Source organism: Alkalicoccobacillus murimartini (assembly GCF_030813245.1).
Lineage (GTDB): Bacteria > Bacillota > Bacilli > Bacillales > Bacillaceae_D > Alkalicoccobacillus > Alkalicoccobacillus murimartini.
Map to the genome: position 1 here is coordinate 115,343 of NZ_JAUSUA010000001.1, position 56,649 is coordinate 171,991.

Annotated in this window: 65 protein-coding genes (2 of these 65 only partly in view); 50 read left to right on the forward strand and 15 right to left on the reverse strand. The window is 39.4% G+C overall.

Annotated features, from left to right (window positions below):
• The 4 genes from J2S05_RS00630 to pheA all read left to right on the forward strand — a co-directional run.
• Window positions 1-43, forward strand: partial view of a Spo0B domain-containing protein gene (locus J2S05_RS00630; protein ID WP_306978943.1) — the 3' end only. 500 nt of this gene lie to the left of the window's left edge; the window shows 43 of its 543 coding nt (coding positions 501-543); its start codon lies beyond the left edge, outside the window; its stop codon occupies window positions 41-43.
• A 55-nt stretch (window positions 44-98) separates the two neighbouring features.
• Window positions 99-1,382: a GTPase ObgE gene (obgE, locus tag J2S05_RS00635; RefSeq protein ID WP_306978944.1), complete on the forward strand. Its 1,284-nt coding sequence runs from the start codon at window positions 99-101 to the stop codon at window positions 1,380-1,382.
• A 127-nt stretch (window positions 1,383-1,509) separates the two neighbouring features.
• Window positions 1,510-1,950, forward strand: coding sequence for an ACT domain-containing protein (locus J2S05_RS00640; RefSeq protein WP_306978945.1), 441 nt, complete (start codon window positions 1,510-1,512; stop codon window positions 1,948-1,950).
• 17 nt (window positions 1,951-1,967) lie between these two features.
• Window positions 1,968-2,831, forward strand: coding sequence for a prephenate dehydratase (pheA, locus tag J2S05_RS00645; protein ID WP_306978946.1), 864 nt, complete (start codon window positions 1,968-1,970; stop codon window positions 2,829-2,831).
• A 301-nt stretch (window positions 2,832-3,132) separates the two neighbouring features.
• Here the strand turns inward: pheA and J2S05_RS00650 are convergent, their stop codons facing one another.
• Window positions 3,133-3,675: a transcription repressor NadR gene (locus J2S05_RS00650; RefSeq protein ID WP_306978948.1), complete on the reverse strand. Its 543-nt coding sequence runs from the start codon at window positions 3,673-3,675 to the stop codon at window positions 3,133-3,135.
• Window positions 3,676-3,876: 201 nt separating this feature from the next.
• Here J2S05_RS00650 and safA point away from each other — a divergent pair, with 201 nt between their 5' ends.
• Both safA and J2S05_RS00660 read left to right on the forward strand, forming a co-directional pair.
• A complete protein-coding gene (gene safA, locus J2S05_RS00655) occupies window positions 3,877-5,109 on the forward strand; it encodes a SafA/ExsA family spore coat assembly protein (RefSeq protein ID WP_306978949.1) in 1,233 nt (410 codons plus the stop codon).
• Window positions 5,110-5,194: 85 nt separating this feature from the next.
• The gene (locus tag J2S05_RS00660; protein ID WP_306978951.1) at window positions 5,195-6,049 is read left to right on the forward strand and encodes a YhcN/YlaJ family sporulation lipoprotein; all 855 of its coding nucleotides are present in this window, start codon (window positions 5,195-5,197) and stop codon (window positions 6,047-6,049) included.
• 45 nt (window positions 6,050-6,094) lie between these two features.
• Here the strand turns inward: J2S05_RS00660 and ptsG are convergent, their stop codons facing one another.
• Both ptsG and J2S05_RS00670 read right to left on the reverse strand, forming a co-directional pair.
• Complete coding sequence (gene ptsG, locus J2S05_RS00665) at window positions 6,095-7,663, reverse strand: glucose-specific PTS transporter subunit IIBC (RefSeq protein ID WP_306978953.1); 1,569 nt, start codon at window positions 7,661-7,663, stop codon at window positions 6,095-6,097.
• 89 nt (window positions 7,664-7,752) lie between these two features.
• Window positions 7,753-9,078: a 6-phospho-alpha-glucosidase gene (locus J2S05_RS00670; RefSeq protein WP_306978955.1), complete on the reverse strand. Its 1,326-nt coding sequence runs from the start codon at window positions 9,076-9,078 to the stop codon at window positions 7,753-7,755.
• Between the two features lie 170 nt (window positions 9,079-9,248).
• Here J2S05_RS00670 and J2S05_RS00675 point away from each other — a divergent pair, with 170 nt between their 5' ends.
• Window positions 9,249-10,040 (forward strand): MurR/RpiR family transcriptional regulator, encoded by a 792-nt coding sequence (locus J2S05_RS00675; protein WP_306978956.1) that lies wholly within the window; start codon window positions 9,249-9,251, stop codon window positions 10,038-10,040.
• Between the two features lie 62 nt (window positions 10,041-10,102).
• Here the strand turns inward: J2S05_RS00675 and J2S05_RS00680 are convergent, their stop codons facing one another.
• Together J2S05_RS00680 and J2S05_RS00685 are read right to left on the reverse strand one after the other, a co-directional pair.
• Window positions 10,103-11,212, reverse strand: coding sequence for a Gfo/Idh/MocA family protein (locus J2S05_RS00680; protein ID WP_306978958.1), 1,110 nt, complete (start codon window positions 11,210-11,212; stop codon window positions 10,103-10,105).
• Between the two features lie 22 nt (window positions 11,213-11,234).
• Window positions 11,235-11,981 (reverse strand): sugar phosphate isomerase/epimerase family protein, encoded by a 747-nt coding sequence (locus J2S05_RS00685; RefSeq protein WP_306978960.1) that lies wholly within the window; start codon window positions 11,979-11,981, stop codon window positions 11,235-11,237.
• Window positions 11,982-12,109: 128 nt separating this feature from the next.
• Here J2S05_RS00685 and J2S05_RS00690 point away from each other — a divergent pair, with 128 nt between their 5' ends.
• The 6 genes from J2S05_RS00690 to J2S05_RS00715 all read left to right on the forward strand — a co-directional run bounded on the left by J2S05_RS00690 (window position 12,110) and on the right by J2S05_RS00715 (window position 18,800).
• Window positions 12,110-13,018: an AraC family transcriptional regulator gene (locus tag J2S05_RS00690; protein ID WP_306978961.1), complete on the forward strand. Its 909-nt coding sequence runs from the start codon at window positions 12,110-12,112 to the stop codon at window positions 13,016-13,018.
• An 83-nt stretch (window positions 13,019-13,101) separates the two neighbouring features.
• Entirely contained in the window at window positions 13,102-14,094 is a 993-nt protein-coding gene (locus J2S05_RS00695; protein ID WP_306978963.1) for a Gfo/Idh/MocA family protein, read from the forward strand.
• Window positions 14,095-14,340: 246 nt separating this feature from the next.
• Window positions 14,341-15,537, forward strand: a complete 1,197-nt coding sequence (locus J2S05_RS00700; RefSeq protein WP_306978966.1) for a M20 metallopeptidase family protein — start codon at window positions 14,341-14,343, stop codon at window positions 15,535-15,537.
• Window positions 15,538-15,542: 5 nt separating this feature from the next.
• Window positions 15,543-16,862, forward strand: a complete 1,320-nt coding sequence (locus J2S05_RS00705; protein WP_306978968.1) for an amidohydrolase — start codon at window positions 15,543-15,545, stop codon at window positions 16,860-16,862.
• Window positions 16,859-18,145, forward strand: a complete 1,287-nt coding sequence (locus J2S05_RS00710; protein ID WP_306978970.1) for a helix-turn-helix domain-containing protein — start codon at window positions 16,859-16,861, stop codon at window positions 18,143-18,145. Before J2S05_RS00705 ends, J2S05_RS00710 begins: the two co-directional genes overlap by 4 nt.
• Window positions 18,146-18,245: 100 nt before the next feature.
• The gene (locus tag J2S05_RS00715) at window positions 18,246-18,800 is read left to right on the forward strand and encodes a GNAT family N-acetyltransferase (RefSeq protein ID WP_306978972.1); all 555 of its coding nucleotides are present in this window, start codon (window positions 18,246-18,248) and stop codon (window positions 18,798-18,800) included.
• A gap of 8 nt (window positions 18,801-18,808) precedes the next feature.
• Here the strand turns inward: J2S05_RS00715 and J2S05_RS00720 are convergent, their stop codons facing one another.
• On the reverse strand, window positions 18,809-19,729 hold the full coding sequence (locus J2S05_RS00720) for a S66 peptidase family protein (protein ID WP_306978973.1): 921 nt from the start codon (window positions 19,727-19,729) through the stop codon (window positions 18,809-18,811).
• A gap of 77 nt (window positions 19,730-19,806) precedes the next feature.
• On the opposite strand from J2S05_RS00720, the gene J2S05_RS00725 reads away from it, so the two are divergent.
• The 6 genes from J2S05_RS00725 (at window position 19,807) to J2S05_RS00750 (ending at window position 26,644) form a co-directional block, all read left to right on the forward strand.
• A complete protein-coding gene (locus J2S05_RS00725) occupies window positions 19,807-21,225 on the forward strand; it encodes a right-handed parallel beta-helix repeat-containing protein (protein WP_370873588.1) in 1,419 nt (472 codons plus the stop codon).
• 162 nt (window positions 21,226-21,387) lie between these two features.
• Window positions 21,388-22,143 carry a DeoR/GlpR family DNA-binding transcription regulator gene (locus J2S05_RS00730; RefSeq protein WP_306978976.1) on the forward strand — a complete coding sequence of 252 codons (756 nt, stop codon included), beginning with the start codon at window positions 21,388-21,390 and terminating at the stop codon, window positions 22,141-22,143.
• Window positions 22,144-22,160: 17 nt separating this feature from the next.
• A complete protein-coding gene (locus J2S05_RS00735; RefSeq protein WP_306978978.1) occupies window positions 22,161-23,450 on the forward strand; it encodes a four-carbon acid sugar kinase family protein in 1,290 nt (429 codons plus the stop codon).
• A gap of 33 nt (window positions 23,451-23,483) precedes the next feature.
• Window positions 23,484-24,479, forward strand: coding sequence for a 4-hydroxythreonine-4-phosphate dehydrogenase PdxA (pdxA, locus tag J2S05_RS00740; protein ID WP_306978981.1), 996 nt, complete (start codon window positions 23,484-23,486; stop codon window positions 24,477-24,479).
• Window positions 24,480-24,558: 79 nt separating this feature from the next.
• Window positions 24,559-25,926, forward strand: a complete 1,368-nt coding sequence (locus J2S05_RS00745; RefSeq protein ID WP_306978983.1) for a GntP family permease — start codon at window positions 24,559-24,561, stop codon at window positions 25,924-25,926.
• A gap of 154 nt (window positions 25,927-26,080) precedes the next feature.
• Window positions 26,081-26,644 (forward strand): hypothetical protein, encoded by a 564-nt coding sequence (locus tag J2S05_RS00750; protein WP_306978985.1) that lies wholly within the window; start codon window positions 26,081-26,083, stop codon window positions 26,642-26,644.
• 272 nt (window positions 26,645-26,916) lie between these two features.
• Here J2S05_RS00750 and J2S05_RS00755 read toward each other — a convergent pair whose 3' ends face one another.
• Window positions 26,917-27,984 (reverse strand): Rap family tetratricopeptide repeat protein, encoded by a 1,068-nt coding sequence (locus J2S05_RS00755; RefSeq protein ID WP_306978986.1) that lies wholly within the window; start codon window positions 27,982-27,984, stop codon window positions 26,917-26,919.
• Window positions 27,985-28,133: 149 nt separating this feature from the next.
• Between J2S05_RS00755 and J2S05_RS00760 the strand changes: the two genes are divergently transcribed.
• The 5 genes from J2S05_RS00760 (at window position 28,134) to J2S05_RS00780 (ending at window position 32,263) form a co-directional block, all read left to right on the forward strand.
• Window positions 28,134-29,072, forward strand: a complete 939-nt coding sequence (locus J2S05_RS00760) for a hypothetical protein (RefSeq protein ID WP_306978988.1) — start codon at window positions 28,134-28,136, stop codon at window positions 29,070-29,072.
• A 63-nt stretch (window positions 29,073-29,135) separates the two neighbouring features.
• Complete coding sequence (locus J2S05_RS00765; RefSeq protein WP_306978990.1) at window positions 29,136-29,645, forward strand: GrpB family protein; 510 nt, start codon at window positions 29,136-29,138, stop codon at window positions 29,643-29,645.
• 127 nt (window positions 29,646-29,772) lie between these two features.
• Window positions 29,773-30,714: an HD domain-containing protein gene (locus J2S05_RS00770; RefSeq protein ID WP_306978991.1), complete on the forward strand. Its 942-nt coding sequence runs from the start codon at window positions 29,773-29,775 to the stop codon at window positions 30,712-30,714.
• A gap of 12 nt (window positions 30,715-30,726) precedes the next feature.
• Window positions 30,727-31,203, forward strand: a complete 477-nt coding sequence (locus J2S05_RS00775) for a GNAT family N-acetyltransferase (RefSeq protein ID WP_306978993.1) — start codon at window positions 30,727-30,729, stop codon at window positions 31,201-31,203.
• A gap of 427 nt (window positions 31,204-31,630) precedes the next feature.
• Window positions 31,631-32,263 (forward strand): class I SAM-dependent methyltransferase, encoded by a 633-nt coding sequence (locus tag J2S05_RS00780; RefSeq protein WP_370873589.1) that lies wholly within the window; start codon window positions 31,631-31,633, stop codon window positions 32,261-32,263.
• A 100-nt stretch (window positions 32,264-32,363) separates the two neighbouring features.
• Here J2S05_RS00780 and J2S05_RS00785 read toward each other — a convergent pair whose 3' ends face one another.
• The gene (locus J2S05_RS00785) at window positions 32,364-33,596 is read right to left on the reverse strand and encodes an MFS transporter (protein WP_306978997.1); all 1,233 of its coding nucleotides are present in this window, start codon (window positions 33,594-33,596) and stop codon (window positions 32,364-32,366) included.
• Window positions 33,597-33,745: 149 nt separating this feature from the next.
• Here J2S05_RS00785 and J2S05_RS00790 point away from each other — a divergent pair, with 149 nt between their 5' ends.
• The 6 genes from J2S05_RS00790 to J2S05_RS00815 all read left to right on the forward strand — a co-directional run bounded on the left by J2S05_RS00790 (window position 33,746) and on the right by J2S05_RS00815 (window position 38,086).
• Window positions 33,746-35,434, forward strand: a complete 1,689-nt coding sequence (locus J2S05_RS00790; RefSeq protein WP_306981029.1) for an ABC transporter substrate-binding protein — start codon at window positions 33,746-33,748, stop codon at window positions 35,432-35,434.
• Between the two features lie 24 nt (window positions 35,435-35,458).
• The gene (locus tag J2S05_RS00795; RefSeq protein WP_306978998.1) at window positions 35,459-35,986 is read left to right on the forward strand and encodes a 2'-5' RNA ligase family protein; all 528 of its coding nucleotides are present in this window, start codon (window positions 35,459-35,461) and stop codon (window positions 35,984-35,986) included.
• A gap of 28 nt (window positions 35,987-36,014) precedes the next feature.
• A complete protein-coding gene (locus J2S05_RS00800; protein ID WP_306979000.1) occupies window positions 36,015-36,812 on the forward strand; it encodes a nucleotidyltransferase domain-containing protein in 798 nt (265 codons plus the stop codon).
• A 91-nt stretch (window positions 36,813-36,903) separates the two neighbouring features.
• Window positions 36,904-37,326 (forward strand): MarR family winged helix-turn-helix transcriptional regulator, encoded by a 423-nt coding sequence (locus J2S05_RS00805; RefSeq protein ID WP_306979002.1) that lies wholly within the window; start codon window positions 36,904-36,906, stop codon window positions 37,324-37,326.
• Complete coding sequence (locus tag J2S05_RS00810) at window positions 37,310-37,648, forward strand: DUF3147 family protein (protein WP_306979004.1); 339 nt, start codon at window positions 37,310-37,312, stop codon at window positions 37,646-37,648. Before J2S05_RS00805 ends, J2S05_RS00810 begins: the two co-directional genes overlap by 17 nt.
• 66 nt (window positions 37,649-37,714) lie before the next feature.
• Window positions 37,715-38,086, forward strand: coding sequence for a YybH family protein (locus tag J2S05_RS00815; RefSeq protein WP_306979006.1), 372 nt, complete (start codon window positions 37,715-37,717; stop codon window positions 38,084-38,086).
• Here the strand turns inward: J2S05_RS00815 and J2S05_RS00820 are convergent.
• Window positions 38,078-38,629 carry a nucleotidyltransferase domain-containing protein gene (locus J2S05_RS00820; protein ID WP_306979008.1) on the reverse strand — a complete coding sequence of 184 codons (552 nt, stop codon included), beginning with the start codon at window positions 38,627-38,629 and terminating at the stop codon, window positions 38,078-38,080. The genes J2S05_RS00815 and J2S05_RS00820 overlap by 9 nt on opposite strands.
• Window positions 38,630-38,709: 80 nt before the next feature.
• Here J2S05_RS00820 and J2S05_RS00825 point away from each other — a divergent pair, with 80 nt between their 5' ends.
• Window positions 38,710-39,180: a DinB family protein gene (locus J2S05_RS00825; RefSeq protein ID WP_306979010.1), complete on the forward strand. Its 471-nt coding sequence runs from the start codon at window positions 38,710-38,712 to the stop codon at window positions 39,178-39,180.
• Between the two features lies 1 nt (window position 39,181).
• On the opposite strand, the gene J2S05_RS00830 is transcribed toward J2S05_RS00825, so the two are convergent.
• Window positions 39,182-39,955 carry a Cof-type HAD-IIB family hydrolase gene (locus tag J2S05_RS00830; RefSeq protein WP_306979012.1) on the reverse strand — a complete coding sequence of 258 codons (774 nt, stop codon included), beginning with the start codon at window positions 39,953-39,955 and terminating at the stop codon, window positions 39,182-39,184.
• Window positions 39,956-40,032: 77 nt separating this feature from the next.
• Here J2S05_RS00830 and J2S05_RS00835 point away from each other — a divergent pair, with 77 nt between their 5' ends.
• Both J2S05_RS00835 and J2S05_RS00840 read left to right on the forward strand, forming a co-directional pair.
• Window positions 40,033-40,902 carry a GNAT family N-acetyltransferase gene (locus tag J2S05_RS00835; RefSeq protein WP_306979013.1) on the forward strand — a complete coding sequence of 290 codons (870 nt, stop codon included), beginning with the start codon at window positions 40,033-40,035 and terminating at the stop codon, window positions 40,900-40,902.
• Window positions 40,903-40,929: 27 nt separating this feature from the next.
• Window positions 40,930-41,592 (forward strand): SagB/ThcOx family dehydrogenase, encoded by a 663-nt coding sequence (locus J2S05_RS00840; protein WP_306979015.1) that lies wholly within the window; start codon window positions 40,930-40,932, stop codon window positions 41,590-41,592.
• A 40-nt stretch (window positions 41,593-41,632) separates the two neighbouring features.
• Here the strand turns inward: J2S05_RS00840 and J2S05_RS00845 are convergent, their stop codons facing one another.
• On the reverse strand, window positions 41,633-42,094 hold the full coding sequence (locus J2S05_RS00845) for a small multi-drug export protein (RefSeq protein ID WP_306979017.1): 462 nt from the start codon (window positions 42,092-42,094) through the stop codon (window positions 41,633-41,635).
• Between the two features lie 258 nt (window positions 42,095-42,352).
• Between J2S05_RS00845 and J2S05_RS00850 the strand changes: the two genes are divergently transcribed.
• The 5 genes from J2S05_RS00850 to J2S05_RS00870 all read left to right on the forward strand — a co-directional run bounded on the left by J2S05_RS00850 (window position 42,353) and on the right by J2S05_RS00870 (window position 45,760).
• Entirely contained in the window at window positions 42,353-42,610 is a 258-nt protein-coding gene (locus J2S05_RS00850; protein WP_306979020.1) for a hypothetical protein, read from the forward strand.
• Window positions 42,611-42,639: 29 nt separating this feature from the next.
• Complete coding sequence (locus J2S05_RS00855) at window positions 42,640-42,885, forward strand: hypothetical protein (RefSeq protein WP_306979022.1); 246 nt, start codon at window positions 42,640-42,642, stop codon at window positions 42,883-42,885.
• Window positions 42,886-42,990: 105 nt separating this feature from the next.
• Window positions 42,991-44,469: a protein adenylyltransferase SelO gene (locus tag J2S05_RS00860; protein ID WP_306979024.1), complete on the forward strand. Its 1,479-nt coding sequence runs from the start codon at window positions 42,991-42,993 to the stop codon at window positions 44,467-44,469.
• Between the two features lie 98 nt (window positions 44,470-44,567).
• Window positions 44,568-45,053, forward strand: a complete 486-nt coding sequence (locus J2S05_RS00865; protein WP_306979026.1) for a GNAT family N-acetyltransferase — start codon at window positions 44,568-44,570, stop codon at window positions 45,051-45,053.
• A gap of 149 nt (window positions 45,054-45,202) precedes the next feature.
• Entirely contained in the window at window positions 45,203-45,760 is a 558-nt protein-coding gene (locus J2S05_RS00870) for a class I SAM-dependent methyltransferase (protein WP_306979027.1), read from the forward strand.
• 38 nt (window positions 45,761-45,798) lie between these two features.
• Here the strand turns inward: J2S05_RS00870 and J2S05_RS00875 are convergent, their stop codons facing one another.
• Together J2S05_RS00875 and J2S05_RS00880 are read right to left on the reverse strand one after the other, a co-directional pair.
• On the reverse strand, window positions 45,799-46,089 hold the full coding sequence (locus J2S05_RS00875; protein ID WP_306979028.1) for a hypothetical protein: 291 nt from the start codon (window positions 46,087-46,089) through the stop codon (window positions 45,799-45,801).
• A 99-nt stretch (window positions 46,090-46,188) separates the two neighbouring features.
• Entirely contained in the window at window positions 46,189-46,584 is a 396-nt protein-coding gene (locus J2S05_RS00880) for an NUDIX hydrolase (protein WP_306979030.1), read from the reverse strand.
• A 244-nt stretch (window positions 46,585-46,828) separates the two neighbouring features.
• Here J2S05_RS00880 and J2S05_RS00885 point away from each other — a divergent pair, with 244 nt between their 5' ends.
• From J2S05_RS00885 to J2S05_RS00895, 3 genes are read left to right on the forward strand one after another with little or no spacing between them, the layout of a single operon-like run.
• A complete protein-coding gene (locus J2S05_RS00885) occupies window positions 46,829-47,713 on the forward strand; it encodes a helix-turn-helix transcriptional regulator (protein ID WP_306979032.1) in 885 nt (294 codons plus the stop codon).
• 23 nt (window positions 47,714-47,736) lie between these two features.
• On the forward strand, window positions 47,737-48,363 hold the full coding sequence (locus tag J2S05_RS00890) for a DUF998 domain-containing protein (RefSeq protein ID WP_306979034.1): 627 nt from the start codon (window positions 47,737-47,739) through the stop codon (window positions 48,361-48,363).
• A complete protein-coding gene (locus J2S05_RS00895) occupies window positions 48,360-48,821 on the forward strand; it encodes a DUF1648 domain-containing protein (RefSeq protein WP_306979035.1) in 462 nt (153 codons plus the stop codon). Before J2S05_RS00890 ends, J2S05_RS00895 begins: the two co-directional genes overlap by 4 nt.
• A 189-nt stretch (window positions 48,822-49,010) precedes the next feature.
• Here J2S05_RS00895 and J2S05_RS00900 read toward each other — a convergent pair whose 3' ends face one another.
• The gene (locus tag J2S05_RS00900) at window positions 49,011-50,102 is read right to left on the reverse strand and encodes a metallophosphoesterase (RefSeq protein WP_306979037.1); all 1,092 of its coding nucleotides are present in this window, start codon (window positions 50,100-50,102) and stop codon (window positions 49,011-49,013) included.
• An 83-nt stretch (window positions 50,103-50,185) separates the two neighbouring features.
• Here J2S05_RS00900 and J2S05_RS00905 point away from each other — a divergent pair, with 83 nt between their 5' ends.
• The 4 genes from J2S05_RS00905 (at window position 50,186) to J2S05_RS00920 (ending at window position 52,641) form a co-directional block, all read left to right on the forward strand.
• Window positions 50,186-50,605 carry a hypothetical protein gene (locus J2S05_RS00905; protein WP_306979039.1) on the forward strand — a complete coding sequence of 140 codons (420 nt, stop codon included), beginning with the start codon at window positions 50,186-50,188 and terminating at the stop codon, window positions 50,603-50,605.
• Window positions 50,606-50,669: 64 nt separating this feature from the next.
• Window positions 50,670-51,236, forward strand: a complete 567-nt coding sequence (locus J2S05_RS00910; protein WP_306979040.1) for a DUF6434 domain-containing protein — start codon at window positions 50,670-50,672, stop codon at window positions 51,234-51,236.
• A 176-nt stretch (window positions 51,237-51,412) separates the two neighbouring features.
• Window positions 51,413-52,489 (forward strand): response regulator aspartate phosphatase, encoded by a 1,077-nt coding sequence (locus J2S05_RS00915; RefSeq protein WP_306979042.1) that lies wholly within the window; start codon window positions 51,413-51,415, stop codon window positions 52,487-52,489.
• Window positions 52,490-52,503: 14 nt separating this feature from the next.
• Complete coding sequence (locus J2S05_RS00920) at window positions 52,504-52,641, forward strand: hypothetical protein (protein WP_306979044.1); 138 nt, start codon at window positions 52,504-52,506, stop codon at window positions 52,639-52,641.
• 64 nt (window positions 52,642-52,705) lie between these two features.
• Here the strand turns inward: J2S05_RS00920 and J2S05_RS00925 are convergent, their stop codons facing one another.
• Window positions 52,706-52,960 carry a hypothetical protein gene (locus J2S05_RS00925; protein ID WP_306979046.1) on the reverse strand — a complete coding sequence of 85 codons (255 nt, stop codon included), beginning with the start codon at window positions 52,958-52,960 and terminating at the stop codon, window positions 52,706-52,708.
• Between the two features lie 133 nt (window positions 52,961-53,093).
• Here J2S05_RS00925 and ruvA point away from each other — a divergent pair, with 133 nt between their 5' ends.
• The 5 genes from ruvA to tgt form a co-directional block, all read left to right on the forward strand.
• On the forward strand, window positions 53,094-53,705 hold the full coding sequence (ruvA, locus tag J2S05_RS00930; RefSeq protein ID WP_306979047.1) for a Holliday junction branch migration protein RuvA: 612 nt from the start codon (window positions 53,094-53,096) through the stop codon (window positions 53,703-53,705).
• An 18-nt stretch (window positions 53,706-53,723) separates the two neighbouring features.
• Window positions 53,724-54,725 carry a Holliday junction branch migration DNA helicase RuvB gene (gene ruvB, locus J2S05_RS00935; protein WP_306979049.1) on the forward strand — a complete coding sequence of 334 codons (1,002 nt, stop codon included), beginning with the start codon at window positions 53,724-53,726 and terminating at the stop codon, window positions 54,723-54,725.
• On the forward strand, window positions 54,722-54,934 hold the full coding sequence (locus J2S05_RS00940; protein WP_306979051.1) for a DUF2905 domain-containing protein: 213 nt from the start codon (window positions 54,722-54,724) through the stop codon (window positions 54,932-54,934). Before ruvB ends, J2S05_RS00940 begins: the two co-directional genes overlap by 4 nt.
• A 78-nt stretch (window positions 54,935-55,012) precedes the next feature.
• A complete protein-coding gene (gene queA, locus J2S05_RS00945; protein ID WP_306979054.1) occupies window positions 55,013-56,038 on the forward strand; it encodes a tRNA preQ1(34) S-adenosylmethionine ribosyltransferase-isomerase QueA in 1,026 nt (341 codons plus the stop codon).
• An 18-nt stretch (window positions 56,039-56,056) separates the two neighbouring features.
• Window positions 56,057-56,649 carry the 5' portion of a tRNA guanosine(34) transglycosylase Tgt gene (gene tgt / locus J2S05_RS00950; protein WP_306979055.1) on the forward strand. 547 nt of this gene lie beyond the right edge of the window, so only the first 593 of its 1,140 coding nucleotides appear in the window; it begins with the start codon at window positions 56,057-56,059; its stop codon lies off the right edge, out of view.

Below are 56,649 nucleotides of genomic sequence, written 5' to 3' on the forward strand. Positions count from 1 at the left end.
TGAAGATGAGTGTATATTGACTATACTAATAAAAGAGACGTAATTAAAATGCTTGGTTGTAAAACCAGCCTGTTAAATACGGTCTAGAGGTGAAGAGCATGTTTGTAGATAAAGTTAAGATTTATGCTAAGGGAGGAGACGGTGGAAACGGTCAAGTCTCTTATCGAAGAGAGAAGTATGTACCCGATGGTGGACCCGCCGGAGGAGACGGTGGCCGTGGCGCAAGCGTTGTGTTTATTGTGGAAGAAGGACTTCGTACGCTAATGGACTTCCGTTATAACCGTCATTTTAAAGCACCAAAAGGAGAAAATGGACGCCCGAAGAACCAGCATGGAGCGAATGCGGATGACATGATTGTAAAAGTTCCACCAGGCACGACCGTGGTTGATGAATTGACTGGTCAAATTCTTGCTGATTTAACCGAAGCTGGCCAACAAGCGGTTATTGCTAAAGGTGGAAGAGGAGGCAGAGGTAATTCAAGGTTTGCAACACCAGCTAATCCGGCACCTGATACTGCAGAGAACGGTGAACCCGGACAGGAACGAGAAGTCGTTCTAGAACTAAAACTTCTTGCTGATGTAGGTCTTGTTGGCTTCCCGAGTGTAGGTAAATCGACATTATTATCTGTTGTATCTGCGGCTAAGCCAAAAATCGGTGATTATCATTTTACTACTCTTGCACCTAATTTAGGTGTAGTTGAAACGGCAGACCATCGTAGTTTTGTTATGGCAGATCTTCCTGGGTTGATTGAAGGTGCGCATGAAGGAGTTGGACTAGGTCATCAATTTCTTCGTCATATTGAACGTACAAGAGTAATTGTACATGTCATTGATATGGCTGCTATCGAAGATCGTGATCCTTACCAAGATTACTTGAGTATCCAGGATGAGTTAAAGCAGTATAATCTACGTTTAACCGAGCGTCCAAAGCTTATTGTAGCCAATAAAATGGACATGCCAGGTGCTGAAGAGCATTTGGAATTATTCAAAGAACAATTAGACGAAGATACATTGATATTTCCTGTTTCTGCATTAACGAAACACGGACTTAAAGGTTTATTACAAAAGATAGCGGATGAGCTTGAAGATGCTCCGGAATTTCCTCTATACGAAGAAGCAGAAGAGGAAACGCGTGTATTGTATAAACATGAAAAAAGAAAAGATCCATTCATTATCATTCGTGGAGACGATGGTGTGTATGAAGTTTCTGGAGTTGAGTTAGAACGACTCTTTAAGATGACTGATTTTCAACGAGAAGAATCCATTCGTCGATTTGCTCGTCAGCTACGTAAGATGGGTGTGGACGCTGCTTTACGAGAGCGCGGGGCACAAAATGGTGAGCTAATTCGCATTCTGAATTATGAGTTTGAATTTATAGAATAAAATGTAAAGGAGATGTTCTCATCTCCTTTTTCTGTTGTCAAATCAAGTTAATCCTCCTATAATGGGGAAGAGTACTTTTGTACACTCACTGTGAACAGTGTATAAACCAGGGAGATGAAAGAGATATATGTCAGCGAGACGGTTCTTTCTTATTAGAGAAGATATTTTAACAGATGCGATGCTGAAAACTTTAGAGGCGAAGTCCATGCTCCAATCTGGCGAAGCTAAAAAGATTAATGAAGCAGCCCAAAAGGTTGGATTAAGTCGAAGTGCCTTTTATAAGTATAAGGACGGAATTTTTCCATTCCACGCAATGGCCAAAGAGAAAATTGTCACGTTATCAATTAATCTGTTGGATAAGTCCGGCACGTTATCAGAATTGCTTAAGATTGTTGCGGGCACCGGGGCGAATATCTTAACAATTAATCAAACAATTCCACTCCAGGGTAGAGCACATATCACATTATCTATTGATACAGCGCCTATTACAATGCAGTTAGATGAATTATTTGAACGAATGAAAATGCTCAAAGCAGTAGAGAAAGTTGAACTTGCTGGTTCGGGTTGAGAAAGGAAGAGTAGTACATGAAAGTCGGCTTTTTAGGACCTAGAGGAACATTTACAGAGATGGCAGCACAGGCACTTTTTCCTGATGAAGAGTTGGTCCCGTGCCAAACCATTCCGCTCAGTATGGACAAGGTGTCTTCACATGAGTTAGATCTTACGGTTGTTCCTATTGAAAATACAATAGAAGGCTCTGTTAATTTAACACTTGATTACCTTATTCATAAGCAACGATTGCCTATTATTGCAGGAGTTACTGTAACAATTGCGCAACAGTTTTTGATGCATCCTATACAACTGGAGAAAGGCAATGAACCGGATCGTGTGTTATCTCATCCGCATGCTCTTGCTCAATGCCATGACTTTCTTAAAGAAACCTATCCAAAAGCAGAGCTTGAATATACGAATTCAACAGGATCTGCAGCCGAATGGCTAGCAGCTAACCCTGCTGTTCCTGCAGCTTGTATAGCAAACGAACTAGCAGCAAAGGAATACGGTTTAACTGTTGTTCATAAAGATATTCAAGATTACAGCAGAAATCGAACGCGCTTTCTAGTTTTAGGACGACAAAATAATCAACACCAAGTAACAGGTCCTTATAAAATTAGTGATAGAACAACCATTATGATTACGTTACCAGAGGATTATACGGGGGCACTTCATCAAGTGTTGTCTGCTTTTGCTTGGCGTAAGCTTAATTTATCAAAGATTGAATCAAGACCGACAAAAACAGGCTTAGGTAATTATTATTTTATTATTGATATTGATCAAAAAATGGATGATATTTTAATTCCGGGGGCTTTCTCGGAACTAGAAGCATTAGGCTGTAAAGTCGAGCTTCTTGGTAGTTATACATGTTATTCGTTATCTGATCTTTCAGGATGATATGAAAAAGGCTGAGACAGAATTATTTTAGCAACTAAAAACCCGAATCATTTTGCGAGTTAAACCGCAAGATGATTCGGGTTTTTGTCATTTAGAAATAAGAGAGTGAGGACGCCGCTCCATACATACACTCCGCACCCGCGGGAGGCTGGTGAGCCGCCCATAGGAGTCTACATGTATGTCCTACGCTGGTTTTAGCTCCTTCGTAAAGGATTGAGTTACTGACGAACGAGCAAATGTCAGCTTTAGCAGTAATCTTTTCATATCACCTGTATGGTAATACTCCAACCTGTTTTTGTAATTAATCATTTTCTTCCAATAAGATACCTGCTTGTCTTAGAGCATTCGTTGCCTGCTCAATGTGAGATCGTTGTTCTGCTTCAACAGTATGTAAGTGAACGCCCGCAGTAAGGGTAGACAAAAGTTGTGCACCTGATTGACTAATTTGTTCATAAAATTTATCTGCATCTGCGCGTGTCCTTATCATTAGGGAAGCTGTTAGTTCTCCGTAAAGAGAGTGTTCAACAATGACATCACGGACGCAAAGCCCATGATCAACAAGGATATAGAGTTCTTCTCTTGTGTTTGAAAGATCATGTCGACACGCTAAGATCTGTGTGACCGTATTCGAGACAGGCTTAGGCAGTAACATGTACCCTTGTGAGGTCGCAAATATTTCATGATTTTTCGCTTTTAGAATGGAGATATCCTGAACTATAATTTGTCTTGAAACACCTGAGAGCCTTGCCAATTCACTTCCTGTAATTGGTGAAGGATTCTCGCTCAACCAGTTTATAATCGCATCACGACGGTTTTCTCCAACTAACTTTTCTGCTTTTGCCACATTAACACCCCTTTCTCAGTTCTGATTATCCCATTGTATCACGTGCGTATTCATCGTTTCATGTATAAATGAATCGACCTGCTTATGTTCTAATTCATGAATGGACCGCATACACTATGGACGGCAGGAAAAATGAACAGATGTGTCAAAATGCCCAAGTCCCGCATACGATAAACGGATGACTAAGAAGGGGTTGATAAGGTGAAAATTCACATTGTACAAAAAGGAGATACACTTTGGAAATTGTCTAAAAGCTATGGTGTTGATTTTACTGAATTGAAGAAAGCAAATTCTCAGCTAGCTAATCCTGATATGATTATGCCTGGTATGAAGATTAAAATTCCTTCTGGAAGTGTAGCAGTAAAAAAAGAGGCTGGAGTCGCAAAGGATTATTCGAAAGAAACGGTAAAACCTAAGGAGAGCAAAAAAGAACAGGTTAAAAAAGAAGTGAAATCAAAGAAAGAGGCTATTAAACCAACGGCAGCACCAAAAGCAACTCAGCCATTAATGATGCCTCACAAGCCAGAAAAAGAGACACAAAAACCTAATTATCAAGCTAATATGAACATTTATATGCAACAAAAACCAACGAATGCACCACCTCCACCGCCTAAAAAAGCACCAGTCGCATCGGAGCAGATTCCGGCACCGGCTAAGAAACCAAATCAACCATCGCCAACAGCGCAAAAAGGGGCGAATGCATCAAATCAAGCATCACCCACAGCGCAAAAAGGAGTAAATACACCAAACCAACCATGGCCAACAGCACAACAAGGAGCAAACCAGCCAAACCAACCATGGCCAACAGCGCAAAAAGGGGCGAATCAGCCAAATCAACCATGGCCAACAGCACAACAAGGAGCGAACCAGCCAAACCAAGCATGGCCAACAGCACAACAAGGAGCAAACCAGCCAAACCAAGCATGGCCAACAGCACAACAAGGAGCGAACCAGCCAAACCAAGCATGGCCAACAGCACAGCAAGGAGCGAATCAGCCGAACCAACCGTGGCCAACAGCACAACAAGGAGCGAATCAACCGAATCAACCGTGGCCAACAGCACAGCAAGGATACGATCAACAGTGGGGTGAGCCTTGTTATACACCTATTAGTCCAATGATGCCTGGGTGTGCGCCGTGTCCACCTCCAAGACCGCCGCATCACCATCATCCGCATCACCACCATCACGGAAACTGGGGACAGGGACCGCAATGGCCTATGTACGGAGGGCAACCTTACCAAAATGGCTATGGACAGCCGGAACAATCGTATCAGCAAGAGTCTTATGGGTATCCTGAAAACCAACAATCATACGAATACGGTCCTACGGAACCAATGATGATGAATCGCCAAGGGCAAATGGTGCCTGCTCCTAGATATCAACAGCAAGAACAATTAAATCAATACAAAGAACAAGATGACTATGAGGATTGACCAATAATCCGCACACCGCCCAAGAACTAACAGAGTAAAGTAAGCCTCCTTTAGGCAAAATAAAGTCGAAAGGAGGCTAACAAATATGAAAAAACTAACACTGACAGTCACCACCGCTTTGCTTTTATCGACAGGACTTTTAGGTGCTTGTGGGAATACGGATGATTCAGGTGTGAATTCTCAAAACATGAATCGTACAAACCGAACTCACATGAATTCAGAGGGTCCCGTAACTGATATGATGACACCAGACAATGGGTATTCAGGTATGCGAGGCAATAATCATGGGACAAGCTATAATGGAACCCGTGGTCAAGGGTATTCAAACGATCAAGGTCCAAAAATGGATGGTACCAGTGTAAAACGTTCAAGTTATGAGAATAACAACCGTTCAAAAGGTTTATCTCGTGGCGTAACTGGTAATGACCGTGTGGGTATGATTGATGAAAACGGCATGATTTACCGAGGCGCAACTCGTATGGAAACGGGACAAGGGAAGAAATTGCCTAGAGATAGCCGCTTTGGTGTCGAGAGCCGTGATGGAATGAAAAAACATGGCGCTGGCGCTCAATCTCAAATGAATTATGCGGATGACTACGATGGCGAGACCGTCGAAAAAGTTCGTTCTCATGTAACGGGAATGGATGGCGTCAAAGATGCACGAGTAATGTCTTATGATAACCAAGTCGTTATTGCAGTCATGAATGATGACAATCATAAAGGCGATCTTACTCAGGATATCGAAAACGGAGTCAAGGATCTGACTAACGGAAAAGATGTTCGTGTTTTAACGGATTCAGAAGCATTTAACCGTGTTCAAGAAGCAGATGATAAACTGCGAAACGGAGAAGCTTTTGATAACATGCGTGATACTGTCAACGACATGATGAAGGATCTAGGCGATGCAGCCAAACGTCCTTTTGAAGGAATGCGACAGTAATAACAAAAAAATCGATGAGGTTCGCCTCATCGATTTTTTGTCGTTTTACTTTTCAATAATATCGTTAATTTGATTTTTGAGAATTTCTGCTTTAGGTCCATATATTGCTTGAATCCCATTGCCAACCTCAATTACCCCACGTGCCCCTAGGTCTTTTAAACTGTCATGATTGACAACTGTTTTATCATAAACACTTACACGAAGTCGAGTAATGCAAGCATCAATATGTTTGATGTTTTGCTCGCCGCCTAAAGCAGCAAGTACACCTTCAGCCTGAGAAGGTTCTTCTGATCCATCTCGTTTTTTATTATTGTATTCTTCTTTTGATGTCAGTTTATTAGTGGCTGAGTCACCACGTCCAGGGGTCATTAGATTCCACTTTGCAATGGCAAATCTGAATACAAAGTAATACACAACAGACATCATTAATCCTATGATAATAACGAGCCACCAAGGTTCTCCAACACCAGGCAATATACCAAATAGTGTGAAGTCGATAAATCCTGCTCCACCGGCATAACCGACATTTACGTCTAACATATACATTAACATGAATGATAAACCTGCCATTAAGCAGTGAAATACATATAAAAATGGTGCTGCGAATAAAAAGGTAAATTCAAGTGGTTCGGTGATTCCTGTTAAAAAGGCTGTAGCTGCAACTGTGAATAAAAGTCCACCTACAGCTTTTTTGTTTTCAGGCTTAGCAGCATGATACATAGCAAGTGCAATAGCAGGAATACCGAAAAGTACAAATGGATATTTACCAGTCATGAAGCGACCTGCTGTAATTTCAACAGATGAGTCCATTTGACGATCTGCTAGCTGGGCCATATACATCGCTGTGTCACCAGAGACAAGCTGACCGGCAAGAGTGGTATACGTACCACCAATCTCTGAGAAACGAATCGGAATATAAAAGATATGATGAAGACCAAATGGAATTAATGCTCTTTCGACTAAACCATAAATAAATAAGTAAAACGGGGGTGTATTTTCACCAGCTAACTGATTCCCTACCCAGAAAATAGAGTCTTGGACAAACGGCCAAACAAAACTGAAGAATACCCCTAATAATATTGAAGCTGCTGCTGTAACGATTGGTACAAAACGTGACCCTCCAAAAAATGATAGTACTTCAGGTAGTTGAAAGTCATGGAATTTTTGGTAGAGAGCTGCTGCTACAAATCCCATGATGATTCCGCCGAATACTCCCACTTGTAGGGTTGGGATACCAAGTTCTGTAGTAAAGCCTGGATTCGTGACATTATCAGGTGTAGCTCCAACAAGAACACCAATCACTGTGTGCATAATTAAGTAACCAACAAATGCAGATAAACCAGCTGCGGCCTTACCACCAGTCCAGCTACCTGCTATCCCAATAGCAAACAAAATACCAAGGTTGGAGAATATGGCACTACCTGCTGCTCTCATTAATGAGCCAACGGTTTGCCAGCCATCACCAGCTAAGAAGGGAAAGTACTCAATAAAATATTGAGATTGGAGGGTTGTACCAATTCCAAGTAGTAATCCAGCAGCTGGTAAAAGAGAGATTACCACCATAAAGGTTTTACCGATGCGTTGGAAAAATTCAAAGTTGAAAATCTTACTCATTATAAATCACCTGTTTCTAGTGTAATAGTGAAAGCGGATTCTTGTTTGTGGGTTAAAAGGCAAGGGAGGCCCCCTTGCCTTTTATATAATTAAGTTAACTCTGGCCAAAAATCTTTGTTTGCTTCGATTAATGCATCTAGAACTTCTCTTGCTTTGCCAGCTGAAATGATTGTGCGATTAAGTGTTAAGGCTTGTAGCGCTTTTTGATAAGAACCTTCAAGGAAAGCTTCTACTGTTAGCTTTTCGTAAGCAAACTGTCCTTCGATTAAACCTTTATAGAAAGTAGGAATTTCACCAACAGCATAAGGGCGAGGACCTTGTTTTGTTAGACTAGCTGCTACTTCAATCATAGCGTCATTTGGCAAGTTCTCGACAATTCCATTGTTTTCAAGGATCACAACAAAATGATTACCGCGATTATAAGCAATGGATTCCGCTACAATAATGATAAACTCACCATGTGCGTCATTGTGAACAACAGATGAATCTTGAGCAGTTCCAGCCTCGGCCACGCGCTTACATTCAGTGAAGACCCGCTTCTCGCGACCTGCCATCACTTCATTACTACGTGTAAATGATGGGTCGAGCTTGTTTAATACTTTATCTGGATATAAGTAATATTGAAGGTACGTATTAGGTAGATAATCAGGGAAATCACGAACCATTTGTTCCACCATAGCATACGTTTCAAGCCAAGATTTATCACGTTGTTCATAATCAACGGGCCTAAAGCCACCATCTAAGATTTTATTACGTAGCTCTGGAAGTAGGTCGTTTCCTGCTTCGTCGTATAGATGAGTGAACCAGCCAAAGTGGTTAAGTCCGAAATAAACCGGATCAAAACTGCGCGGGTCGCGATCCATAAGACGCCCATAAGAACGGAGTAGGTTCTCAGGCTGATCACATATATTTAAGATGTGGTTATCATCAGGGAAAACTCGCTTTAAAGCGTCGGCTACAATAGCTGCTGGATTAGTATAATTTAAAATCCAAGCCTCTTTATTATACTTACGAACATCACGAACCAGTTCAATCATGTCTTTAATCGATCGCATTCCATAGGCAAACCCACCTGGACCGCATGTTTCCTGTCCAATGACACCAAGACTTAATGGTATCTTTTCATCTTGTTCTCGCATTTTGAATCCGCCCGTTCGCATTTGAACAAAAACAAAATCAAGATCTTGATTAAAAGCCTTTTCTTTATCCGTTGTATATTGAAACTTAATATCGGGATATTCTTCTTTAAATAAAACGTTTGCAAATTCGCCAATAACTTTTTGACGGTCTGCATTTGTATCAAGCATAGTTAATTGATTAATCGGAAAAGACTCCTGTCTCACACACATACTTTTAAGTAGACCCGGTGTCCAAGTGCTTCCTCCGCCTACAACTAAGATATTAAATTTCTTCATCTAATCACTCCAACTGTTTGTGTATAAGTTACTTACTAGAGATAACGTTAACAGCAAAAAAAAGAAAAAGAGAAAAAGTTTCATTTTATGAAACAAAGTCAAAACTTTTCAATTGAAGAGGGGAGGAGTAGAATAGGGTCTAATGAACGAAAAAAATGAGGGAACTAGTTATGTACAACTTTTTTGCCAAGCTACAGAATTTTATTGAAGCATCTACTGATCAAACCAATTCAGAGGTTGTCATTGCCACGTATATCTTAAAGCATGTTCGTAGAATTCCTGAGTTATCGATCTATGAGTTGGCAGAGGCTTGTCATACATCACCAGCTACGGTAACTCGTTTTTGCCGAAAGTTTGATAATGTGACATACAAAGAGTTAAAGGAATTTGCTCGGGAATTTAATGATTTTAATACGACAGAAGTGACACAGGATCAATCGTTAAGTGTGGATTTTTATTTTCAGGAATTACACCAGGCTCTACATGAAACAGAAAAAATGATGAATTCAAATAATATTAAGCAAGTTGTGAACACTCTCCATCAAGCAAAAAAAATTGCTTTTTTTGGTGTTACCTTTTCACACGTTCTCGCTCGAAATGCTCAAATCAAATTCATGAGGTTAGGGAAATATACATCAGCTTATGGTAATCACGAAAATCAATTAAATGATGCAGAATCATTAGATTGTGAAGATGTAGCAGTGGTCATATCATTCTCTGGAGAAACGCGTTTCATCACTAGGCTTATTAAGGTATTAAAGGAGCAGGAGAACAAGATTATCGCAATTACTGGTACTACAGATGGTTATCTTGCTTCTCAAGCTGATTATGTCATACCCGTAAGTGAGAGAAAAATTAGTCAGTATAAATCACCAATTATTGAAGAGATTATGATGCAAAGCGCAATAAATGTCATGTACATGGGCTATTCGAAGCTCTTAGAACAGAAAGAGGGGATGTAAAGCAGAACAGCCCTCATAAAGCCGGAGCTTAATGAGGGCTGTTCTTAGATAGTTTTTAAAATTCAATTCGAAGTAGAGACCTGTTCTTTCTGATCAAAATAAATTGTTTTTCCTGATTTAGACGATTCATAAATGGCTTCAAGAATCTCACTGACTACAAGTGCCTGCTCTGGCTTAACAAAAGGTTCTGTATCGTTAAGAACACATTCAACCCAAAGTCTGGCTTCGCGGTCAGCTTGACTTTCCGTCCCACCTTCATAATAAGCGACTCCACCTGCATTGAGATCTGGTTTTGTGACATAAAGTCGACTTAATTTTTCTCCATTGATACGCAGTCCATCCCTCATATCAGCGCCAGCTTTTGTCCCGCAAAGGGTTGTTTTGGCTTCATCAATATCCAATGTATTTAGTGCCCAGCTTGCTTCAAGTGTCACCGTGGCTCCATTTTCCATTGTGATGAATGCAAAGGCTGAATCCTCTACAGTAAATTCTTTCGGATCCCATGGACCAAAAGCATTCGCTGCATTTTCTGTGTTTGAAAGCTTATAATAAACATTTCCGACAACACTCTTCACCTTATAGTTATTCATCGTCCATAGCGTTAAATCAATCGCATGTGTACCAATGTCAATTAAAGGACCGCCACCTTGTTCTTCTTCATTTAAGAAAACGCCCCATGTGGGGACAGCTCTTCGGCGAACAGCATGAGCCTTCGCATAATACACCTCACCAAGCTCATCTTGTTCAACTAGTTCTTTTAGATATAAGGAATCATTGCGATATCGGTTGTCGTACCCAATCGTCAATTTTCTCCCGGTGCGTTTAGCGACTTCCACCATTTCTCGTGCTTCCTTCGCTGTTTTTGCCATTGGCTTTTCACAAAGAACATGCTTGCCTGCTTCCATTGCAGCAATACTAATAATAGAATGCGACTTATTTGGCGTACATACATGTACAACATCAATGGAAGAATCATTTAGAAGTTCCTTAAAATCTGTATAAACGTCAGCACCATCTATCCCATACTCAGATGCTGCTTTTACTGCGCGTTCTTCAACGATATCGCAGAAGGCAACCAACTGAGTCTCTTTTACTTTTGCGAGACTTGGCATTTGTTTGCCATTCGCAATTCCTCCGCAACCAATAATTCCGATACGAACAACCTTTTCCATAGCTAACACTCCTTCTATACGTTTAAAGTAGGGTTTTTAAATAAGAGGCACTAATTTCTATTGATTTGAATTCATCCATACTGAATTCTTCTTGTTCAACGATATACCACTCGATTTGGTGTGTACGAGCTTCCTTAATGATTTCATTAAACTTCATGACACCCGTACCAACCTCAACATTTCTTTTTTCCTCGAAATTATTCATATCTTTTATGTGTAAAGCTTTTATTCGCTGTTTGTAATGATTCATCCAATCAACGGATTTTAATCCTGTTACTTCAAGCCAATAGGTATCTAGCTCCATAAACACCTTATTAGGGTCACTGTGTTTGAATAACAGATCAAGTCCGTATTCACCATCAAATGTCTTGAGCTCAATGTCATGATTATGGTAGCCAAATGTTAAGCCTGAGGCTGCGCACTTTTCGCCAATGCGTGAAAACAATTCAGCAGTCCGCTTATATGCATCGACACTATCCCGATAATGATCAGGCAAGCCAGGGCATACAATGAAAGGGTTTTCAATTTCGAGCGAATAATCAATGACTTTTTCAAGATTAGTCTCAAGCTCTTGGATCCCGACATGACTTCCTGCAACGCGCAATTGATTGTGTTTAAGGTGTTTTTTTAGTTCATGACTTGATTTTCCGTAGTACCCAGCAAATTCAACTCCATCGTAGCCTGCTTTTGCAACAGCATCTAGTGTTCCAAAAAAATCTTCTGCACAGCGTTCTTTTACTGAATAAAGCTGTAAAGCGATGTTTCCCACAAAAGACACAACCTTTCTGTTAGAAGCTATAACTCAGTAAAAATGTAACATGAAGCAGGAGAAGGAGATATACTTATAGTATTATAAAGTATCAGATATTTGTCATAATGAAATGGAGGGTACATAGAATGACTGTTTATACAGATGTACAGCAGGAGCATGTACTTAAAGAAAGTGCATTAAAACAACCCATTCAATGCCATATGGAACACAGTCCACCATCAAATCAAATTGCAAATCCTCATTTTCATGAAGCGATCGAATTACTATTTTCTTTTTCAGGAAAAGCAAGGATCTTTGTAGGTGGAGAGACATTTATTATGCGAGAAGGGGATTTAGTCATTATTAACTCAAATGAAGTTCATTCGATCTATGCTGAAGAAGGTGAAGATACGAGGTACCTTGTCATAAAGCTCGAGCCAGAAGTCCTATACTCCACTTCACGCTCAATCTTTGAATCAAAATACGTTCTTCCATTCACAATGGCTAAAACAAGTCCTCAAACCTTGTTAACAAAACAAGAAATGAAAGATACCGCGATCTCGACCATGATTGATCAGATCATGAAAGAATTTTATCTGAAAGCATATGGGTATGACTTTGCGATACGAATACAAATTTGCTCTATTTTTTTAGAGGTGCTTAGACATTGGCGTAATCAAGGTGTGTTCATTCGCGAATCGGAACCTTACAATGAAGTGGAATTAAACCTGATGCGGGAAGTCTTTGACTTAATCGAAAATAAATATTCCGGAAATATAACTGCGAGAGATGCAGCTAAACACTGTAAATTGAGTTACAGCTATTTCTCTCGGAAAATTAAACTGATCACGGGGCGTTCCTTTACTGAACTTTTGAATTATGTCCGTGTGACTGAAGCGGAAAAACTTCTTTCGACAACTAATTTAACGGTTACTGAGATTGCGGTGACCGTTGGTTATTCAAGTACAAGCTACTTTATTCAGCAGTTTAGAGGGTATAAGCAAACCTCACCTTATCAATTTAGAAAAAAGGTAGCTGCAAACGATCTGAAATAAATATCACTTATTTGTCTTGACAGATTCGTCTTTGGCTGACTAGGATAATATGTGAAAGCGATTACTTTACAGGGGATGATGACATGGTAAAAGTAGCGTTGTTAAGCAAATGGCATGTACATGCAAAGGATTATGCGAGAGAGGCTAGTGAGCATCATGATATAGAAATTGTCGCAGTGTGGGATGAGGATACAACACGAGGTCAAGATTGGGCAGAAGAGCTTCAGGTTGAGTTTGAATCGAATTTGCGTGTGTTACTAGAAAGGGAAGACCTTGACGGGGTGATTGTCGATACCCCTACGAACCAGCACAAAGAAGTCATCATTGCAGCTGCGCAGGCGGGTAAACATATTTTTACGGAAAAAGTATTAGCCTTTACAGCATCAGAATGTGAGGAAATCTTTGACGCAATAAGAGAAAACGAGGTTTCTCTAATGCTTTCATTGCCGAGATTAAACGATCCAACTTATTTATATTCCCAAAATGCATTAGAAGAGGGATTATTGGGAGATTTAACGTCTATCCGTTGTCGACTTGAACACGGTGGAGCAGTGTCCACGGATCAGCATCCGAGCGGCTGGCTGCCTGAACACTTTTATCTTAAAGAACAATGTGGAGGAGGCGCACTCATTGACTTAGGTGCACACCCGATTTATTTAACAAACCGGTTAGCTGGAGAGGTAGAATCAGTGATGTGTGAGATGGGTCAATTTACCGGAAGAGAAGTGGACGATCATGCTACGGTCATCACGCGACATCAATCAGGTGTAATCGGTGTTATAGAGGCTGGGTTTGTGGCAAGTGGCAGTCCATTTATCCTTGAGTTACATGGTACAAAAGGAAGTATCATTGTTGAAGATCGTTCGCTTAAAATTCGTTCGATTGAAATGGGAGATGGCGAATGGCAATCACCAAAGCTACCAGAAAAAGAGGAGAGCGCCATGCAGCAATGGGTTAACGACATTCTTCACAAACAGAAGCCACGTATCACACAAAAGGACATGATCGATCTTACACGAATAAATGAAGCTGCGAAACAATCAGCAGAACAAGGGAAACGAGTTTCATTAAGGTAATCGTTGAGACAGATAAGAACCCGTGAAAGGAATGTTCACGGGTTTTTGGTATGGTCTGGTATGAGTGTGGAGCCGAAAATGAGGCAGTAAGGGCTTTACTGGAGCGATGGGGTTAGGACTGAAGAGATGGTGCTTTATCCCGTCTCTAATCAAGCCCACACAAATATAAAGATTATGCTATACTTATTTATGGACCTAATATAGACATGTCCTTAAATCGGTTTTTTAAGAAGAGGGAGTTATTTCATGTTTAAAGATTTAGTCAATCAGTACGATCATACAGTTAGGGAGTGGAGAAGACATCTCCATCAAAACCCTGAGTTAAGTCATAAAGAAATTCATACGAGTGCATTTGTGTGTAAACAGTTAGAGAGTATGGGAATTGAGCATTATCGTACAGAAAGTGGTTACGGGGTCATTGGTATTATTAATGGACATCTTTCTGGTGCAACAATAGCTCTACGTGCAGATATGGATGCTCTACCTATTGAAGAGAAAAACGAGGTTTCGTATCGTTCGCAAACAGCTAGGGTGATGCATGCTTGTGGTCATGACGCACATACAGCGATGTTACTCGGTACGGCATCAGTACTTCAAGAAAAAAAGGAACAGGTAGAGGGTAAAGCTGTTCTTATTTTTCAACCTGCCGAAGAGGACGCGCCAATTGGTGGTTCTGAGGCAATGATGGATGATCCAGTTTTTCTTAAACACAAACCAGATGTGATCTTTGGTCAGCATGTATGGCCAGATCTGCCGGTAGGTCAGTTTGGAATGATGGCGGGACCTATTATGGGGAATTCAGATCGAATCACAATTGAGGTGAATGGGTCAGGCGGTCATGCTAGTATGCCGCATCAAACGGTAGATGCCATTATTGTTGCCAATCAAATTCTATCGAGTCTACAAACGATTGTAAGTCGCAATGTAGATCCACTTGAGTCGGCTGTTGTAACCATTGGCACCATAACAGGTGGTGATCGTTATAATGTCATTGCCAATCAGGTGACATTAGAAGGTACTGTTCGAACATTTTCAGAGGATGTGAAACAAAAGGTAAAGAAAAATCTGAAGAAGATTTCTCAACATGTTGCGGAAGGAATGGGGGCGACAGCAACGGTTCATTATCAAGATGGTTACCCAGCAACCGTGAATACTCCTGAGTGGGCAGCCTTTGCTGAAAAGGAATTGATTGATTTATATGGGGAGCAAGCTTCACCTCACGTTCTCCCAAGCCTTGGAGGAGAGGATTTCGGTCGATATTTATTAAAGTACCCGGGTGCGTATTATTGGTTAGGGACAGCTATTCCTGAACGTAAGGTTCAAAAGCCTTTGCATGATCCAAACTTTGATATTGATGAACAATCTCTTACGTACGGGGTTGAGTTTATGGCGACACTTACTATTCAGGCATTAAAACACTTGCATAAGCAAAAAGGAGACTAAACGTCTTGAGACATATTTTACATACGTGGACAGGTATGATTGAACCTGAATTAAGAAGCTGGAGAAGAGATCTGCACCAAATGGCAGAGGTAGGTTTTTGTGAATATGTAACGACGTACTATATCTATCAAAAATTAAAGGACTTAAATTTTTCCTTATATATTGGACAAGATGCTCTGGATTCAAACGCGCGTTATGGAGTTCCAACGGATCAAGTGCTGAGGGAACATGAAGAGCGTGCTCTTGAACAAGGAGTACCAGAGGACTTTCTCGACCAAATACGTGGTGGGCACACTGGAGTAGTTGCTACCTTAGATACAGGAAAACCTGGAAAGCATATGGCGTTTCGTTTTGACATTGATGCCTTACCAATCGTTGAGGCAGATGAAATCGAGCATATACCGTCGAGTGAAGGGTTTCGGTCATTGAATGAAGGTATGATGCATGCATGTGGTCATGATGGTCATACGGCAATTGGACTTGGTCTTGCACGGTTCATTTATCAACATCAAGATCAATTGACGGGTTCATTCACGCTATTGTTTCAGCCTGCTGAAGAAGGAAGCAGAGGGGCCAATGCGATGGTCCAAAAAGGCTGGTTAGATAACGTCGATTTATTCTTAAGTGGTCATTTGGGTATCCAGCCTTTGCCTGTAGGCACAGTTGTCGCGGCTTCAACCAGTATCTTGGCTACCACAAAAATAGATGTCTCAATCACCGGTCAGACTGCTCACGCGGGAATGAGTCCACATGAAGGAAGAAATGCCTTGATTGCTGGTTCAGCAATGGTTTTGGCTTTACACGGTATTGCTCCTCATGGTGATGGGGTCACACGAATAAATGTCGGAAGAATGGAAGGTGGATCTGGCAGAAATATCGTGCCTGGAGAAGCGTTTTTGCAGCTTGAAACAAGAGGAACATCTACTCGAGAAAATGCCTACATGAAGGAAGAGGCCATTCGTAGAATTGAAGGAGCCGCTCAGATGTATGGTGTAAATGTGAATTATTCGATCGTTGGTGAAGGGATTTCTGCAGAAACAGATGACTATTGGAGAAAGCAAATTCCTCTAGTTTTAGCAAAAAGTACGGTGGTAAAACAGGTCCAATCAGAGCTTGCCTTAAATGGTTCTGAGGATGTTACCTATATGATGAGACGTGTACAGGATACAGGTGGAGCTGCTGCTTATTTAATATATGGCACACCCTTAGCCGCTGGGCATCATCATCGTCGATTTGATTATGACGAGTCCACATTAGCCGTAGCGGTTAACGCGCTTGCTTATTTAATCTGCGCGGAGAGTGGAGAAGGAGCTCTGCAGCAATGAACATCTGTATTGGTGTAGTAGGTCCGGAAGACTCTGTGCAGTTAATTTGCGATACAGCTTCTGACTTTGAAACCATTCAGGTCATACCATGTGCATATGCAGATATAAATGAAGTTCCGGATATAATAAATGAGCATAAAAATAAGGTTGATCAGTGGTTATTTTCAGGCCAAGCACCGTATGCATTAAGTCTAGAAAAAAGACTAGTAAAGGAAGAGTCTGCTTGGCAAGTGCCCCTTCACGGGTCTAGTTTACTTGGAACCTTTTTAGAAGCATTTACAAAGATGAACTCAACCTTTCACTCAATTAGTCTTGATACGATTTCTCAGACCTATTCTGATTGGCTCATTAAACGCTTCTCCCTAAGTCAATTAACGATTAATACGTATTCGTATATGGGTTATGTAACAGTCGAGGAGCTCATTGATTTTCATACAACATGTTATAAGACGGGTGAATCGAGTGTAGCATTCACGTGTATTCGAGCCGTGTATGAAGCATTAAGACAACAAGGAATCCCTTGTTATCGCATTACACCTTCAAGCCCGGATATTCGTGAAACGATTGTAAGGATTCAAGAACGAGCACAATTTCGCTATTATCGAAATGCTCAGCTTGCAATAATTGGTGTGGAAGTGTCTGATACAGCCAATTCACGAAAAGACGATATGAATTCGTATCGTCTTAAACACCAAGAACTTGTTTTGAGAAAGCTATTGCTTGAATATGCGGAGTCGGTCCAGGGGTCATTTATTGAGCAAGGTCATGGTCATTTTTCTATCTATACAACAAGAGGCGAAATCGAAGCTCTTGGATGGCCGTTTGACTTAGTTAAAGAAGCGAAACATGTGGCCAAATTAGACCTGTCAATTGGAATTGGCTATGGACAAACGGCAATCGGAGCAGAGAGTCACGTACAAATGGCTCTACAAATAGCTCAGCAACATGGACAAGAAGTGATTGTATTAGTTAATGAAGAGAAGCAGGTGACCGAAGCTTTTGAACAAGAAGAACCTCTGCTATATGAACAGGTTCAATTTAAGAATGAACACTCTAAGTCTGCGCTAAGTCCAGCTATGCTTTCACGGATTTTTGCAAAAGCCCATCAGCAGCAAAAAAGGTTTCTGACAGCTCAAGAATTATCCCAATGGATACAGAGCACGGAAAGACATGCCAGACGTATTCTTTCTGAACTAGAACGATCTGGTTACATTAAGCAAACGGCTGAAGAACAATCAGGTCATCGGGGTAGACCGAGGCGAGTGTATGAGATTATAAAATAAATAGTATCTAAAACCTACTCTTATGAAGTGGGTTTTTTTGCTCGGAAGTGTGCTTTGAATGGTATAATAAGAGTTAAAATCATCCAATTGGAGCGAATCTATGGACATTCATATAGAGCATAAAGATATATCATTAAGTACACTGAAAATGCAGGACGCAGAAGAGTTATTTAACCTAACGGAGCAGTCGCGTCATTATCTTCGGCAATGGCTGCCTTGGTTAGATCAAATCAAAAAGGTTGAGGATACACGGACATTTATTAAATATACACTAATACAGAATGCGGAAAATAAAAGTATAAATGTTGCCATTAACTACAATGAACAAATCGTTGGTATAGCTGGTTTTAATGAATTGGATTGGAACAACGGAATAGCTAAAATCGGCTATTGGTTGGCGGAAGAGTACCAAGGGAAAGGAATTATGCTACGTGTGGTAAAAGCACTCATAGACCATGCATTTTGCACGTTGAATTTAAATAAGGTAGAGATACGTGTAGCTGAACAAAATAGCAAAAGTCGAAACATCCCCATTCGTTTAGGTTTTGTAGAGGAAGGTTGTATTCGTCAGGCTGAAAAATTGTATGATCACTACGTAGACCACATTGTGTACGGGGTACTTGCAGCGGAATGGGAAAAACCAACGGAAAACTAGGGAGTAGCCTAGCTTACCGTTGGCTCGAGTATTGTAATGGTGGAGTTATTTGCATCAAGATTCACATTGGCTCCGATAGGAACCGCAGCTTTGTAAAAACCATGGGCTGTCTTAAGATTGGTGATAAGGGGTTTGCCAAGTGGAACAATAAAGCTCTCAATGAGCCCATCATAAGAAACGCCATAGGCCTCTTCACAATTTGTACACTCACCCATAATAATACCAGCAACTTGTTCAAAGGCACCAGCTTCTTTTAAATGACTTAAATAACGATAGACTGTGTTAATGGGTTCATGGGTTTCTTCTAATACAAGAATTTTCCCACTCGTGTCAATTTCATAATCTGTACCTAGCGTGTCAACAAAAGATGTAATGTTCCCACCAATCAGTTCACCTGTTACATTACCAGGTACTAAGCTAATGAGAGGATCCTCCGGAGGGTTGGTGAGTGGTTTCGATGGAATAGGTGCCGAAACGGCTGAGTAGAACTGATTAAAGTTATAGTCTGGTGTAGTAGGACGAAAATCAATTAATAGTAGACTTTGAAAGCTAAGTAAGTCTGCATATTGATACAGGACGTTTTGTAGAACCGTAATATCACTATATCCCGTTAAAATTTTCGGATTCTGCTTGATTACATCAAAATCAAGGAAAGGCAGAATACCAGCTACACCAACACCGCCACGTGAGGGCAAGATCATCTTTACAGAGTCATCATTAAACATGCGCATAAGATCAGCTGCTCTATCTTCAGCTGATCCAGCAAGGAATCCATCTTGTGCATACACATTTTCTCCGAAGATGACGTTAAATCCTAATGAACGCAAATAGTCGGCACGTGTGTTAATGACGGCTGGGTCAAGTGGACTGCCAAGTGTGACAATGCCAATCGTGTCTCCTTGCTGCAATGCAGCTGGTTTGTTAGCCATACGAGACAAGACCTCCTTTTTTTTATTTATTTGAAATGTATATGCAATACGAAGTAGAAAAACCATGTTTTCTTAAGGTGAGAGGAACGAGTTACGTGATAAAAAAGTGTGTAGGAATAAGTAGTATAGTAATAAGCTTGATTTTAACTGGTTGTGTTCAAGATCACTCAGATGAGATGTCTTCTAATGAACTTTATGTAGCGACCAATGGTAATAATGACAATCCAGGGACAATCAATGAGCCACTTCTAACACTAGAAGAAGCCACAGATCGGGCCGTTAAAGGCACAAACGTATTTATAAGAGAAGGTACTTATGATGAGCCTTTAATTGTTCAACACAGCGGAAGCTACTCTGAGCCGATTGTATTTCAGTCTTATCAAGACGAGCAAGTTCGTATAAGTGGGAGGACATTTCAGGATCATGAAGAAGACATGGAACTTGTTCAAATCGTAGATAGAAGCTACATTACAATAAAAGGGTTAGAGGTTTGTGATTTAAGCACAGATCGGGATGAGAAAACGATTATGGGTATTCTAGTGACTGGGGATAGCCAGCACATCCAATTGTTAAACAACCACATTCATCATATTGAAACTTATGCAGATGAGGGAAATGCACATGGAATAGCTGTGTATGGTGATCAACCTATATCCAATATTCTTATAAAAGAAAATATAGTAGAGGATTTAAAGCTTGGTTGGAGTGAGGCGCTTGTCCTAAATGGTGATGTCAGCGACTTTTTAATCACTGAGAATATCGTTCAACAAAATAACAACATTGGCATTGACCTGATTGGTTTTGAAGGTACGGCTTTTGACTCTTCATCTGATTTCGCTCGTGATGGGACCATTAGCCATAATCGTGTTCATCATAATTCAAGTTATGGTAACCCTAGCTATGGAAACAATTATAGTGCAGCCGGCATTTATGTAGATGGAGGCAGTGACCTATTAATTCAGGAGAATAAGGTCTATCAAAATGACATTGGTATTGAAGCCACATCTGAACATAAAGGGAAAGATGCAAGTGGGATTCAAATGATTCGTAACACGGTTTACGAGAATCACTATACAGGCATTTCAATAGGAGGCTATGACGAACAAAGGGGCGGTACAATCGACTCTGTAATAGCCGAGAATATTTTATATAAAAATGACACAAAGGAAATGGACGGAGCTCAGGTCTTATTTCAATACAAAGCAGTAAATAATTTAATCAAAAACAACATTATGACTACAAGTGATTCTGGTTTGTTTGTGAGTATTGAAAATGAAGAGAGTCTTGATAACACATTTACTGAAAACGTATATCATAAGGAAAGGAACAAACAGCCGATTTGGATCGTACAAGGAGAGCCTATCACTTCACTTGAGGCTTTCCAAGAAGTGATAGGTAGTGATGAACGGTCTATATATGACGATCCTGATTTTGTGGACGCAGCCCACTATCATTTTGAATTAAATGACGGATCACCTGCCAAATCTTTATGGTAAATTGATTAAACCTGTGAAGAGTAAACACTTCACAGGTTTTTTGTGCGGTATTTATGTTAAAATGAAACAAACAAACACATTTAATGTGAAAAACAATCAATAAATTGTTGACACATGTCGAATCGTGTTGTAAATTAACATTATAGGATGTGAAAAACGAACATGAATCCTAAATCAAGACGAGAACAAATTCAACAATTAGTAGAAGAACAGGGCAAGGTAGAGATTGATCAGTTAACAGAAGCCTTGCAGGTTTCTCATATGACAGTCCGGCGTGACTTAGCATTATTAGAAGAAGAACAGAAGTTGATTCGTACGCACGGTGGTGCGGTTCTTCCAAAAGCATTAGTGAAAGAAACACCTTATGTAAGCAAAGAAACAAAAGAACTGCAGGCCAAACGTTCGATCGCAGAAAAAGCTGTATCGATTGTTGGGCAAGGGGCAACGATTTTGGTGGATTCAGGAACGACAACACTTGAAATTGTACGCCTGCTCAAAAATCGCGAGGATGTCACCATTATTACAAACGACATTAAGATTGCAGCTGAATTAGTTGATGCAAAACCACGCTGTATTGTAACGGGTGGCGAGGTACAGCCAAAGGTAGGAGCATTATACGGGGCTCATGCTTATGATTTGCTGCGCAGCATACATGTTGATTTATTTATCTTAGGAGCTCACGCTGTTCATTCACATGTTGGAGTGACGGCACCAACTTTAGAAAAAGCGAAGATGAAGCAATTAATGATTCAAGCAGCTGAACAGACTTGGCTTGTATGTGATAGTAGTAAATTTAATGAAAAATCTTTTGCTCATGTATGCGAATTACATGAAGTAGAAGGTTTGGTGACAGATGATCGTCTATCTGATACTGAATTAGAAGAATTTCACCAAAATTGCGTTAAAGCACCTTTATAGATCAGGGGGAAGTTGTGATGAAAATAGGTGTGATTGCAGATGATTTAACAGGAGCAAATGCATCTGGCGTAAAGCTAGTGAAGCAAGGCTTTCAAGCAACCACAATTGTACACAGTGCCAATCTACCAACCAATGGTTATCATGATGTAGTCATTATGGATACGGATAGCCGTTATATGGATAAGGAGATGGCGCGACAGCGTGTAGCGAAGGCTATGAGCCAGTTAAAGGATTGGGGAGCCAGTGTTTTTACCAAACGAATTGATAGCACCATTCGCGGAAACATTGGAGAAGAGATAGATGAGATGCTGAGACACATGGATGAGGATGCCGTGTCTGTCATAGTTCCTTCATTTCCCGACTCTGGCAGAGTGACAACGGGTGGTTATCTACTCCTTGACGGCGTTCCGCTTCAGGAGACATATGTTTCAAAGGACCCTGTGGCACCCATTACTAAGTCATATGTTCCAGAATTAATTGCTGAACAGTCGACCCATCAGGTAGGCTACGTTGGGTTGAATGCTGTAATGGATGGACAAGATGTTTTTCTAGCTGCATTTACAGAGCAGATTAACCAAGGGAACAAGCTCATTGTGGTAGATGCAGTAACAAATGAACAAATTGAAGACATCGCTGATGCATTATCAAAGAGTGAACGACAGATTCTTTGTGCCGATCCAGGGCCTCTAACGGCAAATTATGCCCGTTCATTATCAAAGGATCATGTCAAAAAGGCAACCATCCTTGTATCAGTTGGGAGTGCAACAAGTCTCACGGGTACGCAGCTTGAATATTTAATTGAAAAAACAGGATCAACACCTGTTTATGTGGACCCAGAACCATTAGCAAGTTATACAGAGACCTGGGAAGCAGAAGTGGAGAGAGCAACGGAGCAAGCATTTAAGCAAGCGGCAACAAATCATGTGTTAATTGTGACGACACACAAGCCTGGACAAGAGCTCGTGGATCTTAAGGCTAAGGCAGCTATTGAAGGAAAGAGCCGTGATGCCTTAGCAAAACGAATTACCGATGGACTAGCGACGATAAGTCGAAAACTCTTAACGAACGAAGAACTCACCTTTGCTGGATGTTTTACTAGTGGTGGTGATGTAACCGCTTCAGTTTGTGCTTTAGGCCGGGCAAACGGAATTTCACTGAAGGACGAAGTGATGCCTCTAGCGGCTTACGGGACTTTTGATGGCGGGTACTTTGATGGTCTGCCAGTTGTCACTAAGGGTGGTTTAATTGGAGACAAAAAGGCCATCTATGAATGCGTGAAATTTGTACAGACAAAAGCAACAATATAAAAAAAGAACAGTATAAAAAAGGAGAGATTTTTTATGACAAAGCCAGTTATTGCAGTAACAATGGGTGACCCAGCAGGTATAGGACCTGAGATTACAGTCGGGTCGTTAGACAAAAAAGAAATTTATGATATCTGCACACCGGTAGTAGTAGGAAATGCTGATATTTTAGAAAAAATGCTTCCAGTTAAAAAAGCGGACCTAAAAATTAATCGGATCAACAATGTAAGTGAAGCTGTTGGTCAATACGGTACCATTGATGTGATTCATTTAGGTGAATTAAAAGGGTACGAGCTTGGAAAGGTAAATGGCGAGTGTGGCCAAGCAGCGTTTGATTACATTAAACATGCTGTAGAGCTTTGCCAGTCGAATCAAGCCCAAGCGATGGCAACAGCGCCTATTAATAAAGAGTCTCTTAAGGCAGCTGAAGTACCTTATATCGGACATACAGAAATGCTTGCAGGCTTTGCAGATATTGCCGATCCACTAACGATGTTTGAAGTACTGAACATGCGTATCTTCTTCCTAACACGCCACCTTTCTTTGAAGGATGCAATCGGACAAATGACGAAAGAGCGTGTCCATGATTACTTAATTCGTTGTGACGAAGCACTTAAGAAATTAGGAGTGGAAGATCGCAAATTTGCAGTGGCTGGTCTAAATCCACACAGCGGCGAAAATGGATTGTTTGGCTACGAAGAAGTAGATGAAATCAGACCAGGAATTGAATTGGCTAAAGCGGATGGAATTGATGTAGTTGGTCCAGTACCTGCGGATTCAGTATTCTATCAAGCATTAAATGGTCGTTATGATGCTGTACTTTCTCTGTATCATGACCAAGGACATATTGCTGCGAAAATGACCGATTTCCATCGTACGATTTCAATTACAAATGGTCTGCCATTCCTCAGAACGTCTGTGGATCATGGTACTGCCTTTGATATTGCAGGTGAAGGTCTTGCAAGCTCAGTCAGCATGGAAGAAAGCATTAAGCTAGCTGCGAAATACGCACCACATTTCGCGAATGCATAAGACACCGACGTAACAAAGCCGCCATCGCGGCTTTGTTATAACTGGAAAAATAAAGCGCTTACCAAAGGAGGAAAGTAGAATGGACGTATCAGGAACACAGATGATTATTGGTCTTGTTATTGCGATTGCCGTCTTAATCTTTTTAGTAGTTAAAACAAAGGTTCACGTCTTTTTAGCACTTATTATCGCAGCGTCGATAACAGGATTAGTAGGGGGAATGGCACCACCAGCAGTTGTAGATGCCATTACTCAAGGATTTGGATCTACGCTTGGTTCAATCGCAGTCGTTATTGGATTTGGTGTAATGATGGGACGAATTCTTGAAGTCTCTGGAGCGGCAGAACGCTTAGCTTACTCTATTGTAAAAGTTTTAGGAAAACGAAAAGAAGAATGGGCGATGGCTCTAACGGGATATATCGTGGCCATTCCGATCTTTGTAGACTCGGCTTATATTATATTGAGTCCACTCGCAAAAGCTTTATCTAAGAAGAGTGGAAAATCAATCGTTGCTCTTGCTATCGCATTAGCGGGTGGAGCTGTAGTTATTCATAGTGCTGTTCCGCCAACTCCTGGACCATTAGGAGTAGCAGGAATACTTGATGTAGATATTGGGTTAATGATCTTATCTGGTATGTTGTTTGCGATTCCCATTGTGTTTGTTATGGTTCTTTATGCAAAATGGCTCGGCAAACGCATTTATCAATTGCCTAGTGAAGATGGTTTAGGCTGGGTAAGACCGGAGAAAGAAATTACGATCGAAGACTGGATGGATGAAAAAGAAAGTAAAGATCTTCCTTCGTTACTTCGTTCAGCCGCACCAATTGTTGTGCCTTTGATTCTGATTTTTCTTAATACAACAACAACGGCATTAGAAATGTCTGGACCTGTTATTGAATACATTCAATTCTTCGGTTCACCACTCATTGCTGTCGGAATCGCTGTCTTAGTTGCAATTTATGGACTCTTTGGACATGTTCGTCGTTCGGATGCCCTTGATCGTATGGAAGAAGGAATCCAGCAGGCAGGTATCGTATTGCTTGTAACGGGTGCCGGTGGAGCATTAGGCTTTGTCTTAAGAGAAACAGGTGTAGGTGAATATATCGCCGAAATTATCGTTAACACAGGTATACCAGCAATACTATTACCATTTGTTATTTCAAGTCTAGTAAGACTCATTCAAGGAAGTGGAACAGTTGCGATGATCACCTCTGCGTCGATCTCTGCGCCAATTCTTGTAGGACTTGATGTCAATATGGTCCTTGCTGCTCAAGCAGCCGCTCTTGGATCCATGTTATTCTCATACTTTAACGATAGCTTGTTCTGGGTCGTTAACCGTACGATTGGTATTAAGCAGGCGAAGGAGCAGATTCTAGTCTGGTCGGTTCCAACAACACTTGCCTGGGTAACATCATTAATCCTTCTATTAATTGCAAATGCTATCTTTTAAATAGAGTTCTAGTGTAATAGGTGAAATGGACATGTCTATCATGTCTGTTTCGCCTTTTTATATTTGCGAGAGAATGTTTACGATTGGAATTGGAAGGATATGTGTACAATGAATGGAATAGATGAAACTAACCTTAATAAGGAGATGAGATACGATGAAAGGTTTTTTTCTCGTTATGTTCTTATTACTCTTAGCAGGCTGCAGCAGCCAGACGGATGTAACAATTGGGGATCAACCAGAAGATCCAGATCGCCCATACCCAGGAGCACAAACTATTGACGAAGAAAAGCAAGGTGAATTTCTCTATCGACTAGTTAGTTCAAAGGAAGAATATGAAGTAGGTGAACCTGTTGAGATTTATGCTGAGCTTGTGTATGAAGGAGATGAAGAGGATATCACAATTGGACACGCCAATTCACCATTTTACTTCCTTTTTTATGAGCACCTTCGCGGGTATACAGTTGATTACCCAATGCCAGAACCTTATATCACGACAGATCTGGAGCGAGATCAACCGCTAAGAGAAGATTATTCAGGTGCATCCGCACCAGCAGACGATGATCCAGATTATCAGTCATTTCTTAAACAGTTTCAAGAAAATGAAGGGTTACCAATAGGAGAATATACAGTGACAGGCCGAGCTGATTTTCAACTCGACGAAGAAACATCTACCTCGTATGAGATAGTGACTGAAGTTTCGTTTGTTGTTACAGAATAAGCAGTAGACAGTGAGATTAGAGAGGGTTGACCGAGAATCATGCTGGCGAGTTCACCACCTGAGGAAATGAAATGCTCAAAAAAGCGGCCATCCTGCGCGGAAAAATAGATAACTGCGCGAAAATCGAGTGTCAGTGCGCGAAAAGTGTAATTATGCGCGAAAACGGATAGGTTATGCGCGTAAAGATATAAAATTGCTCAAAAGTAGAAGGAAATGCGCAAAAAAACCATCCTAGGAAGATTCTTAGGACGGTTTGGAACTTCGAGATGAGATTATTCTCCTAAAGTATTCTGTTTAGTGTTCATTTGCGTAACTAACTTCATGTATTTTAGAGCAGAGATAAAGTCTTCATTTTCTTCATAATAAGAAGATAGGTCTTCTGCAATCTCCCCAGCATCAAAATAAAGTTCGTGTTCAATTAAAAGATTCAATCCACTTTCAACAAGCTCACGATTGTAGTGAACATAGAGATTTCTATAAACTCGGCATCGAGCTATGTACTCTACATCATTCACTTCCAGAGAGCGAGCCTCTACTTCCTCTAATAATGGAAGGGCAGTTGACAGGTTTCCAAAACGGAGGTGGAGAAAGGCTATATCACCTTTTGATTTCATTCCAAAAAAAGTTTCGGCATGATCTCCGGTTACTAATGCTTCTTCAAAATAAAACATAGCTTCATGATGTTTGTTTTGCTTCAGGCGATTTAAACCTAAACCTCTTAGTAGCAATGCACGAATTCTGGGGTAATCATAAGACTCTGCTAAAGCCGTTTGGTATTTTTGCTCTGCTTTGATAAAATCCCCTAATTCGGTGTGAATGGCTGCAAGAAGTAGGTACCCATTTAAAACTTTGTTTTTGTACGCTTTCTCTGTTTTAAAGATGTCCATTGCTTTTTCCATGTAAGAGGATGCAAATAAATACTGATTAATTCGGTAATAGCCATCAGCCAAGCGTAGGTAAAACTCAGCCTGTTCATATGGATCAGATACTTGCTCTAAATATTCTTCTGCCATTCCATACATTTTAGTCGCAGATGTATATCTTGCTGCATAAAATTCGTTTTGACCATTCATAAAATAATACATATATGTTAAGTAAGGTTCTAAGGTGTCGTTTGAATGTGTTATCTGAGTGTCAGGTTCTTCAATAAGTACATTGTAGCGAAACTGGAGTAGCGAATAATAGGCAATCACTTTGTCATCGGGTTCCATCACTTTAATCATATCTTCCACTTCAGATTTAAGGATTGTCGCACGATTTGAGTCACTGGCTATCATACTGCCATACCATTCTGCACATTTTGAACCTACAATAATGCCAGGTAACATAACGGTTGTCATCTTTACACCTCCATAACTCCTTTATCGGCTTAAGTATTATAGCTTTTACACTATATCACAGTATCTATTTAATTTAGTTATCATTTCCTTCTTGTGAACTAGTTTTAAAGTCTGTTACTCTTTTAAAAGAGATAAAAGGAGGAAGAATGTTGAAGAAACTACTAGTAACTTCATTTACTGCCACACTATTAATCATAACTGGCTGTAATCAACAAGGCTCTGAGGAGCTTAGGGCAGGAAACCACGGATCTAAAGGGTTGGCTCAGGAAAGAGAAAAAGAAATGCTTGTTCTTAAGGATGAGGAAGAGGAGAAAGAGCAAGAGGAACAGGAAGAACAAGAAACGGAAGACGAGGCAGTAGAGGAAGAGGAAGAAAGTGAGAACAATGATGAAGTAACAGAAGAAAGTGTTGCAGCTAAGAAAACAGAAGAAGAAAATGAGAATTCGGATTCGACGGAAAAGCAAGCGGATGAAAAAGAGGAAAAAACTGAACAAAAAGAACCAGAAGAAGAAAAGCAGGAAGAGGTTGAAGCAGAGCCGGAACCGGAACCAGAACCAACCTACGAATCGATTTATCATAATAGAGGAGCGTTTGCCGTTGATGGTTCAACTGGCGCCACTGTACATAATGGTTCAGGAAATTTCACGATCGAAGCATCCCTCAATAACATTCAAACACTAAGCACAGGACCTGTAATGGTTCAGCTTAAAAGTGCTAGTAAGGTGAGTGGAGATGTAACGGAGCAAAGCCTGGCAGGTGTAGCTGGTGATTATGTGGAATATATACAGCTGGATGCTGTTGTTACAAACACAAGCAGCGATCCTATTACGTTCCATATTGATAATACTCGTTTTGAATCAGGCGGTCAGACATTTTACGCCCACGAGATGTTTAGTGGAGCAGGTAAAGGTTACGGTGATTTACAACCTTATACTGAGCACCATATTACACTCATCTATATGATAGATAGCATGAATCTCAAGGATATTTACTCGATTTATGGAGTGACAGATGCCCCGGTAAATCAAAACACAGGAGCGAAGGTTGGAGACGCAGTTAACTTTAATTTCTCATTTAGTGGAGCATAAGTAACAAATTTCACGTACCGTACTAAATAAGTTTTAGTTTTATTTCATAAAGCGAGGGCGATTATGACTAAAGCAGAAACCTTCCACATCAATACAGTAGACCAAGTTGTTTTAAAACGAATGCTCACAAAACATAAGAAACAGATCCAACTTTTGGTTCCTGAGGCTGACATTCATCATATTGGCAGTACGGCCATTGATCATGCTATGACAAAAGGTGACATTGACTTTCAAGTCCGAGTTAAACAGGAGCAGTTTCAATCGGCCAAACAAGCTTTATTGACCCTTTATCAAATCAATACAGGGAGCTCACAAACATCCTTTTTTTCTGCGTTTGAATGTATTGATGAGCTTCCGATAGGCATTCAATTAACTGTGATTGACTCAGAGATTGATCATTTCTGGAAGCTCACAGAATATCTAAAGGTAAACCCGGATATTCAAGCAAAATATAATGACTTAAAGCTTTGTTATGAAGGTAGATTAATGGATGAGTACCGTGAGAGAAAATCTATATTTATCGAAGAGATTTTGGAGTCAAAATCGTTTAAAGACTTCGCAAATCGTTTATAAGTGATTAAAGCAGTGGGGGATCACGCTCACTGCTTTAAATGACATGTGCGTATCTCGAAATACATCGAGAACATACCTATATCTTTTTTCAGAAATCAATCTCTTTCTTGATAAAGGAGTATGTACTATGAATGTCTTGTGTGAACCACTCTATCCCGACGTCCACCCCACCTCTTGGGAACTAGATTTAATCCAATCTACGTACCTTCGACGCTTAAAACACCTAGCTCATTATGGTGCAGGATCCTTTGTTTCACCAGTTACTCATTCACGGTTTGAACATACAATCGGTTTTTGGAAGCTAGCTGCTTATTTTTTTCCTGAAGACCATGTATTAAGAGCTTCGGCACTTTTACATGATGTCGGACATCTCCCGTTTTCACACGCTGTGGAGAGAACCTTGGGATACAATCATCATCAATTGACGATCAAATACATACAAAGCAAAGACATCAGTCATCGGCTGAAAAAAGCAGATATTTCAATAGATGATGTTTGTCATTTGCTCACTAATCAGTCTCCTTTAACTGGAACAGATGTAATATTAGGTTTGGATCATCTAGATAGCTTTTTTAGAGATACCTATATGATGGGTGATCTAAATAAAAAACCAGCTGAAATGCTGACAAAGCTCACATGCACAGAGAAAGGCATCTCAACCGATCAGAAGACTGCAGAGTGGCTTTTGTCCATCATTGTAAGAGATCACACGTATATGCATTCACCGATGTTAAAAGCCGCTGATCGATTACTTTCAGAAGCCGTTCACCTTCATTGGTTCTCTGTAAAAGAAGATTTTTCATTTTTAATAGATGCACAAGTGACTGCTCAGTTAATTCACTCCTCAAATGCTAAAGCTCGTTCCATTATCCAAGCGCTTTTATTTGAGCCAAGTCGCATTCGGGTTTCTGAGAATATAACAGGAAAAGGGCTAACAGTGCCTAAAGGCAAAGTCTATCTTAAGCTACCTCTTGTAAACGAGGAAGAAATAATACATTCAGAACAGGCAAGTACCTTTGGTTCAGAGCTTGAGTCTTTGCTAAAAGAATATGAAGTATTCATAAAGTAGAGGTGGGAACACATGTTGATTCGAAACGTACGTAGTCATGATCAAAAGCAAATCCTATCAGCTGTAAATGAGTGGTGGGGAGGTCGAGATATGGCTCATATGCTGCCAAGTCTATTTTTCCATCATTTCACGGAAACTAGTTTCATTGTGGAAGAAAATGAAAAGATGATTGGCTTTCTTATCGGCTTTCTCTCTCAAACAAATGCGACTGAGGCCTATATTCATTTTGTAGGAGTCCATCCTAATTTCAGAAAGAAACAAATTGGTTCCACCCTCTATCGTACTTTTTTTGATTACGTTCATGAAGAGGGCCGAAAAACGATTCGTTGTATCACCTCCCTAGAAAACAAACTCTCTATTACCTATCATCAACACATGGGATTTGAGATTGAGCCCGGAAATAAAGTAGTGGATGGGATCGAAGTGGTCGCTAATTACGATGGTCCAGGAAAAGACCGAGTCCGTTTTGTAAAGAATCTATCACTATGAAGGTTTTTTAAATCACTTGGAGGGTTATCTATCATCACATTTATTAAACAAGCAGTAACTGTCATCATTATATCTATTCTATTGACCGCGATAGGTAGTGTGATGTTTCAATGGTTTGGCCATATATACGCGTACTTTACTAATCATGAACCATTTCGACTTAGTATTGAATTTGATGCCATGATTTATTTTATTCTCTTAATAGGTCCTTTTTTTATGATCTTTTGCCTCGTTTCCTTTCTCATTTATAAAGCCATTGTATTTTACGATACTCATCTCAATCCAAAATCAAATAGGAGCTGATTAGATGGATGATCATCAGCAAATGCTTAAAGTAAATAAAGACGGCTGGGAAAAATCAGCTGAACGTCTTTTTGGACGTACTGCCTTACCTTAATTCGGCCCGCACGCGTATCGTGAAGATCAATTGCAATTGTTCGGTAAAATTGAAGGTAAAACAGTCTTAGATATTGGCTGTGGAAGTGGTCATTCACTTTTATATATGGGGAGTCGAGGAGCAAGTGAGTTATGGGGCATGGATCTATCTTCAAAACAAATTGAGGCGTCTAAAGGAGTATTAGCACATCAAAAAGCGTCTACATATTTGTTTGAATCGCCTATGGAAGAAAATCCAGGTATCCCACATAATTATTTTGATATTGTTTATTCGATCTATGCACTAGGATGGACGGTGGATTTGAGTCAAACATTACAGCATATTAATACGTATCTAAAGCCAGGTGGAACGTTTATCTTTAGCTGGGAGCATCCCTTTCATGACAGGATTACATACAAGGATGAATCGTTCGTTTTGACTAAGTCCTATAATAAAGAGGGGCCTGAATGGAATGAAGCATGGCATCTTGAGGTACTTATCTATCATCGGAAATTAAGCACGTATGTGAATACGCTTATTGAAAATGGGTTTATGATTGAAAAAATCATAGATGAAGTGAATCCATATGAGAGAGAGCCATCGGAAGATCCAAGTAAATGGTACTCCTCACAAAAAGCCGAATGGATTCCTTCTACTTTTATTATTAAGTCTAAAAAGGTGTAAATGAATAAATGCCCTGTAGTTTTATTGAGCTGCGGGGCATCTATTTTTATAGGAAGATAAATGTAACAACAATAAGGGTGACATGGGTAAATGAGTGTGCTTAAGGAGACATAATTTTTCGTTCAGTCAATATTTCTGGCTCAGTCTTACCTAGCGCTCGAAACCTTACAACAGCTAGTAAGGAAGCGACGGCTAAAGTCAGAAAGATATAACGAATATTAATGAGTTCCGATAAGATCCCAGTTAAAAATCCTGCGAGTGGTAACGAAGCCAAACTAATCATCATCATCATTCCGTTTACTCTACCTAATATGTGTGTTGGTACAATCTGTTGTCTATAGGTTTTGTTTAAGACATTAAACATGATGACTGGTGCACTTTGTATGGCAACGCAAAGCATTAACGTAAACCAATTCAAACTAAATGCGATACCTATAATGCCAAGAGCACTGATAAATAGATTGATGACCATAAGATTTATTGGATGTTTTCTTTTACCAATCATATTAACGAGTACGATTCCTGCAATTTGTGCAATTGCTGCGCCAGCGTACACCCAGCCAATTTCTGTAGAGGTTAATCTTAATTGATCACGAGAGAAGAACACTAACATACTCACTAGAGCTCCATTTGCAACATTTACGACAAAGATTAAGATGGTCAATGAGCGAAGTACTTTATGGTTCCAAAGGTAAATAGCGCCCTCCCAGAGAGAGTGCCAGGAAGTTGTTTTTATAGCGCCAGCTTGTTTTTCTTTTAGGAATTGAAGCAAAAGTAGCGATAAGATAATTGGAAAGTAGGTTACTCCTACAATGATAAATACAGGGTAAATTCCAAACTGACTAATCAATATTCCAGCTATCATACTGCCAAATAACACTGAACTTGTATCAATAAATTGAAAAAAAGAATTAATACGCATAAGCTGGTTACGCTCAAATAATTGTGGAATGACCGTTCCATTTGTTACGTTAAAACATGCACCGGCACTTGCAATAAGAAAGCCGAGGACATAAATAAAGCCAATCTCTAGCCAGTCGAAATAGTGTAATAAAGGGATAAAAAGAACCAAACAGCCTTGGATTCCAGCGCTTACGATCATTATTTTTTTTCGAGATAACCGATCTGCAAGCATCCCAGCGATAGGAGATATGAAAATAAGGGGAAGTGTTTGGACTAAAAACATGATACCCATGGTTGCAGCTGATTGAGTTAATTCATAGATGAGCCAGGGGATGGCAATGAGATAGACTTTATCTCCTAACTTAAATAATATAGTACCTAAAAAATAGGCAAGCACATTTCGATTCTTTAATGCTGATCCTTGAATCATAGCCTCTCCTCATTTCCATCAAGTGTGGATCTATTTCCATTATCTTCTTTCCTTAAAGAGGTAAAAAGGGTAGAATTATGGTGAAGATGTCCCCTTTTAAAGAGAGGTGATTGGAGTTGGAAGAAAGGTATTTAAGTTTGAGAGCCTTCTTGTTTAGCAAGGAGCAAAAGATGACAGTGGAAGTAACGCTTGAAGAGATTGAACAGATTTGGTTCTGTACAAGAAGAAATGTGAAGCGGGTCCTGAAGCAGTTAGAGGCAAAACAGTATTTTCAATACATACCTGGAAAAGGTCGAGGAAATCGATCAGTCTTGATTTTTAACCACTCGTTCCAAGAAGAGATCGAAGGTTATATTAAAGAATGTGCAGAACAGGATAGACTCGATAGGATTGCGTATGTTCTTAGGTTACCAATTCCAAAGGCATGGATTATTCAACATTCGACTGACATACAGCATTTGCTAGGTTTTAAACGAAACGAAGATGCGAAGGATATTCTTTATACATTTAAAAATAGAGAAATTTCTACGCTTGATCCGTTAAAGGCTTCCATCGCATTAGAGGTGCATTTGATACAACAATTGGGTGATACCTTAGTTCAATATGATTCAATAAACGATGAGATTAAGCCTCACTTGGCACATCATTTTCTGATAGATGAATCAGAGACAATCTATACTTTCTATTTACGTAAAGATGTTCACTTTCATAATATGGATAAGGTAACAAGTTCAGATATTGTCTTTACTATTAAACGGTTACAATCAGAGAGTCGTGCATACGCATGGCTTACGGATTCAATCCAACAGATAGTATGTGAGTCACCACACAAAGTCAGTATCTATCTAAAAAAGAAGAATTCATTATTCTTACGGCTTTTATCTACACCCTCATTTTGTATTCTCCCAGAGTCCTCACCAAATAACGAAGATGAATGGATTGGAACCGGTCCTTTTATCTTGAAAGAACGTACAAAAAATAAACTAATACTGCAAGCATTTGGCCATTATTTTAAAGAGCGGCCTTTGATTGATGAGGTTCATTTTTATACCGTGTCTCAAGTGGCAGCAGATACCCTTTACCTACAGGCTGACCAAAGTGAAAAGCTAACAGAAACGTCAGATCATACGCTTCGAGACCTTGGTTTTGTATATTTTTTATATAACCAGCAGCAGAATACACTCTTACAGAATCAATACCTTAGAACCGCCCTCTACCACCTAATTGACGTTCCTAAAATGGCAGCTGAAGTAGACTTAACGATCCTTGAAGCAAGTAGTTTCAGTGAAGACCGTTCAATACCATCTATAAGAGATCAAAGTTATATCCCGACACTATTAAAAAAAGCAAACTACCAGGGTGAGGAATTGAGTTTGGCCCATCTAACAAATGAGTGGTCCAAAAAAGAGGTCAAATGGATGATCAAACATGCTTTGAGCTATGGAGTAAATCTAAAATCAATACCGATCTCTCATCAAGATTTTTATAAACAAGACATTAGCAATAAAGTAGACATTTTGTTTATGAAGCTAGTCTTTTCTTACGATAAACATCTTGCATTCATGAGTGCCTTTAAGAATGAACAGTTACTAATGATGCGTTTCCTTCCGAAAGATGCCCAATCATTCATGGAAGAGCAATTGTCTCAATTTGAAGAGTCATATTCCTACGATAAAAGGGAGCAAATCATCATGAACACAGAAACGTATTTAAGACAGAATCACCACATCAACTTTCTATATCACCCAGTAATCACAAGAACACTCGATCCGATCATTCAAGATGCCACACACCACTCATTTGGTCATCTTGATTTTTCGAAATTGTGGTTGCCGTAAAAAACAAAAGGAGGGAAGCAGACTATGAGTTATTTTATAGGCATTGTTCCTCCTGATCATATATTGAAAACGATCATCTCACTTCAAACAAAATGGAAAGAGAATCAGATTATACATGTTGCTGAGCCACATATTACTGTAAAAGCTCAGAGTGGGCTAACTAATGATAAAGGTTGGATAGGAAAGATTAATGATATCGGTACAAATTTCAAGCCTTTCTTAATTAATTTAGGTAAACCAGATTTTTTTGGAGAAAGTGTTTTATATCTAACTGTTGAATCAAATGATATAAATGAATTACACCAGACAATTATAAAAACGTTGTCACCAAATCCTGATGATCTTGTTAAATATTTGGAGGGAGAATTATATATACCCCACCTCACCCTAGGTCAGACACAATTTGGAATGTCGTATGAAGAGCTGAAGAAGATGTATCTAGATACTGAGAAATTTGAAAAGTTTTCATTTGAGGTTAGGTTTCTGAGGATATATGTTGAAACAAACAATGGAAGATATGAGAAACTTATTGATGTAGATTTATTAGGATGAATTACTATGAAGTAAAGGCGGGCTAAGCATGATGCCATCTAAAATCGGAACGGATTCAGAAGGGTTTATTATAAATCCTACTTCATTGAAAAAAGTTCAATCTGAATTTAAGCCTGTTATTACAGCAATTATTAACGTAGTAAACAAGGTACTTAAGAATAATGTACATAGCATGTATCTTTATGGGAGTGTTGGCAGAGGTGAGGCGAAAGTTGGAACTTCAGATATGGATGTAACGGTTATCGTTCATTCACCACTTTTAACTCAGGAGAGAGCGTTACTTTCTGCTGAGACTGATCGAGCCATAGATCAATTAGGGAAAACAATCACTAAAGTCGATTATGACATTGGCACTTTAGAAGAAGCTTTAGCACCAGTTTATTTATATGAATGGGGTTTTTGGCTTCGACATATGTGCACTTGTATAAGCGGTTCAGATATAAGTCAGCAATTTCCTAAAATGAAACCAACTGAGACAATCAGCAAAGCATTAAATAGAGATTTTGCTGGCGATCTTAAGCAATTTAAAAAAGAACTTACGGATAAAGATGTATTTCTTTCACAAGTAAAGAAGAGATCAATGGTCAAAAGAATGATTAGGGGAATGTACCTAACTATCAATACACAAGATCAAAGCTGGTCAACAAAAAGCATGGAGAACCTAATTATATTAAAAGGACATTTTCCTGATGAAGAGATCTTTAAAGAACTAGAGGAATTATTTGAAGCTGAAGGGGACTATCCAATTGAGAGTATACTTGCTGTTTTAGATCATTGCTTAAATTGGTTCCATCATAGGGTATATAGACTAAATGTAATAGATTAAGCAAGAGTGAAAATAATATCACTCTTGCTCTATCTTTATTTATGTCGTATGTTACGATATAATCTTATTGTACGATATAAGGAGTGAAAACATGAAAACTGAAATGAAAGAATTGAATCATCTTTGGACAGATATTTATTATCAGATGCGCTACAATCATCATGATAATATCACCCATCAAAGTGTACGGATTTTGCAGGTTATTGAAAAAGAAAAAGATGTGGGCGTTAAAAAGATTGCGGAAAAAATACAAGTGTCCCACAATACGGCTTCAGAACATATAAAACGGTTGATGGAACGAAAGTATGTTTACAAAACAAGAAGTAAGGTAGACGAGAGAAAGGTTATTTTACTAATAACAGAAGAAGGTCAAAAGGTACTTCACCAGCATTCAAGTTTAAGTGAAGAAAAGCTACAGCATGTTTTTGAGATCATGACAGATCAAGAAAAAGAAATGGTGTTAACGGCTTTTAAGCTCATGAAAGAAAGAATAGATCATGTATACCCTATTTAAAATCATACTGTCTGCGACTGTTATTGCTGTTATTACAGAAATTGCTCGAAGGTACCCTGTGCAAGGGGGGAAAATAGCCGCCCTACCAATAGTTAGCCTTCTAAGTATTTTTTGGCTTTATGTACAAGGTGAGACAATGCAGTCTTTAAATCAATTTGTTATGGGAGTTCTTTGGGGTTTGCCTGCTACCATATTAATGTTACTTATCATTGCTGTATCTCTTCATTTTTCTCTAAACATTGTGATTTCAATTGGACTAGGGATGTTAGGATGGACCATCTTATTGTTTACGCAGGATACGATGATAAAATTATTTATTTAATAACTAATTGAATGTATTACTTGGAATCTAATAGTAACAGAAGAAACGTTAAAAGGGAGCTAAATCGTGAGTCATAAACATGCACTAGAAGCTTATTTAAACGCAACAAATACTCATGATTTTAAAGAAGTTGCTAAGCTGCTTCATCCAGATGCAATCTATTGGTTTACTGATAAGACTTGCGATTCGCAGAAAGCTATTGAACAGTACTTCAAAAACAGTTGGGACCTTATTAAAGAAGAAGTCTATTCTGCCTCCGATATTCATTGGATTACATCGTGTAAAGAAAGTGCTACTTGTATGTATACCTATCATTATCAAGGCTATTATGAGGGATCATTTGTTTCAGGCAGTGGCAGGGCGACGAATGTGTTTGTTTTCATAAAAAATGAATGGAAATTAATACATGAATATTTGAGTAGCTTTGTTTCATCTTAAAATCCATGTCTTGATCCGATTTTGCAATGATGTTGGAAGTGGTTGCTCTAAAGCTTTTTGTAGCAACTTGGGATTTTCTATGCCATGTTTCAAGAAATGCTCTTCGATACCGTTTACTTTACTTTGACGATTAGGCATAAGTGAGTACAGGACATACCATTCTTCTAATGCGCACAGAGGAACAGCTGTATTCTGCAATGATACGTGTGTAGTAATGGAAGATTGGTCAAAAGGACAGACATACAATCCTTCTGAATGCTTTACGCCGAAATTAGACATGAGATCTATACCGATATCACCGAGAGAATATTTTGCGAAATGAGTAGAGGAGAAGATCAAACTACTTGAGGTGAGATCTATTTCTCTGGCTAAAGAATTGAGAATCTTCTTCACAGAGGCTGCATCCCTCTCTGATACCAAGAGGTCAATATCATTTGGATTATGGTCTATTCCACGTAGAGTTAGCATGAGGGAACCACCTACTGCCCAGGTCAGGTTCTCTTTTTGTAGTGATATAGTTAGTTGCTTTAAAGTTTCTAGCATAGACATCTCCTTTTTGAACAAAAAATGATTGTTTAAGAACATTTGTTCTTATATAATTGTATATAACTAGGAGGGATTTAATGAACAGCATTGATTTAATTATACTTAATTTAGAAGAAGTCAGAAGGAGAAGCATCAAAGTTTGGATGGCCATTCCTTTTGAGAATCTTAATTGGAAACCAGATGATGATGCCTTATCATGTATTCAGATGATTAGACACGTATTAGAAAGTGAGCACTATTACCATCTTGCTATTAATAACAATGGGGACTTACCTTCTTTTGATTCTCCATATGAGAAGAGACCCTACAAATCAATACAAGATGAATTAGACTTCGCAAAAACATATCGTCAAGAGTTCATCCAAACGATTCGATCTTATTCGGAAGAGGACTTAGTTACGATTAAAATTGATCGATCGGATAAAGGATATATAAGAGATCTAGGAGACATGTTATTACGCGTTGCTTATCACGAATCGGTACATACTGGTCAGCTATTAGATTATCTTAGAACAAAGAATGTACCTCGACCCGTTATCTGGGACTAGCTTAGATTAACCCATGTTTTTTTAATGCATAATGGACGCCTTCTTCACTAGATTTTTTCGTCACAAAATCAGCGACTGATTTTAGAGCATCATGTGCATTGCCCATTGCAATGCCTAAGCCTGCTAATGCCAACATTTCTATATCATTTTGCCCGTCGCCAAATGCGATGGCCTTATCCGTAGTAAGTCCAAAAAATGAAAGAACTTCTTTTACTGCTAATGATTTATTTACATCGTGTTGAAGAACGTTGCAAATATACGGGTGCCATCTACTAAAAGTAAGCTGAGGAAACTGAGCTTCATAGGGCTTAACCATATGATGATCTGCATATAGGCACAGTAAATAAACCTCTTTTGTGTGAATGAGTTTATCTATATATGGATACTCATCTAACAATAATGTGTCTTGTAATGCTGATTGGATCTCCTTGCTTTGTACCCCGTTCATACTAAATGAGTCTGTAAAAAAAGAAAGACCAGAACCCTGTTGCTCTGCGTATTCAATCACCTCTGCCAAAATTTGTTGATCCATTGGACATTTATGTATAACCTCATCCCCATGCTTCACATAGGCGCCATTTGCCGTTATAAATGTTTGTATTCCAATCTCTTTTAACTCCGTACACATAGATAAAGGTCTGCCGGTAGCTGCAACTACATGAATACCCTTGTGTAGAAGTGTTTGAATGGCCTGTTTTGTAAGCGGCGAGATGCTGCCATCTCGATGATCTGTTAATGTTCCGTCTACATCAAAAAATACGATTCTAAATGACATCATCAACACCCTTTTTGAGTTTATCTACTATCAAACTCTATTTATACCACTTATGATAAAATAAGGGAATCCATCTTATGAAAAAGGAGTTTACTTTGTATACTTTAAAAAAATTAAGTCATGTAGATAGTGAGAATCTCATCAACTTATCTACTCTAGTAGGTTGGGATTACGATGAGCAGGAAATAAATACTGTGTTTAACGCAGGAGAAATAATTGGTTGTATGGATTCAGAAGATCGACTTTTAGCATCCGCAGCCATTATTCAATACAATCATAAGACGTTGTATTCTATCGGAATGGTTATTGTTCATCCTGATCACAGGGGACTCGGTCTTGGACGAAGAGTTACTGAATCTTGTTTAGATGCTGTATCCAATAATGATAGACCGGTTATGCTTATAGCAACTGAACAAGGAAAGCCACTTTACGAAAAAATGGGATTTAGAGTGATTAATTATGTACATAAGTATACATGTCTAACCCCCAAAGCGTTTAGATCTGAAGAATGTTCACCGTTAATTTTTCTGTATAGAAAAGAAGATTTTCAGTCGGTTGTTGCAATAGATGAACAGGCCTTTGGTGATAAGCGTGAGTGTTTTTTGGATAGTCGAATTAGGCAATCAGAAAAGTGCGTAGTTCTGAAAAATAATGAAGGTGAGATCACAGGCTATGGTATGGCAATTCAGACACCTCAAAACTTAATTTTAGGCCCAATAGTAAGTGAGAGTAACGATCAGGCAATTACGTTAATGAGTGAGCTGTTAAGAGGATACAAAGGAAAGGTAAGAATAGATGTAGTACAGAAACATGAAAAGATCATTCGATATTTAGAGATGATCGGCTTTACTAAAGTGGCTGAACCACCTGTTATGGCATTAAATCATGCTGCTTTTCCTAAAAGGAATGGCTATTTAGTTGCAATTGCCGCTCAGATTTTTGGTTGATCACTAAACTAGGAACAGGAGGATAAGATGACTACATATTTTACTACCTATCATAAGGAATCTAATTGGCCACCAATGAAGAAGCCAATCAACTCATTACATGATCAAGAGAATGTTCATTATCCAAATTCTCTTGATTTGAATTATAAACAGGTAGAACTAGATTTAATGGGGGCTCTTAAACGTAGAGAATCAGCGAAAGACATGCAGATTGGCGAATCGATGGACAGGCTCAAGCTAGGCACATTATTAAAATGGTCGATAGGGGATATGGATGGAAAAAGAATGTTTCCTTCAGCAGGTCATTTGTATACGATTACATGTTTAGTAGTGGTTAAGCAGCTGAATGGTGTGAAACCTGGAATCTATGAATACACACCAGCAACTCATTCTCTTGGATGGCTCTGTGCGTATCAAGAGATCGACAATGCGTTTGTACAGGATGGGATTGATTTTAATGTATGTTTAGTTCTTGGGACAGACTTTAAAAATGTTAGTAAACACTACGGTGAAAGAGGCTATCGATTTAGTCTTCTAGAAGCAGGACATATGATGCAAAATGTGCAACTAGTAGCTGCGTCAATAAATGTACGTGTGACTCCAATAGGTGGATTTAAGGATAAAATAGCTAACGAATTTATTCCCCTGATGGATTTCAAAACGATTTATTTGGTGCCGGTAGGGGAATAGAATTAGAAAAAGGAGATTTGTAAAAATATAAACAAAAGAGTTATTTTATCATCGTAGGGAAATACACACTAGCAATTGTTAGGGTTATCGTCCAAAAGGCTAACCCGGCTATGACCCAATGCAGTAAGTACAATTTAGAAACGCCAATCGTGCGGTAGAAAAGGATACCTAGATGGGAGCTAAGAATCATAGGAATTAAGATTGCTGCGCCAAAAACGCCAAATTTCTTGAATACCTTTTCGATGAGTGCATGCTTCTTTTTTGCACCTTGTTTCTTTACTGGAGCCTGAGGGCGTATCGTGTGGTAAGATACATGTTTTTCGAAGTATGAGTAGATAAATAAAAAACCAATAATTCCTACCGCATTGCCTGCAAAACAGATGAATGCTACAACAGACGGACTCAATGAAAAAAGGAAAATCCCCAATGGAATCGTTAGAAAGATCTCGATAAAAGGAATAGAACTCAGAATAAAAAGAGTGAAATATTGAATGATTTCCAAGCTCTAGCCCCCTTGTGTTAGTTTGTCCTCTACAATGTATTTCGCCCATGGACTTTTTATGAGTAGATTAATGAGGGGTCTCTAAAAATCTTATTTAATCGGTTATAATGAATGGATATATTTATCCTTAAAGCAGAGTGAATCTTAGATCCTCTCTGCTTTTTTCTGTTTACGTCCTGATGAATTTCTACTGAGTAGAAAATGACTTTTGTTTCCTAACATAAGTGGGTAGGGAGTAAGTAAGGGCGGTGATCTGTGATGAGTCAATGGCGTAGAATCGATACCTTCATTAGAATCTTCTTTTTTGTCCCTATTTTTACTTTTTCAATGATTATGACATTTGGTCATTACGGATCAACAAATACACTTCATTTTGCTTTAGGAGGAGTAGCCGTTATGATGCTCACATTAGGCATAAATGCGTGGAGATTTAATAAACGAAAGGATGCTTTGACGAACTTTATTTGCGGAGTGATTTTGTTGCTTGTGATTGGAATCGTTCGATTTATTTATTGATTCAAGTTGTGAAGAGGAGGTGAAGTATAATGAGTCAATGGCGTAAGGTGGATATTATCGTTCGGTTGGGCTTTATCGTTGTTTTTATTTTGGTTGCAGCTGTATCAGTCGATCATGCATTTTCATCTGACCGATTCATTATGATTTTATTCATTTGCTTGGCAAGTTCGTTTGTCATTTCAGGAGTTATTGCGTTTTTTTATAAGGAACAAAAAGCGGGATGGGTCAATACGATTGCTGGGGTTATCATGTTTACTCTCTTCGTATGGATGTAGTCGTTTTAGTTCACACTACGTTCTATGCTAATATAAGGAAGAATTTATACTGTATTTCTGTCTAGTAAGATGAACTGATAAATAAAACGCAAAGAAGGGGATTGGATGACACAACAAGGTATTCAAAATAAAGCAGGGTGGAACTTTGATAATAGCTATTCAATGTTACCAAAGGATTTTTATAGTTTGTTTGAACCTAATCCAGTGGAATTAGCAGAGCTTGTTTTATTTAATGAAGAACTCGCGACTTCGCTTGGTCTGGAAAAGGAAGCTCTGAAACAAGGCGAGGACTTAGACGTACTTGCGGGTAACACCATACCTGAAGGAGGACATGCCCTAGCTCAGGCTTATGCTGGACATCAGTTTGGCAACTTTACAATGCTAGGGGACGGTCGGGCGCTGTTGGTTGGGGAGCAAATTACGCCAGAAAACAAACGCTTTGATATCCAATTAAAGGGTTCAGGCCGGACCACTTTTTCACGTAGTGGTGACGGACGTGCTGCACTTGGCCCTATGTTACGTGAGTATATTATAAGCGAAGCCATGTACGGACTCGGTATACCAACTACACGGAGCCTTGCTGTTGTCACAACGGGAGAGCTTGTTCTTCGAGAAATTGGATTGCCTGGAGCTGTTATGACTCGGGTTGCATCAAGTCATCTGCGGGTAGGTACATTTCAATACGCTGCGGCAAAAGGAAAGACCGAAGAACTAAAAGAGCTAGCAGATTATGCGATCAACCGACATTACCCAGAAGCTGCTTCTGCAGATAATCCGTATCTTACCTTTTATCAACAGGTATTAAAAAGACAAGCTGAGCTCATTGCTGAATGGCAACTCGTAGGGTTTATTCATGGGGTCATGAACACCGATAATATGGCGATTAGTGGTGAAACCATTGATTACGGTCCGTGTGCATTTATGAACACATACAATCCAGAAACGGTTTTCAGTTCTATCGATGTACAAGCGCGCTACGCCTATGGGAATCAGCCTTATATTGCAAACTGGAATCTCGCTCGCTTTGCAGAGACCCTTGTCCCACTCATTCATGATGATAAGGACGAAGCGATCAAACTTGTTCAAGACGAGTTAGCCAACTTCAAAAAAGTCTATCTTAACAGTTGGTATAACGGCATGAGCAAGAAACTTGGACTATTTACTATAGAAGAACAAGATCAAGAATTGATTGATAACCTGCTTAGCGTGATGGAAGAAGCTCAAGCAGATTTCACAAACACGTTCAGAGCGCTCACATTAGCAAATCATTCAGAAGAACCAGCATTAACTTGTTCCAAACCATTTGCAGATTGGCACGAAAAGTGGAAGACAAGACTCACACGCCAAGCCCAATCAGCCGACGAAGTGCAACAACTCATGAAAACGTATAATCCAGCCGTCATCCCACGTAACCATCGTGTCGAGGAAGCACTTGATGCAGCTGTGGAAGACGGTGATTACAGCATCGTGAAGCAACTGCTCCAAGTATTAAAGGACCCGTATGCTTATAGCAGTGAGCAGGAAGCTTATAAAGCAGGACCAGGAGATGAAGGTAAGGATTATCGGACGTTTTGTGGGACTTGATGAATAGAGCGAGATATTAGTCCTTTAGAGTTCTGAAGGGCTATTTCTTTGAACAAACTTAGGTTTATAATTGCTTAGCACAATTGGAGGGAATTTCATTGAAACACCTAACCTACACTTATAAAAACTTCACTATTAGCACAGACAAACAACAATTAGATCTAGAAGTTATTCATCATTTCCTAACCAAAGAATCTTACTGGTGGGCAGAGGATACGCCTAAAGAGTTAGTTACGATTGCGATAGAGAATTCTATTCTTTGCTATGGTATGTATGAGCAAGATCTAGAACATGGCGGGTACAATCTAGTTGGCTTTGCACGTGTCATTTCTGATTTAGTTCGTTTTTCATGGTTATGTGATGTATTTATCCTTCCTAATTACAGGGGACATGGTCTAAGTAAATGGTTGCTACAGGTCATTACAGAACACCCTCAGTTAAGTGGGACTCGTTTTAATCTAGGTACAAACGATGCTCACACACTGTATGAACAATATGGTTTTTCAGCGCTGCAAGATTCAGAAAGAAGAATGGAAAGACCAATAGATTGGAGTAAGATCTATAAGGGGCATGCATTAGAGTAGATTTCCCTTACTATTTGTAGCAATCAACCAATATCTGATGTGATATTGGTTTTTATTTTTGAATGTGATAAATAAAATTTTACAAACCGAGATCGCCATATTATAGTTATTAAAGACACTTTATATCTATAAAAGGGGAGATGATTTAAATGGATCAAAGATTAAAAAGAAAAATTCAAAATTTAGATAGGATTGAACGGGTAGAAGCGGATGAAGTGTATACGTATTTATCGCCTAAGCATGATGACTCAGTCTTAGATCTTGGGGCAGGAACAGGGTATATCTCACTAGCTATTGCTAAACACGTGAAATCAGTGGTTGCCTTTGACTTTGATTCGGATATTCTTGATTATCTTTATAAGATTTGCAGCCAAAAGAACATTACTAACATTGAAACATGTGTAGGAAACTTTAAAGAAATTCCATTACGTACAAACTACTTTGACAAAGCTGTAGCCTCTATTTCTCTGCATGAAGTTCAACCACTCTCTTTGGCATTACGTGAGATTTATAGAGTACTAAAAGACGAAGGTTTATTTGTCTGCATTGAAATAGAAAGAGTCAAAGGCATCAAAGCACCTAGAGTTTCTTCGGAAGAAATGAAAGCTGAAATGTTGAAAGCGGGATTTTCAATTGAAGAAGTGATCAATGCTGATACAAAAGTAGCCAATCAACCAGTGTATATAATCGTAGGTCGAAAAAAATAAAAGTAGGATCGCAAAAAAGAACGTAGTGCCTATAAGCTCTACGTTCTTTTTTGAAAGGAGTAATATATAAGGAGCATAAATCCAGTTGAGACTATTGTTCTAACAATTAAACCTATTAAATAGAGATAAGTGCCTCTCTCTCGAGTTAGATATTCCTTTGTATAATAACTAATAGCAACTGCAAAGAAAAAATAAAGAATAATACCTATTATTCTCAACATTCTAGTTCGCTTTTTTCGCTTCTTCAAGTGAGCTGTAGCGACTCTAGACAATATTTTTGGATCTGATGCTTCATTTGATGTTGCCTTAAACGTGTTGATCGATGACACTTAGTTACCTCCAAATTTATTCTATGCATTATTTTACCATATACGAATCAATTCATGTTTTTTTGACAGGGATTTTGTTGTTTTCGTCGAACTATGTAGTTATGCAAAACAAAGAACAAAAGGTGCGCCTTTTACACAATGGTCTAATTCTGTTTTAAAATCAGGCTCTTTGATAAGATTCATTGCTTGCTGATAGTTAAAGAATCCAATCTCAAGACTTTCCTCACATGTGGTGGGAGTTCCGGAGATGAGAGTACCACTCCACCAGATATGACATACATTACGGCTGATTTCTTGAGAGATCCCAAGGAAATTATGCAGAGAGACCGTTAATCCCGTTTCTTCTTTGACTTCTCTGACAGCAGCCCTTCGATAACTTTCACCAGATTCAACGTGACCACCTGGGAGTTCCCAGCCTCTTAGAGGATCTTTTTTTAGTAGGATGTGACCTTCATCATTATAGACAACGACGGCAGATGTGATGGTAAAAGGCATAGACAAACCTCCGTATGAAAGTTTTCTTATAGTATACAATTCTTTAACGAAGTGTGTTATGAGATTTATAATTTAACAAGAGCAAACAGACAGATTTAAACAAGCTACACTCATGACATAACACTTTCCATACCCCCTCCATACTATGAGGGGTTTTCTTTGTTTTTAAGATAGCAAGCTAAATCAAAAAATGTGTGAAGCATCCTCATATAATGAATATAAGAAAGGCAGGTGAGACTGAATTGTGAAGAATAAGACTAATGTAGTCCAGCAAGCCATTGGCTATATTGAAGACAAAATCTTTGATTCTGATTTAATGGCAGAAAGTGTAGCTAATCATGTAGGGTATTCGGTTTTTCATTTTCATCGACTGTTTTATCGTGAAACAGGATTTTCGACTACTGACTATATTAAAAAGCGAAGGCTCACGGTTTCGAGCCGTCTATTACTACATTCAAATGAGCCTGTTATTATGATTGCATTTTCGGGTGGTTTTAATAGTCAAGAAGCCTTCACTAGAGCTTTTAAAAAAGAGTTTGGAGTCACACCAGGAAAATATCGGACGTTATTCAGAATTAATATTCTTAATAAAGGGGTGCAGAGTAAGATGGCGACAAAAATTAAAGGATGGTTTTTAAGTGGGAGTAATCCAGATAAATATGAGACAGCATTGGATGATGTACACGTTCATCAAGGAAAACAGGCCGCTTACATTAAATCGACTACGGTCAGTGGTGATGATGAGTTTGCTACATTAATGCAACAATTTAAGGCTACAAATTTTATTGGAAAACGAATGAGATTATCAGGGTTCATTAAAACAGAGGATGTTCAAAACCTTTGTGGGTTGTGGATGAGGGTAGATAATCGTTCTGATGAAGTATTGCAATTCGATAATATGCATAATCGTAAAATCTCCGGGACAACTAATTGGAATTACTATACAATTGTATTGGATGTACCCAACCAGGCTAATTCAATTTCAGTTGGCTTATTACTAGCAGGTAAGGGTAAGGTATGGGTGGATAGTTTGAAGTTTGATGAGGTGGATCTTTCTGTTGACGTAACGAATCTAGATTTCTCAAATGACATGCACGAGGAACCTGTAAATTTCTCATTTGAGGAGTAGTTTTTTTAAGAAAGGAGCTTTGTATGAAAATCCCTGCATCACTTGGAATCGGTAGCTGGGTGTTTGCTGCCGCTTATTTTATGTATGAACCATTTGCGATGGCGGCATCTACCGCTCCTTATAACTGGTTATTACAACCAATGAGTGATCTTGGAGTAACGGAATGTGGTGTAAATACATACCCCATGGCTGGTTATGAAATTTGTTCCCCACATGCGCCTATTGTGAATAGCCTATTCTTGCTAACGTCGCTCGCAATTATCATAGGTTCTTTATTTTTATACCAACAGGTGAAAATGATTCGGGGAATTGGATTGGCGACCATTCTTCTAATTATATTTGCAGTTGGGAATGGTTTCAGTCTTATACCAGCTAATGTGAGCTTTATGTGGCATACGATTCCTGCTGTTTTTTCTATGCTTTCAGTGGGGCCGGCTCTTTGGTTATATGGACGTAATCTTAAAAAAGGAAAATGGCTATCTTATAGCTCAAGCGCACTTATTGGGTTATTGTTTATCGGATTTTTTATGGTAGCTATCTATAAACTTGAAATAGGTGGATTGTTACAGCGAATATTTTATGGAGTGGTTTATATTTGGGGGATAAGTATGAGTTGGATTCTTATAAGAGAAGAAAGTAATAAACCATGAAGTTCTTACAATTTTTTTCATGGGGTACTTTGCTCGTATTTCTGATTCATGTGGGCTATCTTATCTATTTCTGGCCTATCTTACCGGCGGAGATTCCGATTAACTATGGGGCAGGTGGACCAGATAGCTGGGGTAGTAAAGCGTTGTTATGTATAATGCCTGGAATTGGTGTGGTGATGTGGTTATTTATTCATCTAATATCTCTGAATCCCGAGGAATTTAATTATATCAACTTAACAGAAGAGAATAAGCATCTGCAATTTAAGATGGGTAGAAAATTAAGTATTGTTGTTAAGAATTGTACCGTTTTACTCTTTATTTTTGGAAACCAAGGAATGCTGGCAGGTGCGTTAAATGAAAGCCAGATCCTTCCCTTAAGCCTTGTTGCTATTAGTTTGATAGGCATGATGAGTTACTTATTTTATGCTCTTTTCTGGTCAGCTACATTAAAGACATAATGAGTGGAAAAGGGAATCTAACAAGCGAAGATTAGCTCTAACATGGGAAAAAGGGGATCTAACGAGCGAAGATTAGCTCTAACATGGGAGAAAAGGTATCTAACAAGCGAAGATCACTACAAACATACAAAAAAACCAACCCATCACAAAAAAATAGCACAGACCTCAAAGTCTGTGCTACCACAATTTTTAATATGAAAATGTTACAGTCATGACTTCGGACCGACTACCGATGCGGAGTGCGGGTCCCCAGAATCCGAATCCTGACGATGTGATGGAGTGCAGCTGATCCTTTTGCAGGTGGCCCCAGTCGTTTTCGTAGATAGCGCTTGTGATAAAGTTTGCTGGGAACACTTGTCCACGGTGTGTATGTCCTGAGACGATAAGGTCTACGCCGTTTTCTTGCGCTTCTGTAATTTCGCGTGGCTGGTGATCAAGCATGATGACTGGTAATGAGTCATCGGCCTGGCTCATGAGTTCTTCAATCGATTGTCTATCTTTATCGGTGTAGTCACTTCGTCCGATGATGGTGAGCTGATCATTTACAGTTTCTAAGTCGTCCATTAAAAAGTTGAAGCCAATATCTTTAAATTCATCTCTTAATAGATATAGATCTCCACCGTAATAATCATGGTTTCCTGGTACGGCATAAACACCTAATGGCGGATCGAGCTGTTTCATGGTTTCTGATAGATTATTTGCAAAATAAGGGGAGATACTGTTATCAATGATATCTCCAGCTAGTAAAATAAGGTCTGGGTCTTCTTGTTGTGCTACATCTATAAATCTTTGCAGGTGGTTTTCGCCAATCACTTCTCCTAAATGAAGGTCGGCCGCGATTAATAGTTTTAGCTCTTGGCCTTGTGGTTCTTTGTCGGGATTGTTCAGTTCAATGGAATAGTCGCGCACAACAGGGTTCCATGCATTGTAAGAGCCATAAATTAAGACAAACGTAAAGATAGCAAGCATTGTGTATCCACTATATATTTTCCATTTTATGTTCTTCTTAGAAAGGAAATAGATTAAATTAATAATTGGTAAGGCGATACAGCAGTAGCCAAATATGACGAGCCAATAGCCACCAATTAATTGGAGGATACGTGATGATAGAAATATAGATAGGATATAGCCTGAGGCAAGTAAACAAAACAATACAATATAGGTTTTTTTCCATTTAAATGATAGAGCCGCTTTCGCCCATCTCCAGCCATTGTAGCCGATATAAAAACAGATGGCCCCATAGAGTGCGAGTGATAAAATTAAACCAAACGTAGAATTCATAATTATTCTCCTGACATCCATAGATATAGAGCAAAAGCTCGTACCATTTATTATATCGAAGGAATGACAAAGAAGAAACGATTGTGAAATATTATATTGAATTAGGTGAGGTGCCTTTTATGAAAGATCATCGTTTTTTGTTTGATATCGCTTTAACTACCTTAGGAACGGCTATCCTTTTTTCAATCCTCATGGGCTTTTTCTATCCATTCATTTCGAAAGGGCATTATCCAATGGATTTGGAAACAAATCTAGCTTTTCTTTGGTTTTTCCTATTTTCTTTCTTTCCACTTTTATTCATTGCACCGATTCATTATCTATCTCTGAAAATAGGGGAATGGGTAGGGCCTCTTTTGGTGACAATTGTAGCTACCATTCTTGTGACATTTATTAATATTGATTGGGTACTGTTTGAGTTATTCTCTCCTTTTCTTTTAGTGACTCCTGTATTCTGTTTGCTCTCTAAGTTCGCACGATTTCTAATCATTCGATTTGATGGATGATATAAAATAACGAACAGGAACGAATGTTCTATAATGGAAGGAAAATAAATTGGAGGTTGAACAGATGAGACCTACGCTTTCAAAAGAATTACGAAGCCTTGATTTTATGAATTATTATTGGCTTAAAGTAGAACTTCAAACATTCTGTCGGGAAGAAAAGATGAGTGCATCCGGTTCGAAAGCAGAAATAACAGAGAGAATTAATACATATTTAGAAACAGGAACGCGTTTAAAACCAGTGAAGAAACGTAAATCTCCATCAACAAATGGACAACGCACTGAATTAACCGTACACACAGTGATTGGTAAAAATCATCGGTGCAGTCAACAGGTTCGAGCGTTTTTTAAATCAAAGATACCTCCATTTCATTTCTCTGCATACATTCAACGTTATTTTAAAGAACACCCTGAACAAACATATCAAGATGTCATAGACGCGTGGGTTCAAGAAGAGCAACGTAAAAAAGATCCACACTATAAAAAAGAGATTGGTTCACAATTTGAATACAATCAGTTTACTCGTGATTTTTTCGCGGATCCGGCAAACAAATCTAAAACAAGAAAAGATGCGATTGATTCATGGAATAAGATTAAAGTACTACCAGGTAGTAATGCATACAGATCAAATTAATTCACAAGTGTCCCGTTTTTTTATGTGAGTTTCTCTATAATCAACAAAAAGTAGAGTGCTAAAAGACAAGCACTCTATTTTACTGTGTAAAATTCAAAATTTTAGTTCATTTGCAAAGCTAAGTGATTGTCTTTAAGAAAATTCTACCGGTATAATAGACATAGGGAGGTGGTTGTTTGAGAACAGCAATTTCAGCTGCTGAGGTTGGGGCAAAATGTGCAGATTGGTATAGCTTGATGATTGCTAGAGATATAGAAAAATCAATTGCTATAAAGCAAGAAATTTCGATGCTGCTATCAAATATGGAACAGAGTGATAAGGTTTTGGCTTATTATTCATTGCTGGAATTTAGACATCAGTTGCTGTTAGAAGAAAACCAAAGTCATGGTAATGGACCTGCTATTATGACGATGAGTCAATCAGACCCCTTTTTAGAGTTTCTTTTTTATTTTATGAATGGTCAACATGAATTTTATAAAAATCGATTTAAGGCCGCTATCCGACTGTATGTTAAAGCGGAAAATTTATTAGAACACGTGACAGATAATTATGAACGTGCTGAGTTTTATCAACGGATTGCAGAAGGTTATTATCACATTAATCAATATACATTTGCTGTTTCTTATTTGGAACTAGCGTTAAATATCTTTAAAATGGACGAGTCCTACCAAGAGAAAGTCCTGTATGCGGAACTAGTCTTAGCGGCGATAGATACAGAGATTAATCGTTTTACTGAAGCAGAAGCTAGATATCAACGAATCCGAAAAGAATCTATAGATAGACCCTTTGCTCATTCCTTAATTGTAAGAGGGATAGGATTAAACAGGCTTAGACAAAATCTTCAGGAAGAGGCAAAAGAATATATGGAACTTGCGCTCTCTATACCTGACCACGCAAGCTCGGTCGTGGGTTTAAAAACAAAAGCTGATTTATCTTTTATTAAGCTGAGACTTGGCGAGACGGGAGCAATAGATCTCCTTGCTGAAGCAGAACAATTAGCATGTGAGAGAGGGAACATCGAGTACCAGGCTAGATGTTTAATCTGCAGACATCTTCATGTGGATTTTGATCAGACTAAAGTGGACCGAGGCATACAAATGCTTCAAGAGGAAGAGTTATATTTTGACGCAGCTGAAGTATGCGAAGAAATATCAAGATTTTACGAAAAAGAAGGAAAGTACAATCTTGCGTTGAATTATATGAAAATAGCTCGTGATATGAATGTTCTTCAATTTACTTTGGGGAGTGATTAGCAATAAAGAAATGGATGATTACACTTAGTGTAGCCATTGTGTTAATCAGTATTTCATCAGGATTCTCTCATCGTGCACAGGCTACAGATGGCAAAACAGTTAGTGAGTACACGACATCGGGGAAAGTTGACACCGGAAGAGGGAAACCATAAAGAGAAAACGAGCGAATATCATGTGTAGACGTCCCTATGTGGACGCTTTTTTTTGTTTCTTCATCTACTTACGTTTGTCTTCTTTCTCTAATTCGATTTGTGCTTTTGCCCTTATATAATTAATGCGCAAGCGCCAAGTAAGAAGTGTTATGGCTAGAATGGAAACAATAATTTTTACTGGGAGATTCCAATTTCCACCGGGGATAACAAAGATGAGAATGATGAATAAAAGGACAAAGGGAACCAAAATTAAGGTTCGGAAGTAGCGTTCTTTAGGCTGGAGAGTCATCAGGGCATTTGCTTGATCACGTTTGAACATGGTGAATTCTCCTTTCTTTGACTATAATCTTCCATACCCCGAATGAAGAGGCTTTACACATGATTTCGGTGTGACCGGGTTCGGTTGATGTGCTAAAATAGAAATAAATGTTCGCATGAGAGAGGTTATTCGTTTGATTGATTATGTAAAAGGTAAACTTGAGTCAATAGATACACAATACGTGGTGGTGGATCATCACGGTTTAGGCTATCAATTATTTTGTCCAAACCCGTATATCTACCAGCATGAGCTACATAAAGACATCCAAATTTTTACCCATCACTATGTGCGTGAGGATCAAATTCGTCTATTTGGCTTCCCGACACGTAAGGATCGAGCGTTATTTGAGAAATTGTTAAATGTCTCAGGCATTGGTCCAAAAGGGGCGCTAGCGATCTGTGCTTCTGGTCAACCAGAGCATGTGGTGGCAGCCATCGAACAAGAAGATGAAGCGCTTTTAACTCGGTTTCCTGGAGTTGGTAAAAAAACGGCAAGACAAATAATTTTGGATTTGAAGGGTAAACTAACTGACTTTGCGGGAGACGAGATCCCATCAGCGGAGCCAACATTATTCTCTCCTTACGTAGAATCACAAACAGATGCGTTGGATGAAGCGTTTGAAGCGTTACGTGCACTTGGATATGTGGAGAAAGAATTGAAGAAGGTTCGTCCAAAGCTAGAGGAAGAGAAGCTTGAGATAGATGGCTATATTAAGAAGGCGCTTCAGCTTCTGCTTAAGCGTTAAGGAAAGGCGGGTTATCACATGGAAGAGCGTTTGGTTTCAGCGGAGAGCCAGCCAATGGAGGATTCGATTGAAAGTGGCATTCGTCCATTAAGCTTTAGCCAGTATATTGGCCAAGAGAAGGTTAAACGGAATTTAGAAGTGTATATTCAAGCAGCTAAAATGCGTGAGGAAAGTCTTGATCATGTGTTACTACATGGGCCTCCGGGTTTAGGGAAAACAACGCTATCCGCCATTATTGCCTCGGAAATGGGGGTACAGATGCGTACAACATCAGGACCTGCAATCGAGCGACCGGGTGATCTAGCGGCAATTTTAACTGCTTTAGAACCAGGAGATGTCTTATTTATTGATGAGATTCATCGACTTAATCGGACGGTAGAAGAGGTCCTGTATCCAGCGATGGAGGATTTTTGTTTAGATATCGTCATTGGTCAAGGGCCGACTGCACGATCTGTAAGGCTTGATTTACCGCCTTTTACACTCGTTGGGGCGACTACGCGTGCAGGCATGATCTCAGCTCCGCTTCGTGATCGTTTTGGAGTAATGGAGCGGCTTGAATATTACAATGAGCAGGAATTAGCTGATATCATTCGACGTACGGCGGATATTTTTGCAACAGAACTAGAAGAAGGTGCCGCAGAAGAATTATCACGTCGAGCCAGAGGCACACCCCGGATTGCAAACCGGTTGCTGAAGCGTGTTCGTGATTTTGCGCAGGTAGAAGCTGAAGGCGTGATTACGTATCAGTTAGCAGCAGGAGCGCTTGAGAGGCTGCAGGTTGATCGACTTGGATTAGACCATATAGATGATAAGCTTCTTCGTGGCATGATAGAGAAGTTTCGTGGTGGCCCTGTGGGTCTCGATACGATTGCTGCTACTATTGGTGAGGCGTCAGACACGATTGAGGACTTGTATGAACCTTATCTTCTTCAGATTGGTTTTATTCAACGAACTCCTCGCGGTCGGGTTGTCACGCATGCCTGTTATGAGCACTTTCAATTAGAGGTTCCGAAGTCATGAGTGAGATTCCAAAGCTACTCATTATCGGCGGACTGGTTTTAATTGTGGTTGGTTTATTATGGCATTTTGGTGGTCGGTTCTTGCCGATTGGTCGATTACCAGGTGATATTGTCATAAAACGAGAGAATATGACGTTTTATTTTCCACTCATGACATCCATTATTGTGAGTGTGGTGCTTAGTTTGCTTCTATTATTATTTCGACGTTGAGTGCTTGATTTGAAGGGGCAAGTCCGTTATTCTAATTAAGGACTTACGTAAGATGACAAAAAAAGGTGACGTATAGATATGAACGTAGAGGATTTTGATTTTGACTTACCAGAAAAATTAATTGCGCAGACGCCGCTTCTTGATCGAACGGCGTCTCGTTTGCTTGTTCTTGATAAGCAAACAGGTGAAATCGAGGATCGATTTTTTTCATCGATTGAAGCCGAGCTTGAGTCAGGAGATTGTTTGGTCATTAACGATACCCGAGTCATGCCAGCTCGCCTTCATGGAGAAAAACAGGAAACAGGTGCGGCGATTGAGCTATTGTTACTTAAGCAGATCGAGGGAGATCGTTGGGAAACACTAGCTAAGCCAGCTAAGCGTGTAAAACTTGGAACGGTTGTAGAATTTGGTGGAGGTCTGTTAAAGGCGACTTGTGTAGCTGAAGGAGAACAGGGCGGTCGTGAGTTTGAAATGCATTACGAAGGCATTTTTCATGAGGTTCTTGATCAGTTGGGTGAGATGCCCCTTCCTCCATATATTAAAGAGACTTTAGATGATCGGGAACGGTATCAGACGGTCTATTCTAAGCATATTGGATCTGCAGCAGCGCCAACAGCAGGTTTGCATTTTACAGAGGAATTACTTGATCGATTAAAGAATAAGGGTGTGGTGGTTGCCCCGATAACACTTCATGTTGGTCTTGGAACATTCAGACCAGTAAGTGTGGATACGATTGAAACCCATCAGATGCACTCTGAATTTTATCAAATGAGTGCAGAAACAGCTTCTGTTTTGCAGGAGACACGTAATCGTGGTGGTCGTATTATTGCAGTAGGAACCACTTCGGCGCGTACTCTTGAGACAATTGCTTCGGCTCATGTCGAATTTAAAGAGGCTTCAGGCTGGACTGATATTTTTATCTATCCAGGGTATTCATTCAAAGCTGTAGATGCCTTGATTACAAACTTCCATTTGCCAAAGTCTACGTTAGTTATGCTTGTTAGTGCTTTAGGTGGAAGAGAGGCAATACTCAGTGCGTATGCACATGCCGTTCAAGAGAATTATCGCTTTTTTAGTTTTGGCGATGCCATGCTGATTAAGTAACAAGAGAGGGACACGATTATGTCAGCTATTAGGTATGAACACATAAAAACATGTAAGCAGTCAGGAGCAAGGCTTGGGCGGGTCCATACCCCCCATGGAACATTTGAGACACCTATGTTTATGCCAGTTGGGACATTGGCTACAGTAAAAACAATGAGCCCAGAAGATTTAGAACGTATGGATGCTCAAATTATTTTAAGTAATACGTATCATTTATGGTTACGTCCGGGACACGAAATTATTCGTGAAGCGGGTGGTTTGCACAAGTTTATGAACTGGGATCGACCGATTTTAACAGATTCTGGTGGCTTTCAGGTATTTAGTTTAAGTAATTTGCGTAAGATTACAGAAGAAGGCGTAGAATTCCGTAATCATCTTAATGGAGCGAAGTTGTTTCTTAAACCAGAAGGAGCCATGGAAATTCAGAATGCTCTTGGTTCAGATATCATGATGGCATTTGATGAGTGTCCTCCGTTTCCAGCTGAGCATGATTATATGAAAAAATCAGTAGAACGGACAAGCCGCTGGGCTGAGCGCTGTTTAGAAGCTCACACTCGTCCACAGGATCAAGGATTGTTTGGGATTGTGCAAGGTGGAGAGTACGAAGATCT

What these genes read in the sequence shown, in the direction of transcription:
- obgE (WP_306978944.1), top strand. Translation starts at nt 99, where the DNA reads ATGTTTGTAGATAAAGTTAAGATTTATGCTAAGGGAGGAGACGGTGGA.
- J2S05_RS00640 (WP_306978945.1), top strand. Translation starts at nt 1,510, where the DNA reads ATGTCAGCGAGACGGTTCTTTCTTATTAGAGAAGATATTTTAACAGAT.
- pheA (WP_306978946.1), top strand. Translation starts at nt 1,968, where the DNA reads ATGAAAGTCGGCTTTTTAGGACCTAGAGGAACATTTACAGAGATGGCA.
- J2S05_RS00660 (WP_306978951.1), top strand. Translation starts at nt 5,195, where the DNA reads ATGAAAAAACTAACACTGACAGTCACCACCGCTTTGCTTTTATCGACA.
- ptsG (WP_306978953.1), bottom strand. Translation starts at nt 7,663, where the DNA reads ATGAGTAAGATTTTCAACTTTGAATTTTTCCAACGCATCGGTAAAACC.
- J2S05_RS00670 (WP_306978955.1), bottom strand. Translation starts at nt 9,078, where the DNA reads ATGAAGAAATTTAATATCTTAGTTGTAGGCGGAGGAAGCACTTGGACA.
- J2S05_RS00675 (WP_306978956.1), top strand. Translation starts at nt 9,249, where the DNA reads ATGTACAACTTTTTTGCCAAGCTACAGAATTTTATTGAAGCATCTACT.
- J2S05_RS00680 (WP_306978958.1), bottom strand. Translation starts at nt 11,212, where the DNA reads ATGGAAAAGGTTGTTCGTATCGGAATTATTGGTTGCGGAGGAATTGCG.
- J2S05_RS00690 (WP_306978961.1), top strand. Translation starts at nt 12,110, where the DNA reads ATGACTGTTTATACAGATGTACAGCAGGAGCATGTACTTAAAGAAAGT.
- J2S05_RS00695 (WP_306978963.1), top strand. Translation starts at nt 13,102, where the DNA reads ATGGTAAAAGTAGCGTTGTTAAGCAAATGGCATGTACATGCAAAGGAT.
- J2S05_RS00700 (WP_306978966.1), top strand. Translation starts at nt 14,341, where the DNA reads ATGTTTAAAGATTTAGTCAATCAGTACGATCATACAGTTAGGGAGTGG.
- J2S05_RS00710 (WP_306978970.1), top strand. Translation starts at nt 16,859, where the DNA reads ATGAACATCTGTATTGGTGTAGTAGGTCCGGAAGACTCTGTGCAGTTA.
- J2S05_RS00715 (WP_306978972.1), top strand. Translation starts at nt 18,246, where the DNA reads ATGGACATTCATATAGAGCATAAAGATATATCATTAAGTACACTGAAA.
- J2S05_RS00720 (WP_306978973.1), bottom strand. Translation starts at nt 19,729, where the DNA reads ATGGCTAACAAACCAGCTGCATTGCAGCAAGGAGACACGATTGGCATT.
- J2S05_RS00730 (WP_306978976.1), top strand. Translation starts at nt 21,388, where the DNA reads ATGAATCCTAAATCAAGACGAGAACAAATTCAACAATTAGTAGAAGAA.
- J2S05_RS00735 (WP_306978978.1), top strand. Translation starts at nt 22,161, where the DNA reads ATGAAAATAGGTGTGATTGCAGATGATTTAACAGGAGCAAATGCATCT.
- pdxA (WP_306978981.1), top strand. Translation starts at nt 23,484, where the DNA reads ATGACAAAGCCAGTTATTGCAGTAACAATGGGTGACCCAGCAGGTATA.
- J2S05_RS00745 (WP_306978983.1), top strand. Translation starts at nt 24,559, where the DNA reads ATGGACGTATCAGGAACACAGATGATTATTGGTCTTGTTATTGCGATT.
- J2S05_RS00750 (WP_306978985.1), top strand. Translation starts at nt 26,081, where the DNA reads ATGAAAGGTTTTTTTCTCGTTATGTTCTTATTACTCTTAGCAGGCTGC.
- J2S05_RS00755 (WP_306978986.1), bottom strand. Translation starts at nt 27,984, where the DNA reads ATGACAACCGTTATGTTACCTGGCATTATTGTAGGTTCAAAATGTGCA.
- J2S05_RS00765 (WP_306978990.1), top strand. Translation starts at nt 29,136, where the DNA reads ATGACTAAAGCAGAAACCTTCCACATCAATACAGTAGACCAAGTTGTT.
- J2S05_RS00770 (WP_306978991.1), top strand. Translation starts at nt 29,773, where the DNA reads ATGAATGTCTTGTGTGAACCACTCTATCCCGACGTCCACCCCACCTCT.
- J2S05_RS00775 (WP_306978993.1), top strand. Translation starts at nt 30,727, where the DNA reads ATGTTGATTCGAAACGTACGTAGTCATGATCAAAAGCAAATCCTATCA.
- J2S05_RS00785 (WP_306978997.1), bottom strand. Translation starts at nt 33,596, where the DNA reads ATGATTCAAGGATCAGCATTAAAGAATCGAAATGTGCTTGCCTATTTT.
- J2S05_RS00795 (WP_306978998.1), top strand. Translation starts at nt 35,459, where the DNA reads ATGAGTTATTTTATAGGCATTGTTCCTCCTGATCATATATTGAAAACG.
- J2S05_RS00800 (WP_306979000.1), top strand. Translation starts at nt 36,015, where the DNA reads ATGATGCCATCTAAAATCGGAACGGATTCAGAAGGGTTTATTATAAAT.
- J2S05_RS00805 (WP_306979002.1), top strand. Translation starts at nt 36,904, where the DNA reads ATGAAAACTGAAATGAAAGAATTGAATCATCTTTGGACAGATATTTAT.
- J2S05_RS00810 (WP_306979004.1), top strand. Translation starts at nt 37,310, where the DNA reads ATGTATACCCTATTTAAAATCATACTGTCTGCGACTGTTATTGCTGTT.
- J2S05_RS00820 (WP_306979008.1), bottom strand. Translation starts at nt 38,629, where the DNA reads ATGCTAGAAACTTTAAAGCAACTAACTATATCACTACAAAAAGAGAAC.
- J2S05_RS00825 (WP_306979010.1), top strand. Translation starts at nt 38,710, where the DNA reads ATGAACAGCATTGATTTAATTATACTTAATTTAGAAGAAGTCAGAAGG.
- J2S05_RS00830 (WP_306979012.1), bottom strand. Translation starts at nt 39,955, where the DNA reads ATGTCATTTAGAATCGTATTTTTTGATGTAGACGGAACATTAACAGAT.
- J2S05_RS00835 (WP_306979013.1), top strand. Translation starts at nt 40,033, where the DNA reads ATGAAAAAGGAGTTTACTTTGTATACTTTAAAAAAATTAAGTCATGTA.
- J2S05_RS00840 (WP_306979015.1), top strand. Translation starts at nt 40,930, where the DNA reads ATGACTACATATTTTACTACCTATCATAAGGAATCTAATTGGCCACCA.
- J2S05_RS00850 (WP_306979020.1), top strand. Translation starts at nt 42,353, where the DNA reads ATGAGTCAATGGCGTAGAATCGATACCTTCATTAGAATCTTCTTTTTT.
- J2S05_RS00855 (WP_306979022.1), top strand. Translation starts at nt 42,640, where the DNA reads ATGAGTCAATGGCGTAAGGTGGATATTATCGTTCGGTTGGGCTTTATC.
- J2S05_RS00860 (WP_306979024.1), top strand. Translation starts at nt 42,991, where the DNA reads ATGACACAACAAGGTATTCAAAATAAAGCAGGGTGGAACTTTGATAAT.
- J2S05_RS00870 (WP_306979027.1), top strand. Translation starts at nt 45,203, where the DNA reads ATGGATCAAAGATTAAAAAGAAAAATTCAAAATTTAGATAGGATTGAA.
- J2S05_RS00880 (WP_306979030.1), bottom strand. Translation starts at nt 46,584, where the DNA reads ATGCCTTTTACCATCACATCTGCCGTCGTTGTCTATAATGATGAAGGT.
- J2S05_RS00890 (WP_306979034.1), top strand. Translation starts at nt 47,737, where the DNA reads ATGAAAATCCCTGCATCACTTGGAATCGGTAGCTGGGTGTTTGCTGCC.
- J2S05_RS00895 (WP_306979035.1), top strand. Translation starts at nt 48,360, where the DNA reads ATGAAGTTCTTACAATTTTTTTCATGGGGTACTTTGCTCGTATTTCTG.
- J2S05_RS00900 (WP_306979037.1), bottom strand. Translation starts at nt 50,102, where the DNA reads ATGAATTCTACGTTTGGTTTAATTTTATCACTCGCACTCTATGGGGCC.
- J2S05_RS00910 (WP_306979040.1), top strand. Translation starts at nt 50,670, where the DNA reads ATGAGACCTACGCTTTCAAAAGAATTACGAAGCCTTGATTTTATGAAT.
- J2S05_RS00920 (WP_306979044.1), top strand. Translation starts at nt 52,504, where the DNA reads ATGATTACACTTAGTGTAGCCATTGTGTTAATCAGTATTTCATCAGGA.
- J2S05_RS00925 (WP_306979046.1), bottom strand. Translation starts at nt 52,960, where the DNA reads ATGTTCAAACGTGATCAAGCAAATGCCCTGATGACTCTCCAGCCTAAA.
- ruvB (WP_306979049.1), top strand. Translation starts at nt 53,724, where the DNA reads ATGGAAGAGCGTTTGGTTTCAGCGGAGAGCCAGCCAATGGAGGATTCG.
- J2S05_RS00940 (WP_306979051.1), top strand. Translation starts at nt 54,722, where the DNA reads ATGAGTGAGATTCCAAAGCTACTCATTATCGGCGGACTGGTTTTAATT.
- queA (WP_306979054.1), top strand. Translation starts at nt 55,013, where the DNA reads ATGAACGTAGAGGATTTTGATTTTGACTTACCAGAAAAATTAATTGCG.